The organism is Herpetosiphonaceae bacterium (assembly GCA_036374795.1).
Classification (GTDB): domain Bacteria; phylum Chloroflexota; class Chloroflexia; order Chloroflexales; family Kallotenuaceae; genus LB3-1.
Window position 1 is genome coordinate 1 of sequence record DASUTC010000116.1, and the last position, 57,671, is coordinate 57,671.

The following is a 57,671-nucleotide window of genomic DNA, read 5'->3' on the forward strand; positions in this document are numbered from 1 at the left end:
AGATGGTGATGCCGGGGGACAACGTCCAGATGGGCGTGGAGCTGATCGTGCCGGTGGCGATCGAAGAAGGCTTGCGGTTCGCGATCCGCGAAGGCGGGCGGACGGTAGGCGCCGGTGTCGTCACCAAGATCGAAGAGTAACTCGCATAGCACACACGGCAGGGTGAGGGATCACGCATCCCTCACCCCTTAGCTACTTCTAAGGATAGGGACATGGCTTCAAAGAAGGGCAATCGCATCGTTATCACCCTGGCGTGTACCGAGTGCCGCGAGCGCAACTACACGTCGCAGAAGAACCGCAAGAACGACCAGGGCCGTCTGGAGCTTCAGAAATACTGCCCGCGCTGCCGCGTCCATCGGCCGCACCGGGAAACCAAGTAGCGTCAGGCACACGATCGACCGAACCGCGAGACAGGCGTCTCGCTGCCTACACCGACCGAGAACAGCGGTCTAAAAGGAGCGCACAGTGGCCGTGGTCAAAGACAGCAAACAAGAAGGCGGCATCCAGCGTTGGTTCCAAGAAACGCGCGGGGAGCTGCGTAAAGTCGTATGGCCGACCCGCGAAGAGGCTCTGCGGCTAACGTACGTCGTTATCGCGATCTCGCTGGTTATGGGTGCCGTGCTGGGACTGATGGATCTGACCCTCAACACGCTCTACGGCCTGCTGGTATAGGATCATTGCTGGCGTTGAGCTGGGAGGCGACAAGTGGCCGAACGTGATGAAACAGCACGAGTAACACCGCCAGAAGGTGAAGAGATCCGCTGGTACGTGATCCATACCTACTCGGGCTACGAAAACAAGGTCAAGCAAAATCTGGAGCATCGCATCGAATCGATGGAGATGAGCGACCAGATTTTTCGCGTCGTCGTGCCGACCGAGGAAGAGATCGAGATCAAGAACGGTCAGCGTCGAACGGTCAACAAAAAAGTTTTTCCAGGCTATGTTCTGGTGCAGATGAAGCTGACCGACGACTCGTGGTACGTTGTGCGGAACACGCCCGGCGTCACCGGATTTGTTGGCCTGGGCACGCGGCCCACACCGCTGGAAGACAGCGAGGTCAAGGCGATCCTCAAGCAGATGGAAGAGGAAGCGCCCAAGGTGCGGGTCAACTACCAGGTCGGCCAGGCCGTCAAGATCACTGATGGACCGTTCACCGATTTCGAGGGCACCGTCGATGCCATCGACCAGGAGAAGGGTCGTGTGCGGGTGATGGTGTCGTTCTTTGGCCGCGACATGCCCGTCGAGCTTGATTTTCTTCAGGTCATGCGACTGGTAGATTAGAAAGAAATGCGCCATTCGATCGAGTGATGCAGGCGCTTCCCGACGGATAACGCCTGGACGCTCTTGACGCTTTCGCTTTTGATACAGTCTTTTATCGGAGGTATCCGTGGCAAAAAAAGTCACCGCTGTCGTACGGCTCCAGCTTCCGGCTGGCAAGGCCAATCCGGCACCGCCAGTCGGCCCCGCGCTGGGCGCGACCGGCATCAACATCATGGGTTTTTGTAAGGAGTATAACGAGCGCACCGCGTCCCAGGTCGGGATGATCATCCCGGTCGAAATTACGGTGTTCTCGGACCGCTCCTTTACCTTTATCACGCGCACGCCGCCCGCCGCCGATCTACTGCGCAAGGCCGCGAAGATCGACAAGGGCACCGGCACGCCGAGCCGCGCGGTCGCGGGATCGATCAGTCGCGCGCAACTGCGCCAGATCGCCGAAACCAAGATGGCCGACCTGAACGCGGTTGACGTCGAGGGGGCGGAGAAGATCATCGCTGGCACCGCGCGCTCGATGGGCATCGCCATCAGCGACTAATAGGGAGCACAGCCAGACAAAGAACAAAGAACAAAGGATTGATACGCCTGAGCTGCGCTCATACGTCTTTGTGCGCCGGGCGCCCTTTGGGCATGGCACCCGGTTTCGTTGTTCTTTGTGCTTCCTAAGAGTCCTTGTACATTTAGCAAGATCTGATATACTGCAACGGCTGCGCTTCGAGTCGTCAAAGCACTCGGCGCAGCACGATTATGTCTAGGGTGGGAGAGCATCGGCTCGCTATCACCACAGGAGAATATTCATGGCTCAGAAGCACGGTAAAAAGTATCTGGCGGCGGCTGCCAAAGTCGATCGCGACCGCATTTACTCGCCCGACGAGGCAGCGCAGCTTGTCAAGGATACGTCCTACACGAATTTCGACGGCACCGTCGAGGCCCATCTGCGGCTCGGCATCGATCCGCGCCACGCGGACCAGCAGGTGCGCACCACTGTCTCGCTGCCGCACGGCACCGGCAAGCAGGTGCGTGTCGCCGTGTTTGCGCAGGGGGACGCCTCGCGCCTCGCGGAGCAGGCAGGCGCGGATGTTGTCGGCGCGGACGACCTGATCACGCGGATCGAGAAAGAAGACTTTCTTGAGTTCGACGTGGCGATTGCGACGCCCGACATGATGGGCAAGGTAGGCAAGCTTGGCCGCATCCTTGGTCGGCGTGGCCTGATGCCCAACCCGAAGAGCGGCACAGTCGTGCAGCCTCAGGATATGGCCCGCGCGATCGGCGAGCTGCGCCGGGGCAAGGTCGAGTTCCGCAACGATAAGACCGGCCTGCTGCACGTGGCGATCGGCAAGACCTCGTTCAGCGCCGAGCAGATCCGCGATAATTTTGCGGCGCTGATGGATGCCGTCAAGGCGGCTAAGCCGAGCGGCGCGAAGGGCGTGTACATCAAGAGCATCACGCTGACCAACACGATGGGACCTGGCATTCCGATCGACATCAGCGCGGCGCAGAGCTTGAGCGTCGCCCAAGAATAACGCGATCCTTTTGGGCTATTGTGTGGTAGAATACTCCAGGCAATAGCACTATTCTTATAACTGCATAGCCCTAGACAGCCGGCGCTCACAATGAGCTTAATGGCCCAGCCACCTGCCGAGGCACCCAGATGCATCAGATGCCACGATTGATGGCTGCGTGTATTGTGTGGTTTCGCTGTCTAGGACATGCGAAACCATTTTGTTTGCAAAGGGGGTGAATCTATGCCGAATAAGCAAAACCTGGCTGCTGTCGAAGAGCTGAAGGATAAACTGGGCCGCTCACAGTTGACGCTGGTCAGCGAGTACCGTGGCCTGACGGTAGCCGAGATGGCCGATCTGCGCAACGCGGTGCGCAAGACCAACGCCGAAGTGATCGTCGCCAAGAATACGCTGACGAAGATCGCGGCGAACGAGATCGGCATCACCGGCCTCGACGAGTTCCTGGGCGGTCCGGTCGCGCTGACTCTGGCCTACGGCGATCCCGTGGCGGCGGCGAAAGCCCTCAACGATTACCTGAAGGGCGCGAAGAAGGCGATGACCGTGCGCGGCGGTATGCTGGGCACGACCCGGCTCACGGGCGGCGATCTGGATCGGGTTGCCAGCACGCCGAGCCGCGAGCAGAGCATCGCCCGGATCATGGGCGGCGTGAACGCTCCGGCCAGCCGCATCGTCGGCGCGCTCAACGGCGTGATGCGCAACATCGCCTACATCCTGTCGCAGGTCGGCGAGGGCAAGGCGAATCCTGGCGGCGCAGCCACCGAGGCATAGAAGGAAAATCGTGCAGCGCTCAGGTTGCTGAGCGGCAGCTTGATATTGATCTATTCACTTTATCTATAGGAGAACCTAAGCAATGGCATCCGAGAAAGTTCAGAATATTCTGGAGCAGATCCAGGGCTTGACGCTGCTTGAGGCGGCTGAGCTGTCGAAGGCGATGGAAGAGGCGTTCGGCGTGAGCGCCGCGGCTCCCGTGATGATGGGCGGCATGGCTCCTGCGGCTGGCGGCGACGGCGGCGCGGCTGCTCCGGCGGTGGTCGAGAAGGACGAGTTCGATGTGATCCTGACGGCGGCGGGCGCGAACAAGATCAACGTGATCAAGGCGGTCCGTGAGCTGACCAGCCTGGGCCTGAAGGAGGCCAAGGATCTCGTCGACGGCGCGCCGAAGCCGGTCAAGGAAGGCGTGTCGAAGGAAGAGGCCGAGGCTGCCCGCGCCAAGCTGGCGGATGCGGGCGCGTCGGTCGAGGTCAAGTAACGACTTCAATCGCGGATGGGGCGAGCATAATGCTCGCCTCGTTTGTGTTTAAGATAGCTGCCTATCCATAATTTCATCTAGGGCAGGGCTGCGGAAGGCACGCATGATCCTTCGAGCAAATAAAAGAGAGCTTCTCTCATTTCGTGAAGGCATAAACATATACACCACCCACATTATCAATATCAGTTGGGCCAATTTTACACTTAAATATAATGTTGAATCCCATCAACTTTAGCAGTCTTTCATAATGTTCACAAGAAACTTTAAAGTCTCCCCATCCTTTTAGCCCAGACTCTAAGGCTCCTTCTTCTAAACGTTCCAAGATCGGATGGTTTTCTGCCTTGGCAATAGAAATTATATGATGATGATACAATTCCAAAGCTCGTTTCCTCGCATTATCATCTTTATCATCATGTTCCGGCAAAAATTCATCTCCAACAATGACAACCCCACCATCTTCAAGATTACTTTGGATATTTCTAAAATATTTAGGTTTATCCAAAAAGTAGATGTGATGATCTGCAAAAGAAGAGACGATAAACTTAAACTTACCACCTGGATTGTATCGTCTACTATCTTTGTTCATCGGCTCAAATTTTGTATTTCGGCATTCCATGTCTGATATCAAGCGTGCCATGTTCTTCTTTAAGAGATGGAAGCACGCCCAGTCAATCTCCATAGCGACAATGTCTAAGTTTTCAAGCTGTGCTAACCTCTTCGTAAATATTCCTGTTCCAGCACCCAGCTCTAAAACTCGCTCCACAGAGCTTGTATCACTTCGGTACTGATTTATAAGTTCAATCATTTTATCCATCATTTGTGAGTAATAGGCATGTTCTTCTTCATGTTCATCATACTCAGTAACTTCTATATAAGACGACATCTCTACCTGTCTTTTTCCAAATGCCCTAAATTCAGGAGTAAAGACTTTGTCTAACAAATCCTCTACTTGCCGATCATCCTCCACATTTATCGTCTTATCAATAAGAATTGCAATCTTAAGAATTCCAGATATAGCCTCTTCATGCCTGGATACTTCGGAGGCAAGGGTAGAAAAACGAATCATCTTTAGAGGGAGCGCACCTCGTTCCTGAGATGATGACTCGGCATAGTAGGCAAGGAGTGGTGTTGATGCACCTCCAACGATACTAAAATCTTGAACGTAATCTGGATATTCACCAGCCAATCTATTGAAGCTCAAGGCATAAACGTTGTACTGGCTAGCGTGTCTTAGCAACATTGCCAGATTGGCCTTTAGATGATCACGTTCACGGAATACGAAAACTCGCGTACTATCTTTGTTAGTTGCTTTTCGTATCTCCTCACCCTCCTTTTGGGGCCAAAATTTCTCAATGGCATCAACTATAGCGATAGCTTTCACAACTGGATTAAATGTCTTTAGCAAATTAACCAAATGCAAAGGATACAAAGTAAGGGGAACATCATAATAAGGACCAGCCTCCTTTAAGCTAGTTTTGACCTGCTGTAATGAATCAAATATTACTTGTGTAAAGTATCTATTTTCCGCAAACCACTTCCTGTCTCGTACTTCAGCCAGTGTATCAGCTAATTCTTGATTAAGATGACCAAGGCCAATCGAAATATCTGAATGAACAGATGGAATTTCATTTAATTCCTTATCAAGATCTGCCCACAAGTAGTCAAAGTTAATGTCAAGCTGACCTTGAAAGACCTTTTGGTCGCCTAATATCTCATTGATCGCAAAAACCAGCTTTCTTGTACCAGCCTTATCGGCCTTAACAGCATTGAATTGCTCTAGTGGTGGTTTAAGGTCGCTAGCTTCGAGGTCATATAAGTAGGGACACACAGAGCCTTCACCAGCAGTTTTTGATAAAGCACCACTTTCAAACAATAACCAGGGAGCTTTCAAGTTCTCCGGTGTAAGGCACAAAATACCAAAGACACTCTCCCGTAATGCTGCATTGATAACCTCACTCCATCTTGCAGCAGCACGGATATCTACGGTCGATACAAAGACTTCTACCGGGGCAGTCTGAAAAACCCTTTTCAACCAGGGGGCTATAGCATCTGCTATTTGTCGGCTCCGTCGCCCCGACCAACTAATAAATATTTTCATCTCCAAGCTCCTACACCAAGTTCTAGTTTGTTATTGTGGTGGAGAAAAGATATACCAGCAATAATACAAGATTCATGTTCGTTTGAGAACCCCAGAGATAATCGGGAGAGAACGGAGATGGGTGTTTCAGAGGGGCTCGCGTGAAGGCCAGCGGATGCTGACGACGATCGGGCCTCGGCCCGCCACGAGTGCGGCACATGCGGCCCCCACAGCACAAAATCGCCCTCATGCTCCAGCAGCACATCGCGATCGGGAAAGCTGATCCGAAAGCGTCCGCGCACCAGAATGCTGATCGTCGTGGCGTCGTTGGCGGACCACGTGGCGCCGGTCTGGCCTGCGGGATGATCGCCCCACTTGCTCTCAACCTCTGATGAGTGCAGCGGAGCGCCGGGCAGGCCCATGAAGTGGCCGACGAACCAGCCGCGCCGCGCTACCTCACGTGCATTTCCGGCGTAGATCTCCATACAACTCCTAGCAGCCATATTCATCGTTCGCAAAGCCGATCGCTTGCAAGCTCTGCTACACTATGCTTGGGCAGAACGATACTCACACATACTAATTCCCCTGTTCAATCCTTGCCGACGATAACATACACTCGTATTGCGCGAAGCAGCGCTGGGCATCATAAGCATCTATCCCATCAGCATGGCTGGTGATGCATGCATGTGAAGGAGCGGAGCGATGAGCACAGCACCACTTGAGAGCGGAACATACGATTGGCGTCAGACGAAGTTATGGCAACTGCTTGAGCAAACTGACAAACCGGAAGCCGAACCCGTCCGAACCACGCTTCAAGTGTGGCTGCCTACCATCCAGAAGATCTTGAATCAAGGAGGCACCGCTCCGCTGGATTTCACGCTACACGATGCAGAACATTCCTTCCGAGTCGCCGAGCGCATGGTCGATGTTATACCGGACGATGTTTTAGCGGAGCTATCGACCTACGAGCTAGCGCTCCTGCTGCTGTCCGCCTACCTCCACGATATTGGGATGACCCCCGGCCAGAGTTTGCTCAGATCGCACCATGATTACCTGCTCACCGGCGACCGTCAAGGACTTGATCAAGCACAGATCGACACCTTCCAAACCTGGCTCGACGATTGGAACGAAGATATAACCATTCCGCTTGCCGAGGGCACGCCCACACCGGCGACGCTCTGTAAAGCGCAATTGCTCATCACGCACTACTGCCGCGCACGCCATGTGGATTGGAGCGAGAAGTGGATCGACGACAACTTCACCGAGCAAAAACAAAAGCTTGGCTCCTACGCCCAATGGATCGAAGACCTCAAAACGCTGTGCCGCAGCCATCATCAAGGCTATGCCGAGCTCATGGAGACGCGCTTCGATCCCAAGCCCGTGGGAAGTGCGGGCATGGTCGTTCATCTGCGCTACCTCGCGGCTGTGCTGCGTGTGGCCGATATTCTAGAGTTCGATCCTGAGCGAACGCCGGAGGTCGTCTTCCAGCACCGCGCTGTGAGCCCAGGCAGCGCTATCTATTGGTATAAAGATCATTCCGTCACCTCTCTCTTCGACAACCGGCGGCTGACCATCTCCGCCGAGTCGCCGGATGCGCGGATTCACCGCGCGATCGAGATCATGACCGACGACATCGAGGCCGAGCTGCAACTTGTGCGCCGAATTGACGATGAGAAACGTTTTGAAATCGCCAATTTTCAAGAGGAACCGCTCCCGCATCAGTGGAACATTCTTCCCGATGTGCGCCGTAACATTCGTCCCCGGCACGATGCCTACGAATATATCGACGGCGCATTTCGCCCCGACACTCAAAAACTGCTGCAACTGCTATCCGGCAAAGAATTATATGGCGATGAGATGGTTGCCATTCGTGAGCTGCTGCAAAACGCTTTTGACGCGGTACGTGAGCAGATCGCGTATGAGCGGCTGAACAGGCAGCATCCGGGCGATCCCAAGTGGGAAGAAAGACTCGGCGACATTCATGAGGTCGAAGTGCGCCTGGAATTCGATGGAGATGAGATCTGGCTGGTCTGCACCGACGACGGCGTAGGCATGACCAAAGCGATTATTCGTGATTACCTGCTGGTAAGCGGCAACGCGCATCACCGTGATGTGCGCTTATTGGAGCGTCGCTGTAGGAAGGCAGGGTTTGAGCTTGGGCGTACCGGACAGTTTGGCATCGGCGTGCTCAGCTACTTCATGATCGCCGACCAGGTGCAGATCCGCACACGCCGCAGCGGTCTTGCCGGAGACGCCGAGCTAACCGGCTGGTCTTTCGAGACAGAGGGCATTGGATCGTTTGGTGAGCTGAGGAAGGATCAAGGATGGCGACAAGGCACGCAGGTGCGGCTGCGGTTGAGTCAGCAAGGAATCCAAGCGCTTGGAAAGTCACAATATGACTCCTTTGAAACCGAGTTCTCAGAGTCCCTAGAAACCCCTCATGGTAATCTTCAAGATCACATGCGTGTTAGATTAGCCGATTACCTCAATGACACGTTACGCTATGTTCCGTGCAACGTTCGATTGACTACGAATCTTAGCAAGGGCGCACTTCTTACTCTGAATCCCGGATGGACGCGAGAGCCAGGCGACTTGTCAGGTATTTGGTCAGATATCGGAGAACTGATGAGTAGATCCACAGCACGTCAAAATACTGAGGATGAGCTGCTGCCTGCTCGACTTAGAGAGGAGCACGAAGCTAAACGCCAGAAAGACGAAGAGGAATGGGCCTCTTATAAGAGTCTACCTCACGAGATCCAGAGTTGTTTGACATGGGAGACAGTTGTGGGCAGCCTTCCCAACAACTTAGGAAGTTTTCGCATCCATATTCCCGTGTTTAAGCTTGAGGGAGGGCACTCACACTTTTTTGCACGCCTGGCGAAAGACGATGGTCAGATCAGTATAAGATTGCTTGGTGGTTGTCACTTTTACATTCCACAGGCCAAACTTTATATGAGCTGGAAAGGTATGGCTCTTGATTCAAATAGCGCACCTTTTGTGAGGTACTCTTACGTTAGAAGTATATTTGAGAATCCGCTAAAGAATGCAATCGTTGAGATAGATTGGCACAGTATGGAGGTTGGTGTTCTCTCGGTAAGTCGGGAGAAGATTATTTTAAGTGAGGTTGGAAAGGAGGCATTAGATTGGCTTCAACTGCCCATAAGAACAAAAATCGAAGAGTTTATATCCAAGAACCAAGACTCGCCTTTTGTCCAACTCAGCCAACTCCTAGCAGCAGAAGATCCTTCCATAGTAACTAAAGATACATGGTTATCTCTCAACCCATCTCAGGATCGTGGAGGAAAATGGGAAGCAGTTCAATTTCCCGCGATTGATCGCTGCAGTATTTTTAGATCACATTTGTTCGACATAGATAAGCTGTACTGGAAGGGAGAACGTGTCCACCAATTGATGCCAATACAACTATTCCAAGCAGAGAGATGGAGTTCAATGGGAGATGCTTACATATTAAGCTGGAGCAAATCTAATTACTTTGCCGACCGTCTCGTTAAGCTGAGACATAGTGAAGGTTCGATTGTTGTTGAGCTCTGGCTGCGCAAGCCTGCTTGGGGCAATGCGGGTTACTTCGGTGATGTCAAAAGCACATTTCCACCAAGCTGGGCACGTCTTGCATATGTAACCATTAATCCTCAATGGACTGAGACAAGATATATTGGGAATAGGGATCATCCAATAGGCCAGGCAGCAGATCCTAATGTCGAAACATGGATCAAACAGGCATTTGGTGAGTTTCCCTGGATTAGTAAACTGGACCCTCGTCCACATAGAGACGCACTTCTCGCTGAAAGAGAGAAAGCTATCGGGTGGTTAGCTCGTGTTCTACAACAACCCAACAAAGATTTTTGGGATGCGCTCACCGAACAAGAGGGGGCATTTTTGCGGGAAGTTTGGCAACTTATATTTGCTTCTACCCAACCAAGCCCTATAGAAACACCGATTTACAGTCTACATCAGGCGTTATTTAGTGTTAGTCAAAGGCCAGCGCGTTCTGTGCTCTGGATTCTTACTCCCGCATCCTGCGAAGTTATCGACGATCCGGCGGAGATTGAGAAATATCTGCCCGATCCTGGGCCGGAGTGGACGCTAGCGGTGGTTGAGCGAGATGAGCAGGAGTGACACCCCGCCCAACCACCGCTAAAGCATGCTGCTACCGCTCCACCGCCACGCTGTGGACCATCACACTGAGCGGACGCGGATCGGCGCTGGCCGGATCGGCGCGCATCGGCAGGTAGGTCGGCGCGTGGAGCCGCAGGCGAAGCTGACGCTGACCGGCAAGCGCGGGCGGTACGGACAGGCGATACACCCGCCACTGCGCATCGGGACGCAGCACGGCAGCCGGAGCGTTACCGACCGAAATCTGAAGCGGCCCGTCCAGCGGGATCGGCGCGGCGAGCACCATGCTGACGGTATTCCCTGCGGCAAGCGGCTGCTCCAAGGGAAGCACAATCTCACCGTCGCCCAGCAGCCAGCGAAAGGTCAGATCGCCGCTGCGCTCACTGCCCGCAAAGCCCGCGACATAGCCAAGATCGAGCGCATCGTCGCCGAGCACCAGCGACTCGCGAGGCTCGACCGGCACATAATCGAGCGCCCAGCGCTGCGCATCCTCGCCCGCCCGCTCCTCAGCCGGATTGAGCAGCGGGCGCGCATGGGATTCATCGCCAACGGCACGGCTGAGCACACCCGCGACCAGCCCGGAGCGGCGCGAGTCGTTGGACGAGAGCACGGCCAGGGCCTCGGATCTGCGGCCCTGCGCAGCCAGCGTCAGCGCCAGCGACAGCTCGCTCTCGACAAATTCGGGATCGACCTTCAGCGCGGCGCGATACTCACGCTCAGCCGCTTGGTAGTCGCCGCGCGCAGACGCCTGATCACCGCGCCACACGTAAAGCTCGCGCTGCACACCCCGCCCGATGATCTCAGGATAGTTGCGATAGGTCAAGAAGAGCGCGGCAAGGATGATCGCGGTGCTGTAGACGATTGCCCCGCGCCAGTGGAGATCGCGCAGGCTGGCCCCTAGACGCGGGGCGTAGCTCAGCGTCCAACCGGCGTACAGCCCCAGCAGCAGCCAGATCGACAGCAGGTAGCGCGGCTCGACATGAAAGACCAGCACCGTCGCGAAGGAGTAGAGCAGCCACAGGCCCAGCAGCGCCTTGAAGGCGCGATCGGTGGCGGGATGCAGCAGGCCGATCACGCCTGCGAGCGAGGCGACAAGCCAGAGCAGATCGCCGAAGAGGCCGAGCGGCGCGGCCTCGCGCAGCGGACGGGTAAAAAAGCTGCGCTTAACCCAAAAATCCTCGACAAACTGCGCCTTCCAGATATGGAGAAAGGTCGGCCAGACGTTGCGGAACGGACGCAACGGCTCCGCGCTCAAGATCTCACGCACGCGCGCAGAGGCGTATGCCTGCCGATCGGCCTGCGGAAGCTGGCGCAGTTCCTCGATCTTGGCGTTGCGCTGATCGGGGCTGCCGAGATCCAGCCAGAGATTGATCGGGCCGAGCGTATCGATCGGGATGAAGCGCTGATAGACGATCCAGTTGCGCGCGGTCCACGGCAGCACGATGATCAGCGTGCAGACCGCCAGCACCGCAAAAGGCACGACCGACGAGCGCAGCGCGATCCGCGCCAATTGGGAGCGCGCCAGCTTCTCTGCGAGGCCACGCTCCGGGCGCGGCCAGTTGCGCAGCAGCAGCCAGGGCACCGCAAAGACCAGCGCGTACAGCGCCGGAGAGCGTGTCAGCGCGGCCATGCCCAGCACGAGGCCGGAGAGCACCAGATCGCGGTAGCGTCCGGTCTGATCGAAGCGCAGCAGCAGCCACAGATGCAGCGTGAACAGAAACAGATAGATCGGCTCGGAGAAGAGCGTCGCGGGCAGCTCGACAAACGGAAACCAGACCGCCCAGAATCCGGCGAAGAGCAGCCCCGCGCGGCGGTTGAACAGGCGCGTCGCCAGGGCATAGCACAGCGGCACCATCAGCACGCCGAGCACCGTTTGAAAGCCCTGGATCAGGCGCACCCCGAACGACGGAGCCTGGTTCAGCAGCAGCGCGAGCTTGAGCCAGGCCGCGAAGACCCAGACATGAAAGGGTGGCCGGATCAGCCAGGAATCGTCGACGTACTGGCCGGTGACAGCAAAGCGCAGCGCCCGCTGGAAATAATCGCCGTCGTCGGCGTTGGAGAACTGCGGCCACAGCGGATTGATCGTGAGATACCAGATGCGCAGCGCCAACGCGATCAGCAGCAGCAGCAGTAGCACCCAGTGTCGGCGAAGCGTGTATACAACCTTCATTGATCTATCAAGATGTGATATGGCTCGACCACGACGAGCGACGACAGCGCCGGTCGTTTCTGGTGCGACGGCCATACCACGTAGCGAGCGATTGACGAGTCGGAGGGCGCGGGCAGCAGCGCTTGCGGCACCAATGCCCGATCCTGATGCTCCAGCACGTAGCGCGCGCCGATCTGCGGGCCGCGCGCCAGCACCGCCACAAGCACGATGCCCAGCGCCAGCAGCCATTGCGCCCGGCTCAGATTAAGCCGCCGCGTCCATCTGCTCTGAGCGAGCACGCGCGCGGCGTACACGAGCGGCGCGGCGCTTGCCAGCGCCCAGATCGGCGCGAGCGGCAAGAAAAATCGCGGCAGCACAAAGCCGATGCAGACGCCGAGCACGTACACCAGCGCGCCGACGACGAGCAGCCGGTGACGACGATCGCCGCGCCAGAGCCAGAGCGCCAGGCCGAGCAGCGCCAGCCAGTTGGCCGGAAACGCCAGCAGCCGCAGCCCGATCGCCTGGCCGAACTCGCTCGTATCCTCAGCGCCGGTGCCGACGAACGCTTGCAGATTGCGCAGCCAGTTACCGAAAAAGCGCGGCGGATCGGCCAGCACGATCTCGCGCAGCGTCACATCGTCGGCGGCCTCCTGCCAGCGACCGCCGAAGTCGATGTTGCCATAGACCGCCAGCCAGATGTTTTTTGCCTGCTGGCTGTAGAGCGGAGTGCCCGTATCGGCGAGGTTTACGACGAGCTGCGGCGCGGCACCCAGCAGCCAGCCCAGCGTCAGCCAGCCACACAAACGCCAGGGTACGCGCTGCAACCAGCGACGCGGCGATTCGGGCGCGTCGGGAGCGAGCACCATCAGCGCGATCCAGCCGACCGGCAGCAGCACCAGGCCGGGATGACGGATCAGAAAGGCCAGGCCGCACAGCAGACCGGCCAGCAGCGCCGAGCGCCACGTCGCCACACGCGGCACCAGCAGCGCGGCCAGCGCTGAGGTCCAGAGCGCGGCGAAGGGCATGTCCGTGCCGACATACAGCGCGTACCGCACCACGAACGGGCTGAGCGCCAGCGCCAGCACCGCCAGCAGCGCCCCGCCACGCCGCGACTCGACCGGAGCGACGATCAGGCCAAGCAGCCAGGTCGTCAGCAGCAGCAGCAGCCCGCTCAGCGCCGCGATCGGACGGGCGGCGAGAAACGCACTCGCGCTCGTGAGCGGCTTGACCAGCCAGAGCAGGAAGGGATAGCCAAGCTGGTAGAAGCCATCGGCGCGCAGCACACAGGCCGTCTGACCCGCGCCGCACAGCAGCGCCGTCGCGCGCGTCGCAAAGACCGGAAAATCACGCTCGACGCCCGGCACCGAGAGCGCGACATGCCCGCGCGCCGTCAGCAGCAGCCAGCCGAACCACAGCAGCGGCAGCGCGACGCCAAGCGCCAGCAGCAACCTCGACTGGGCCGCAGCGCCAATCTGCGGCAGCGCGCGCACCGCCAGCAGCGCGCCGAGCGCCACCAGCAGCAGCGGCGGCAGCGTGCGCAGCGGATAGGGCGTGAGCTGCAAGCGGTAGAGCAGCAGAAAGACCAGCGCGATCGTCAGGGCGACAGCGAGCTGCCGCAAGCGACGACGCACCAGGGCCGTACCCAGGACGATCGCGGCGGCACCGTAGGCAAGCTGCGACGGATAGGGCCGGATCGGCCATGCGCTCGTCGCCAGCGCCGCGCGATCGACCTGCACGCCGCGCGTCTCGTCGTCGGCCTCGACCGGCGGCTCGACTCGCAGCTCAAGAAAGATGTCATTGGCCTTGAGCAGCCCGCCGTCGATAGTGAAGCTATGCGTCTCCCACTCGCCAGTGGCCTGAAACACGCCTAGCTCTTGCCGCCCATTGAGCAGCACACGCACCGTCGGCAGCGGCGCACCTTGTGGACGCAGTGCCCGCCAGCGCACGGTCGCCGTCGCCGGAAGACCGATCTGCGGAAAGATCAGGTACGATTGTGCCCGACTCCAGCGCAGCGGCGCTGTCGCGTGGCTTTCGGGATCGAGCACGCCCCAGCGATTGACCGGATCGTTGAAGCCCTGGGCATAGGCCGCGTCGTTGTAGCCGACGTGGACTGAGTGCCGCGCGGGAACCTGATACATCAGCACGATCAGCAGCAGCCCAGCGAGGCCCCAGGCCAGCGCGTGGAGCAGCCAGCGCAGCAGCGCCGTCGGATGGGATCGCGTCGATTGGATCGGCAGTACCCGCTTCATGCGTCGCTCGTCACCAAAACCTTTACTGCGTGATCGTGATCGTGCCCAGCGGCACCACGTTGCCGGGCTGCGCCTGACCATCGATCGTCAGCGGCGGATGCCCACCTGTCGCCGGGTCGAACATGCCGACGACCAGCGTGTACTCGCCCGGCGGCAGCGCCGGAAGCGGCACGTCGTTGACATCGACCACTATTGTACCCGCTTGCCAGGATGATGTCGGGAAGCGCCCCTGCCACGGCGGCGTGTCGCGCTGCGCCACGGTATTGCCCGCCGCGTCGCGCACATGCACAAAGATGAACACATCCTCAGCGAGCGGCTGCTCGACCTGCCAGAAAGTACGCAGCGCCAGCACGCCACCGGCCCGCAGCTCGCGCGTCGGCTGAATCCCGGCCTGTGGCTGCTCCGGGTCGGGCTGTCCTAGAGTCGCGCCCAGGAAGCGCACGCCGCCAAAGCGCGCCTCGCCCGTGGGACGCTCCGCCGCATCCGCCGCCGACAGGCCGGTCGAGTAGATCAGGAGGCGCGGGCCGAACATCTGCTGATCGGGCAGGCCAAACTCGGCCACGGCGCTGCCACCGGCCCAGCGCAGATACACGTCGGGGATCGCCCACTGCCGCCACACATCCGACGACGCGATCACGTAGGCGTAGCCCTGCTGCCGATACCAGGCCAGATCGCGCTGCGGCAGATACTCGACCTCGGTCCAGCGGCTTTCCTGCGCGCCCGGAACCGGCTTTAGCTCGGCGGCAAGCCGCACGCCCGGCGGCACGTGCGCGTCAACCCAGTGAAGCGCCTGCACGCGCGAGTCGCCGCGTCGCAGCCGATCGGCGTAGCGCAGCGCCTCGACGGACGAGGGCAGAAGCAGCAGCGCGAGCAGCACCGCGCCAGCGGCGATCAGCGCCGGACGAGGCAGCGCCGCGCGCAGACGATTGAGGAGATCGGCGAAGCCAGCGCCCGCCAGCACAAACAGCGGCACCTGCGTGGCGATGATGTTGCGCATCCAGTGGTTGCCCTGCGGCAAAAAGATCAGCAGATAGGCCAGCAGCAGCGCCCACAGCACCACGACGCGCCAGTCGCGCCGCAGGAGCAGCGCCACGGTGCCCCACAGCGCCAGCAGGCCGCCAATCGTACCGACGGCGCGCTCACGAAAGAAGCCGAGATAGTAGCGCACCGGCCACGCGCCAGTAATATCGCCGTGCGCGCCGATCGCGTAATCGCCAAGCTGATGGGTCAGATCGCGCTGAAACTCGTCAAAGGCCAGCACGATGTAGGGCGATGTCAGCAAAAACACGCCGATCATCGCGCCAGCCGCCGCGATCAGCCGGGGCAGCGTGTGCAGCATCCGCCCGCGCCAGTGGAGCGCGTGCGCAGCCGTGATCGCCACCGCCGCCAGCGCCGCGTGATGCTTGGTCGCAGCAGCAGCGCCCGCCAGCGCGCCCGCCAGCAGATAATCGCGCCAGCCGCCCCGCTCGTAGATCGCCAGCGTCCAGACCAGCGCCAGCGCGACAAAGAACTCGCTCGGCACGTCGGTGGTGATGTAGTGCGAGTGGATGATATGCAGGGCGTTGACCGCCAGCAGCGCCGCCGCGACCAGTCCCGCGATCGGCCCCGCCACGCGCCGGGCCAGCGTGTAGAGCGCGGGCACCGTGGCCGCGCCCGTCAGCGCGGTAGCGATACGGCCCCAGGTGAAGAAGCCCGGCACCGAAGTCGCGATGTCGGTCGTCTCCGGCAGTTGGGCCGCGCCCGCGTACCAGCCCTGCGCGATACCCCAGTGCAGATGCAGCCAGGCGACCGCGCTCTGCACGTAGATCCAGAGCGACGGATAGTAGAAGAAGTGCGGATTGGGATCGCCGTTGCGCAGCATGCGCAGCACAACATTCATGATCGCGGGCTCGTCGGGATGCGGCACGAACGGCAGCGACCAGTTGGCCTTCCAGAGACGCAGCGCCAGCGCGATCAGCGTGAGTGCGCCGAGCGCGACGAGCGCCGCCGACTGATGCCGCACCGGTGGCCGCAGCCTCACTCCCGCACCTCGATCGTCGTCAACACAAAGGTCGAGCCGTCCGATCCCGGCTCAGGATACGCCAGCGGCAGGCGCTCGCCGCTATCCATGCGGTACACGCCGATCTTGACCGTATAGCTACCGGGCGTGAGCGCCGGAAGCGGCAGATCGGCCCGATCGACGACCACCTCGTCGGGCAGCCAGCGCGACGACGGATACTCATCCTGACGCAGCAGCGCGTCGCGCTGCGCGACGACGTTTCCGGCGCTGTCCAGCACATGCACGAAGAGCGCGTAGTCGTGCGGCAGCGGCTGCTGGACCTGCCACATGAGATTGATCTGCAAGCCCTCGCCGACACGCAGCACGCGCTGATCGGCACCTTCGAGCGGCGAGATCGCCGGACGGAGCGCGCCCGGCTGAAGCTCGTAGCCCAGCAGCCACAGATTCGCGCCGAAGAGCGCCTCGCGCCGCACGATCGAGAGCCGCCCCGGATCGAAGCCGAGATCCAGCACCTCGATCCGTGGCCCTGGCTGCCCGCCCTGGTCGCCGCGAAACTCGCGCAGCAGCGTCGTGCCCGCCTTGAACTCCTGATAGATCGGCGTGTCCTGCTGGTCGCGCCAGCTATTGTTGGCGACGAGATAGCGGTAGCTGTTGGCACGATACCATTCAAGCGGATGCTGCGTCAGAAACGGCACAGGCTCGACGATCGGATCGCCCGCCCACGCGACGGGATTCAGCTCAAGCGCGATCCGCTGGCCGCGCGGCAGGGTGCTCACAAACGCCGCCGCCGCAACTTTGCTGTCGGTTCGCGCCTGAAACGCCGTCAGCCCCACCGCCGACTTCGCCGGATAGCTGTAGAGCAGCAGCACCACGCCGACGGCAGCCAGCGGTCGATAGCGCGGCATGTGCCGTCCCAGCCAGTCGATCGCCGCCGCGCCGCCGACGCCGACCGGCAGCGCGCAGAGCACCACCAGCGGCATCAGGTTGCGCATAAAATGGCCGGGCTGCGCCAGAAAGACCAGCAGATAAGGCACCGCGAAGCTCAGCCAGAGCAGGCCAAGCCGCCAGCGTCGCAGCAGCAGCGCCAGGCCGAGCAGCAGCGCCAGACTGGCCGCCGGACGCAGGCCATCGTGCCAGAAGAAATCGAGGTAGCCCGCGACGTTCCACGCGCCAAGGTAATCGCCGTGCGCGCCCGCGCCGTAGTGCGACATCTGGTGCAGCAGGCCATCGCGAAATTCGGGCCAGGCCAGCAGCGCGTATGGCGTTCCCGCCAGAAAGCTGAGCAGCGCCACCATGCCCGCTCCGAGCAGCCGCGCCGAGCGCGCTACCGCCTGCCGCCGCCAGTAGAGCGCGTGCGCCACGATCAGCGGGATCGCAATCGCTCCGGCGTTGTACTTCGTGGAGGCTGCTAGGCCCGTCCACAGCCCGGCCAGCAGATAGGATCGCCAGCTTCCGGTGTGCAGCATGGCGGTCGCGCCGAGGTAGGCCAGCAGCACGAACCAGGCGCTTGCCACATCGGTGGTGACATACTGCGAGTGACGCATATGAAACGGCAGCGTCGCCAGGAAGAGCGCCGCCAGCAGGCCCGCGCTGCGGCTCCAGGCGCTCTGACCCAGCACGAATACGCCCAGCACGGTCAGGCTGCCGAGCAGGATCGCCAGCATGCGGCCCCACACAAAGAACTCAGGGATCGTCGTGTACAGATCGGTCGTGGCGCTCAGGTGATCCAGGCCGGGGTACAGGCCGGTCGCCATGCCCCAGCGGTGATGCGCCGTGAAGATCGCGAGCAGCAGGTAGAAGTAGAACGAAGGATACAAAAAAAAGTGCGGATTCAGATCGCCGGAGCGCATCATCCGCAGCACGACATTGACCAGCGCGGGCTCGTCTGGATGATCGACGTAGGGCAGGCCCCAGCGCACGGCCCACATCCGCAGGCCAAACCCGACCGCCGTAATCGAAACCGCCAGGAGCCATTCCCAGCGCAGCCAGATAACACGCGGCTGGGGCGCGACCGAAACTTCTGGTGTGACCATGTGTTCCAATGGAGCCTACCTTGCTAGCGCTGAACGTCGATCTCGTCGAGGATGATCATGCTACCTTGCGCCTGCGCCCCGCCGACCGGCAGGCGCTCGCCCGTCGCGGCGCTGTACAATCCGACCACCAGCCGGTAGCGGCCCGGCGGCGTGGCCGGATCGAGCTTAAGCGGGATCGATTGCCAGATGCGGTCGTCGGGCTGCCACGCCTGCGACGGCCACCAGTCGCCGCCAGCAGCGCCGTCCCACGCGGCCCATTTATGATCGTCCGGCCCAAGGATCTGCGCGAAGACCAGCAGCGGCTCCGCCACGGGCGCGGCGACAAGCCACTGCACGCCCAGACGCAGATCGGCTCCGGGCTGGATCGGCTGCGGCGCGAGCGTGTAGCCCGCCAGCCGCGCGGGTCCGACCGTCGCATCGAGCACGCGCTCAGGCCGGGCCACGCGCGCAAAAGTCGCGTTGGCGTCGATCGGCTGGATCGCCGTGATCTGCCCTGCCTGTCGCCGGAAGCGCACAAACGGCACGCGCCGGACCAACCCATCGCCGTGATAGAGCCAGAGCGCGCCGAAATACTCGCCGTCGCTCACATCGCCGGGCTGGATCGGCACCGGGCCGCCGTTCAGCGTCGCCCTGAGCGCTTGCAGATCGAGATTCAGCGCGGCGGGCTCGTTGGCGCGCACCGCCAGCGTGCCCCCGGCGTAGCGGCGCGGCGTCCGCTCGCTGATCTCGTACAGCTCCAGGCCGAGATGCAGCACATCCCGCTGCGCGCCGGTCACGTCGATCATGGTCGTCACCGTGGGAGCGCTGGCCTCCGTTGTCGTGCGCAGCGCCAGCGTATCCGCGAGCTGCTCAACGCCCGCCTGTCGAGCGCCTGGCCGCAACAACTGCGCCGAGCGGACCACGATCGGCTCGTGGGAGGCCGCTAGCTCAAGTGTCAGCGGCAGGCTCCACGGCTGTGTTGTGATGCGGCTCACGCCCCGCGCCAGATCAAAGCGCTGCGTCTGTCCGTTCGCGCTGAGCGTGAGCGTCTGCGGCGCAGCGCTGGCAAGATCCAGCGCCAGCATCCGGCTCTCTCCGTCGCCATCGGCTTCGAGCGGCTGCCAGCTCAAGCGCTCACCGTCGCGGTCGATCCCTGCATACAGGCGTAGCGACTGGCCCGGCGGCACCGTCTGAAAATCGCCGTGTGTCAGATCCTGCACCTCAAGGCTATCCAGACCCTCGCGCAGCGAGCCGGTCGCGGGCGTGTACGAGGCCGCGCTGCCGCTGAGAAACGCACCCGCATCGTCGGGAGCGCGGTAGAGCGCCATGCGCGGGCTGCGAAAAACGACGGAGTCCGGATCGAAGCCCCAGGCGCGCGGATCGTCGCTCGGATGCATCAGACCGTAGGCCGCCGCTCGTCCGGGCATCAGCCGGTTGAAGACCGCGAAGCCGGTCTGCCCACGCCCGATCCACGGATGGCCGTACAGCCCCAGCGACGCGATGCCCAGCCCGGTGCCGCGCAGCTCAGGATGATCGACCAGCAGCACCGTGCCGCTGTCCTCAAGCGGACGCAGCGCGCCGACAAAGTCGATCAGAGCGCGCGACGCCAGCACGGGAGCGCGATACGTTTCCAGCAGCCGGTAGTTACTCCAGCCGGTCATCCCCAGCGCCAGCAGCGTCAGCGCCGCGCCTGCCGCCAGATTCAGCGGATGTGCGAGGCGCGCGGCGTGTGGTCGACGATCCAAAAGGCTGCCCAGGCCGACGCCCGCGACGCCCAGCGGCACGAAGCTCAGGTAGCTCACGCCCTTGTAAAAGCCGTACGGAAAGGCGATCACGTAGCGCAGGCCAAGCGCGTACAGCAGCGCGAAGGCCAGCAAGCCCAGCGCCGGGCCGCGCCAGATCGCGCCGCGCCACAGCGCCACGCCGATGCCAGCCAGCAGCGCGCCAAGCGCGAGCCAGCTCAGCGCCGACAGCCAATCAGGCCCGTCCACCGCCAGCGCGAGATGATGAAACGTCTCTACACCCAGCAGCTCGGTCGGACGGGCAAAGCGCTCGCCGCCGATCGAGGGCGTCTGGATACGGTAGACATCGAAGAAGGCCACGGGCGCGCGCCAGTGTGCCAGCCAGCCCAGCGCGAGACAGCCGACCATGATCGCCAGGCCGCGCAACACCACCGCCAGCTTCGCCCGCTGCGTCGCCAGCGCCCACACGCCAAGCCCGCCCGCCAGCGCGCCGTAGGCCAGCAGCGCAGGATGATACGACAGCGTCAGCGCGGTCGTCGCGGCGATTGCGCCCGCCAGCGCCAGCCCGTGCCCTCGCCAGAAGCGACGCGGATCGCCCGAATTGCCAGGCAGACAGCAGGACGCGAGCGCCAGCAGCGTCAGCAGCGTCGCCAGGGGGACCAGCGGCATCGACGAGACGTGCATCGCGAAGTTGTTGAAGCCGATCCACAGCAGCAGCTCGTTTCCGCCGACCAGCAATGCGCCCAGCGCCGCGCCCTTGACATTCGCGCGCAGGCCAGCCCGCAGCACCAGATAGACCGGCGCGACCGCCAGCGACCGCAGCAGCGCCAGCAGCAGCGGAAACGTGCCGACCGGCGACCAGCCGCCGAGCAGATCGACGACGCCGTGCAGATACGAGTACCCGATCGCCCGCACGCTGGTCGGCTCGGCCAGAATCACGTTCAGCAGCGGCGCGGGCGCTGCCGAGGATAGGCTCAGATAGCTGTAGTCTTGCAGGTAAGCCGCCAGCGGCAGATAGAACTCGATGTCCCAGCCGTGGCCGATCGGCGCGAGGTAGCCTGCCCGGAGCAGCGGCACCACGCCCAGCACACCCGCCACCAGCCCGATCGCCACGATCAGCAGCGTCTCGTTCAGCGGCGCGCGCGGCAGACGCTCGCGAGCTTTGAGCAGCCGCCAGATCCCCAGCGCCACCGCGACACCCGATGCGACAGCCAGCGCGTGGCGCAGCGTCAGACCGACATTGAGGCCATAGTAGGCGATCAGCACCAGCAGCGCGTAGCCCCACAGCGGCATCAGCCAGAGCTCGTAGGGCTTGAGCGCGGGCGGCGTCAGCCAGCGCCCGATGCCGTAGCCGAGCGCGCCCAGCAGCGCCAGCGCGACGGCCCAGACGCCCAGAATCGAGACGAGGACCGTCATGAGCAGATCCACCGCCGCCGGATTGTCCAGCCCGCCGATCTGAGCCGCAGATCAGCTATCTTTATCAAGCAACACCATTGGCTATCGTGTGGGGAGCAGCGGCGTTTCAGCATCTACCAACCGTAAAAGCGCTCAGCTCGCAACTAGAAAAGCCCACGTGCTGGGCTTTGAACGGGGCCATTATACCACGGAGCTTTCGACGTTCGACACGTCAGGACCGCTGCGCTATACTCTGCTGCGCCGTTCTGAGCTACGATACCTGGCATTTGGGATACGGAGGTTCTATGCCCAGCATTGGTCGCAACGATCCCTGCCCCTGCGGCAGCGGCAAAAAGTACAAGCAGTGCCACGGCCCGATCGACGCGGAGCGCGCCGCCGCGCTGCGCAAGCTCAAGCAAGCGCCCGATACGCTCTGGCCCAAGCTGATGGATTCGCTCGATCGGTTTGGAACTGCGGTGCCCGCCACGCTTAGCCTGTTCTGGAACGACGCCTACCGCACGCAAGATATTCAGGAGCTTGATCAGCGCGAGGATCGCGGCAGCGAGCGGTTTCTGACGTGGTTTGCCTTCGATACGGTCAACGAGGAAGGCCAGACGCCGGTCGAGCAGTTGACCGCCGATCCTGAGGGGCTGGAGCTAACCGAGGCGGAGGCGCAGGTGCTAGCAGGCTGGAAGGATGTGCGCCTTCAGCCCTATGAGATCGTCGAGGTCCGCAAAGGTCAGGGCATGCGCGTGCGTCCGCTCTTTGGCGAGACGCTGATCGACGTCGAGGATCATGCGGCCTCAAAACGGCTTCAGGCTGGCGAGGTGCTGATCACGCATCTGGTGCCCGCCGCAGACACGCATTTTATCGCAGGTGCCGCCGCGCATCTCACGCCCGACACCGTCGATAAGCTGCGCGAGTTTGCCGAGGTCCATCTGCAAGACGTGCAGCAAGCGCAGCCCGACGCCACCTACGACGACCTGATCCGGTCGCGATCGTATATTTTCAACCATTTCGTGATGGCGCTGCCGCGCGAGGAACACGATAACACTTCGCTCAACGAGCTTGTAGCCAGGACGCGCGCGACGCTCAGCATGACGGCGGAGCAGATCGGCTTCAAGGGCGGCACGAGCGAAGCCGCCGATGCTGCAACTGACCGGCCTGTCTCGGATGCGGAGACGGTCGCGCTGGATGTGGACGCCGATGTGCATGGCGTCTCCGGTCTGAGCGACACCAGTTCCACGCTTGAGAGTGGCGGCGCGGAAGCCGCCGAGCAGCCGAGCGGTACCGACGAGCCAAGCGCCTATCAGGGCCAGGACGACTAGGCCGAGCGGCAGGGGAACGAGAAGGAAACAGGGGAACAGGGGAACAGCGGGAGAACCGAGAACCGGCACTGGCTGCTCCCCTCGCCTCTGCCGCAGGCTGCGCAGGCGGGCTGCTGCCTGCGCGGGACAGGGGTGAGTGCCTGGACGAGCCCAAGGAACAGCGCTACACGCGATCGTGTGCCAGGATATATTCCACAGCCGCCGCCACATCGTCGACGATCGCGTCGGGCTGCGCGCCGTCGCCGTCACGCACCTGGTCCTCATAGGCCGCGCCGTAGCCGCTGCGCACCAGCACGGTACGGCAGCCTGCCGCGCGGCCCGCGCCAATATCGCCGCCCGTATCGCCAACCAGCCAGCTTCGCGTCAGGTCGATCCCGTGCTCAGCTGCCGCTTGCAGCAACATACCCGGCTGCGGCTTGCGACACTCGCACGTGCCCGAAAAATCGGGATGGTGCGGGCAATAATAGATCGCGTCGATGCGTGCATCCTGGGCGGCTAGCGCCTGCGTGAGATGCTCGTGCAGCGTGTGGAGCGCCGTCTCGTCGTAGTAGCCGCGCGCGATGCCCGCCTGATTGGTGACGACGATCACCAGCCAGCCTGCCCGGTTGAGCGCGCTGATCGCCCGCGCCGCGCCCGCAACCAGCACCAGATCCTCGATGCGGTGCAGATAGTTGACCTCGACGTTGAGCGTGCCGTCGCGATCGAGAAACACTGCGCGGCGGCCTGCGCTACGTCCCACAGCCAGACCCGAAGATCGCCTCCTCGATCAGATCGCACAGCAGATGCCCGACGATCATATACACCTCCTGAATTACGAACGACTGTTGCGCGGGCACGACCAGCGCCGCGTCGCAGAGCGGCAGGACTGTGCCGCCGTCGCGGCCCAGCAGCCCCAGCACGGCGCAGCCTTTGCGCCGCGCCACCTCCGCCGCTTTGACGATGTTCGGCGATGTGCCGCTGGTCGTCAGCGCGACGAGCACATCGCCCGGCTGCAAGTGAGCCTCGGCCTGCCGCGAAAAGATCTGGTCGTAGGCGTAATCGTTGGCGATAGCCGTCACCGCCGATGTGTCGGTGTGGAGCGCCAGGGCTGGCAGCGGCGGACGATCGATCAGATAGCGCCCGACCAGCTCTGCGGCGAGATGCTGGGCATCGGCAGCCGAGCCGCCGTTGCCGCAAAAGAGCGCTTTGTTGCCGCGCCGGTAGCACGCTACCAGCATCTCGGCCATGCGCGCGATCTCCGGCGTTTGCTCATCGACCACCCGCCGGGCCATCGCGATATGCGCCTCGAACTGCTGTCGAATACGCTGCTCGTATCCGCTGGATGCTTGAGTCTCCACGATGTTGTATCACTCCGCTTGCGAGTTTCGAGTTTTGAGTTTCGAGTTCAACGCCTCATTTGTTCTTTGTTCTCCATCAGGCGAGGGAGAAGGAATAGTGGGGGACGCACCGGGCTGGGTGCCCAACGGGCACGGGCATGGCACCCTCCCGGCCTGGCGGCGTGCTAGCGCCTCCTCGTACACCTCAAGCGTTCGGTCGATCATATGCGCGTGGGTAAAATGATCGGCAACCCGCCGCTGTGCCTGCGCGCCGAGTCGTCGGCGAAGCTCGGGATTGGCAAGCAGCACCCGCAGCGCGGTCGCCAGTGGCAGCGGATCGCCCGGCGGCACGACAAAGCCGCTCACGCCGTGCTGGTTCACGACGCTGGTGCCGGTGCCGAGATCGGTGCTGACAACGGGACAGCCCGCCGCCATCGCCTCAAGCTGGACGATCCCGAACGCCTCCGCGCGCAGATGCGACGCCAGCACGAACACATCGGCGGCTCGATAGTACGTCGGCAGGTCGGCGTCGGGCACGTGGCCCGCGAAATGGACCCGCCTGGCGATGCCAAACGCCTGAGCCAGATCGCGCAGCCGTTGCTCCTCCGGCCCGGCCCCGACGATGAGCAGCGTCGCGTCGAGCTGCGTGAGCGCGTCGAGCAGAATATGCAGCCCCTTGTAGTAGCGCAGCACGCCCACAGACAGGATCAGGCAATCGCCCGCCGAGCGGGTATAACGCCGCCGCAAGGCAGCCACGCCCGCCTCCGCCACATCCGCGAAGCGCGCCGCATCGACCGACAGCGGCACGATCCGGCATTTGGCGGCGTAGCGCCGCAGAAACGGCGACGACTGTACGTACGGCTCGCTCGTCGCGATAATCCGCTTCGACCGTCGCAGCGTCCACTCAAGCAGCGGACGGTACAGGCGCAGCAGCTTGCGCTGGCGCACGATGTCGCTGTGGTACGTCACAACCAGCGGCGCGTCCTTGATCGCATGAGCGGCCAGATCGCCGGGGGGGTAGGGCATGTGCAGATTGACGAGATCGGCTTGCAGCGTGCGGGCATACCGAACAAGCTCGATGCTGAGCGGCGTGGATGCGGCTTTCCAGATGCGCCCGGCTTTGACGACTTGCACGCCCTGACGCTGCTCGACGACGGTGCCGCGCCCGGTGTTGGTCACAAGCACGCTGACCGTATGACCCCGTGCGGCCAGTCCCTCGGCCAGGACCTTGACATGATTTTCGATGCCGCCGACGACCGGATCGTAATCTTTGTAGATCTGAACGATGCGCAGGATTGCTCCTCCTCCACGACCTTCGGATTATAGCATAGCGCCCTGGTGTGCCAGCATTTGACACAATAACTGTACTTTAATTCACAATATTGACCTTTATTAAACCATTTGGTATGCTGCACGCTATCCTGCAGGACCAAGCCACCGCTGCCGTGCCAGCGTCGAACGTTCCGTTAGCCCATCTTAAAAACAATCCCTTTTACGGCAACTTAAGGAGAAGTGCTGATGAAGCGCTACGTGAGTGCTCTTTTGCTCGCTGGTCTGACGATTGGCATGTATAGCCCCCAAGCTGAAGCGGCCAAAACCTCATCAAACTATGTTCCTAATGAAGTGATTGTGCAGTATCGCGACGGCACGACTGAAGCCCAGCACGCAACGGCGCGCGGGCGCGTAAAAGCTGATCGCAAAGAAGATCTTCGCACGCAGGGCAGCGGCGTCTCCAAGCTCGAAGTGATCGTACTGCGCGAAGGCAACGTTCAGAGCGCGATCGACGCGCTGAAGAGCGACGCCAACGTCGAGTTTGCCGAGCCGAACTGGATCTATACCCACAGCGCGACAGCTACCGATCCGTACTTCACCAACGGCTCGCTCTGGGGCATGTACGGCGCCGGCACAACGCCCGCCAACCAGTACGGCTCGAACGCGGCGGCGGCATGGGCGGCAGGCACGACCGGCTCCAAGTCGGTCTATGTCGGCGTGATCGACGAGGGCATCCAGTACACGCACCCCGACCTCGACGCTCAGGTGTGGGTCAACCCCTTCGATGCGGCTGACGGCGTGGACAACGACGGCAACGGCTATGTCGACGACGTTCGCGGCTGGGACTTCGCCAACAACGACAACACGATCTACGACGGCGGCTCGCGCGGCAGCCTCGACGATCACGGCACGCACGTCTCCGGCACGATCGGCGCGGAGAGCAACGGCGCTGGCGTCGTCGGCGTCAACTGGAACGTCACGCTGATCTCGGCCAAGTTCCTGGGCCGCGCCGGCGGCACCACGGCCAACGCGGTCCGGGCCGTCGATTACCTGACGAACCTCAAGACCCGCCACGGCCTGAACATCGTCGCGACCAACAACTCGTGGGGCGGCGGCGGCTACTCGCAGGCCCTCTACGACGCGATCAACCGCGCCAATAGCGCGAACATCCTGTTCATCGCGGCGGCTGGCAACAGCGGCAGCAATAACGATACGACGGCGAGCTATCCGGCGAACTACGATCTGCCCAACGTCATCGCGGTTGCCGCGATCGATCGGAACGGCGCGCTGGCAAGCTGGTCGCAGTACGGCGCTCGCACGGTTGACCTTGGAGCGCCTGGCGTGGCGGTCTACTCGACCACCGCGTTCAACCTGTACGAGTCGTACAGCGGCACCTCGATGGCAACGCCGCACGTCACCGGCGGAGCAGCGCTCTACGCCTCGACCCATCCGGGCGCAACCGCAGCGCAGATCAAGAACGCGCTCTTGAGCAGCGCCGTGCCGACCGCGTCGCTTCAGGGCAAGACCGTCACAGGCGGACGCCTGGACGTGAACGCGGCGCTCAGCCGGTAGTTTCCAGCACAGCCTCTCACAGCACGACGGCGCGGATGTTCCGCGCCGTCGTCTCGTGTTTATGATTCCTGGCCTACGACTGACCCGTATCGCCGAGCACCCTCAGCCGCCTGATCGTCAGATTCCTTCAGCGCCTTCGACGGGCGGGCCGCTAAACTTCTGCGGATCGCGGTTGAAATAGATGATCCGCTTCCAGACCGGCGTCACCTGATCGGCGAAGATCACCACCAGATCGTTTGGCCGGGCCTGCCGCAGCGCGTGGTCGACAGCCTCTAGCTCCGGCAGGATCGTCGTGATCTGCGCTTCCGGCAGCCCGCCGTTGAGCGCGCCCTGCTTGACCAGCTCCGCCGTCTCGCCGGAGCGCCGCCCGCGCAGGCTGTTATCCTGCTTGATAATCAGCCGATCGAACATGCGCGCGCCAAGCTCGCCCAGCCGGATCAGATCTTGATCGCGGCGGTCGCCCGCGCCGGAGAGCACGCCGATCACCTGCTTGTGGTTTGGCCGCAGCTTCGCCACAAGATCGACCATCGGCTCAAGCGCCGCCGGATTATGGCCGTAGTCCATGATCACGCGGAACGGATGCTCATCGAAAATGTTGAGCCGTCCGGGCGTCTGGTAGAACGACGTGGTGAACGTGCGCAGCGCCTGGCGAATCGTCTCGACTGGCACCTCCAGCGAGTAGGCGATTGCGGTCGCCGCCAGCGCATTCGCCACGTTGACGCGAGCCTTGCCCTCAAGCGTCGCCGGGATCAGATGCGTCCAGAGCAGCGGAATATACTGCTCCTCGTCGTAGATCGCGATCATCTCGCCGCGCACGCCCTGCTGAAGCACCACCGCGACGCCACCCTCGGCGATGTGCTCGCGCAGATGCTCAGGTCCGTCGTCGCCGCCGTGCATCGAGAAATAGGCGATCCGGCCACCCGCCTGCTCGCGCATGCCCACGGTCAGCGGATCGTCGGCGTTGAGCACGCTGGTGCCGTTCTTCTGCACTACCTCTACCACCAGCGACTTGATCCGCGCCAGATCTTCGAGCGTCTCGACGCCGCGCAGCCCCAGGTGATCGGCCTGCACGTTGAGCACCGCGCCGACATCGCAGCGGTCGAAGCCCAGGCCCTCGCGCAGAATACCGCCGCGCGCCGTCTCCAGCACCGCCGCCTCGATCGTTGGGTCTTTAAGCGCCATGCGCGCGCTCCACGGCCCGGTCAGATCGCCGCGCATGTACAGCTCGCCGTCGATATAGATTCCGTCGGTCGTGGTCAGGCCCGTGCGCAGGCCGTGCATCTTGAGCATATGCGCGACCATCCGCGAGGTCGTCGTTTTGCCGTTGGTGCCGGTGATCGCCACGACCGGAATGCGGCTCGGCGCGGTCGGCGGGAAGAGCATGTCGATCACCGGCCTGGCGACGTTGCGCGGCGTGCCCTCGGAGGGCTGAAGATGCATCCGAAAGCCCGGCCCGGCGTTGACCTCGACGATCCCACCGCCGCTCTCCCGCAGCGGCGCGGAAATATCCGGCGAGATAATGTCGATGCCCGCGATGTCCAGGCCGATCACGCGCGCGGCACGACGTGCGATCTCGATGTTGTCGTAGTGGATCTCGTTGGTCCGATCGATCGCGGTGCCGCCCGTGGAAATATTCGCCGTCGAGCGCAGGTAGAAGACCTCGCCCGCAGGCAGCACGGTATCGAGCGTGTAGCCCGCATGCTCCAGCAGCCGCTCGGCCTGATCGTTGACCGTGATGCGCGTCAGCACCTTCTCGTGGCCGATGCCGCGCCGGGGATCGCGGTTGACGATCGCGATCAGCTCGGCGATCGTGTGCTTGCCATCGCCTTTGACGTGCGCGGGAACGCGCTCGGCGACCGCCACGACCTGATCGTTGATCACCAGCACGCGATAGTCCTTGCCGCGCAGATAGCGCTCGACCAGCACCTTCGAGCGGTACTGTGCCGCCTGCTCATAGCCCCAGCGCACCTGATCGGCGTCGTGCAGGTTGAGCGACACGCCGCGCCCGTGGCTTACATCGAGCGGCTTGGTGACGACTGGATAGCCGATGCGCTCGGCGGCGGCGACCGCTTCGTCGGCGGAGCGGACGACGATGTTACGCGGCACCGGCAGACCAACATCATCCAGCAGCCGATTCGTCAGCTCTTTGTCGCTGGCCGTCTCGACGGCGATGTTCGAGGTATGGCCGGTGACGCTGGCGCGGATGCGCTTCTGGTGCTTGCCGTAGCCCAACTGCACCAGGCTATGATCGTCGAGGCGGATCGCCGGAATACCACGGCGACGCGCCTCCTCGACCAGCGCTCCGGTCGTCGGGCCGAGCGCCAGCCGCTCCGCCAGCCGGATCAGATCCTCAAGCTCGGCTTTGAAATCAAGTGGCGCGTCCGGCTCCAGCACTCCCGCGACGCGGTCGGGCGTGAGCAGATCGAGGCCCTGCACGCCCTGAAGCTCCGGCGGCAGCAGATGATTGATCAGCCGTAGCGCCAGACGAGCCGCCAGCAGGCCCACGCGCTCCTCGATGTACGAGTAGACGACGTAGTAGATTCCTTCGGCCTCGCCGCTGCTGCGGGTCTTGCCGTAGGTCACGGGCGTGCCCGCCAGCGATTGCAGCTCCAGCGCGATATGCTCGGAGATATGGCCGATCCACGTCCCCTCACGCAGCCGACGTACAAAGCCGCCGGCCTCACCGTAGGAGCAGCCGTGCTCGTGCAGCGTCGGGATCAGCTCAAGCAGCCGGTCGTTGAACGTGCCGAGCTTGCTGGAGGGATAGTCTTCGAGCTGTCCCAGATCGAGCTTAAAGCGAATGACCGGGCGGTAGCCGTACGGATTCGGGCCACGATAGACTCGCGTTTCAAGGACACGCATGGAAGCACCTCAATAAACGAAGAACAAAGAACGGGCGCCCTCTGGGCAAACAAAGAACCGAGTGCCAGACCGGGTGCCCTTTGGGCATGGTACCCCGGCATGGGCACCCGGCACACCAAGAACCGGGAACTCAGAACTTTGAGCCTCCGGCCCCGATGCGTGATCCCTAAGCTCTGATCTCGTTGTTCCGTTGTTCTTTGTTTGCTCCTTTGTCTGCCTGCCACTCAAATACCCTCGCCTTCGGCGTACAGACCCGCCTCGAACGGCAGTGGCGGCGTCGCCGGGATTACAGGATCGCGGTGTGTTATATCAAATTGATAGCCATGAGTGAGCAGATGGAAGCGCATGTTGTGGATCGCCAGCGGCGCGTGATCCGAGATGCGGTAGATGTCGTTATAGCTCATGTCGGTGCCGTCGACAACTGTGACCGAGCCTCGGCCAATCACGGTCATCATGCGCTGCCCATCGACTTCGATCGCGGTGTCTTCGTCGAGGCCAACGCCCAGCAGGTAGGGGTTGTGCGCCAGGGCTGTCACCAGCCGCCCGGTGCGGCCACGCGCGCCAAAGTGCTGATCGACCAGCAGCCGGTTGATCAGGCCCAGCCCCGGCGCGAAGTGCATCATCGATTTGCGGGGCGTGATGCCGCTCAGGCCGTAGGCCATCATATGCTGGCAGACGGCGGAGGCTCCCGCGCTGGTGCCCGCGACCACACAGCCGCCACGGTAGGCGCGGCGGATGCGCGTCGCGGCGGGCGTGCCCCCCAGGATCGTCATCAGCTTGAGCTGATTGCCGCCGGTCAGAAAAATGCCGGTCGCATCGGCGATCGGCGCGAGCATCGACTCGTCGCAGCACTGCTCGCGCGAGTAGAGCTTGAGCACATAGACCTTCGCCGCGCCCAGCTCAAGGAAGATGCGCTCGTAGATCTGCGAGACAAGCTCGTAAATCTCCGAGGCCGTAGCGATAATCGCGATGTGGCTATTCGTGCCACCCGCCAGCTCGACAAACCGGCGGAGAATCGTGCGATTGCCGACTTTATCTTCCGCACCGCCGATCATCATCAAGGTGCCGGTATTTGGAAAGGGCTCGGTGCCCGCCGGATCATAAGAATAAGAAGCCGTCATGAGGGCGAATTGTAGCATAAAGACGACATTCGTTGAGACGAATGCCGCCCGCTTGCTTTTCCAGGAATTCAGAGGTCCGGAGCGCAAGGAAACAAAGGAGCAAGGAGGTTGAACGTTTTGTTCTTTTGTGCTCGTGTTCTTTTATTCAGCTCTCAGCGCTTGGTTGGTGGTTCTCGTCTTGTTCTTTGCAGGAGTTACGCAAAAAAACTGTTCTTGGAGCGGCTTTTAGCCTGCGGCAGCAAGGAAGATTCGCTGCTGTGGCACACAACACAACCTTGACCAATGCCGTACCGCTCTGCCGAAGACAATGCGGCCACTGCGTAAGTCCTGGTTTCTTTATCGCCCCCGGCCCGCCGCACGGCCTTTTGCCAGCACGCGCTCGGCCATTTTGAGCGAGGCCGCGTCGATCAGATCGCCGTCCAGCGACACCGCGCCGCGCGACTCGCCGCCTAGCGCCTGCTGGTAGCGATCGTGGATCTGCTGCGCGCGGGCCAACTCCTGCTCCGTGGGCGAGAAGATCGTGTTGATCGGCTCGATCTGACCGGGATGGATCGCCCACTTGCCGTCGCAGCCGAGCATACGCGCCAGCATCGCGCTCGTCTTAAGACCCTCGGCGTCGGTGTACACGCCGTACGGCCCGTCGATCGCCTCCAGCCCGGCAGCCTTGGCCGCGACGACCATCCGGCTCAGCGCGGCGTGCCAGATATGCCCCGGATACTGCGTCACATGCTCGCCGATCGTCAGCATGGGAGCGCCGATCGACGCCGCGAAATCGCCCGGCCCGAAGATCAGCGCCGCCAGGCGGCGGCTCGCCGTGGCGATCTGCTCGACATGGGCCATGCCCTGCGCGCTCTCGATCTGCGCTTCGATCGCGATGGGACGGGTCAAGCCTTGCTTCATCTCGATCTGGCTCAGCAGCATATCGAGCATATAGACATCGCCCGGCAGGTTGACCTTGGGCAGAACGACCACGTCGAGATTGTGCCCCGCGCCCTCGACCACCGTGATCAGATCGTCGTAGAACCACTGCGAGGTCGTCGCGTTGACCCGCACGGCGCGAATTTTGCCGCCCCAGTCGTTCTCGTTGAGCGCTTTGATGATCTGCTGACGCGCCTGCGGTCGCTGGTCGGGCGCGACCGAGTCTTCAAGATCCAGAAAAACCAGATCGGCGCTGGTCGTGAGCGCTTTGGCGATAAACCTGGGGTTGCTGCCCGGCACCGCCAGCTCCGTACGGCGCGGTTGCGTATTCGTCACGATCGTCTCTCCTCACGGTGATCTCGCTTGACAGCAGAGTATACACCATGCGCGGCGATCGTCTGCAACCTTACGGGCGGACTTTGAATCGCAGCCCGCTGCCGCCTCGGAACTGCTCGACGGCGTAGGCGATGCCGCTCTGAAGATCGGCGCGCGTCTCCAGGGTGCCGAGATCAACTCCCAGGCTGACCAGAATCTGCGCGATCTCCGGACGAATGCCGGTGAGCACCGCGCGCGCGCCGAGCAACTGCACCGCCTGCGCAGCCTGGACCAGAATATTTGCAACCTGCGTATCGACCACCGACACGCCCGTGATGTCGATCAGCGCCGTCTCGGCACGGCGCTCGGAGACACCCTCCAGCAGCGTCTCGACGATCTGCTGTGCCCGCCGCGAGTCGATCGCGCCGATCAGCGGCATGACTACCACCTGATCGCTGATCGGGATCAGCGGCGTGGACAGCTCGCGCAGCGTAGCCTCCTGCACCTGAATCATCTCGTTCTGGAGCCGCTGGCGCTCCTCCTCAGCCCGTTTGCGGACGGTAATATCACGAACACTGCAAATAATCTGTATAGAGTCCTCGCTTTCCAGCGGGCTCAAGCTGATCTCGATCGGAAACTCGCTGCCGTCCTTGCGCCGACCGACGAGATCCAGGTCAAAGCCCATCGGGCGGAGGTGCGGATCTGAGACATAGTTGCTGCGATGAGTGACATGCCGCTTGTGGAACCGCTCAGGCAGCAGTATATCGACCGACTGATCGAGCAGCTCGTTTCGATCATACCCGAAGAGATCCTCGACCTGATGGTTGACCAGCAGCATAAATCCTGCCTGGTCGGTGATAATGATCGCATCCGGGGCGGACTCGATCAGCCTGCGGAAGCGATCCTCGGCACGTGTGCGCATTGCTTCGCTCGCGCGCAGCCTGGCGGCAATATCCTGATACTTCGATAACGCCCGCTCCAGCTCATCGATGCGCTGCCGCAGCAGGTCGACGTCTTCGTCTGTTGGTGGTAGGGAAGGGTAACTCATCGTAGCACGTGGCGCTAAAGCCACGTCCTCCTTTTCGATACAAGCATCAGGGCAGCATGGAGGGGGATGGTATTCGGTCGGTATGGCACATCGCACTATAGTGGAGCGCAACCCACACGACAATATGCATTTGGTAACTCTCCCTGCTAACCTCTTTATCCCCGGTAGTAAGGGCTGCACGGGTTTAATGATTTTGATGATCTTCCAGAGCGCTGGCGAGGGCACGCCACACCGCCACGCCTTACGAACTCATGGCACAGCTTTTGCACATGATTTGCCATATCTAAACCATTAGCTGGAGGGATGAGGTATGGCGAACATTGAAAAATCGATCGACGTGAATGTGCCGGTGCGCGCAGCCTACAACCAGTGGACCCAGTTCGAGGAGTTTCCAAAATTCATGGAAGGCGTGCAGGAGGTCAAGCAGCTCGATGATAAGCGCCTGCACTGGCGCGCGAATATCGCGGGCAAGGAAGAAGAGTGGGACGCGGTGATCACGGAGCAAGAGCCGGATATGCGCGTGGCCTGGACGAACACGACGGGCGCACGCAACGCCGGTGTGGTCACGTTCCACCACCTCGACGATAACAAGACGCGCGTGATGTTGCAGCTCGACTACGATCCCCAGGGCGTGGTCGAAAACGTCGGCAGCGCGCTCGGCTTTGTGGAGCGCCGCGTTGAGGGCGATCTTGAGCGCTTCAAGAAGTTCATCGAGTCGCGCGGGCATGAGACTGGCGGCTGGCGTGGCACGATCGAGCAAGAGCACGGGCGCTAGCGAGCGACGAAAGAGCAAGGGATCGCAAGAACAAGCGACTAAAGCGAGAACCAAGGGCCGAGCACCAACGGCTCCCTTCTCCCACTGCCGTGGGAGAGGGCCTGCAACTCGAACTTTGAACTCAAACCGCTGGTCAACGGATTACGTGATTCTGCGCTAGCGCAGCGGCAACGGACGAGCAGGGGGCGTGCGTCCCCTGCTTCGATCACCATCGCTAGGCAAACAAATGTGGGGCGACCTCCCGCAGCGAGGTGTAGCCCTTCTGGGTGTAGATAATATGATCGAGCAGCTCGACATCGAGCTTGCGACAGCCGTCCATCAGCCTGGCGGTGATCAGCGCGTCGCCCTCGGAGGGATCGAGCTGCTCCGACAAGTGGCTGTGTGCGACGACCACGCCCATCGCGCGCAGCACCACGATCTTGCGAAAAATCGCCGTGGCATCGAGAGCCGCGCAATCCCGGCTGCGGGATACGATCGTCTCATAGCCGATGATGTCGCGCGCCTCATCCAGGGCAAGCACCAGGATATGCTCACGCTTGCGGTCCAGGGTGGCAAAGATGATGCGGAGGATTTTATAGAGCGGCACGGGAGTATCCATGCCAGCGGCATACTTCGGCGTAATCCTCAGCCGTAGCATACTCCGGCCTGTGCCCTGGAGCGCTGCCGACCTAGCCGGATCGAGCGTCTGATCCGGCATCGCATCGACCAGATGATCAAGATTGTCCTGCTTCTTACTCATGCCACACCTAGCAAAACTCACATCCGCAGACTGTACGACGGATGTGAGTGTATCACGATGCATCGGTAGTAGCAATTCGGCGTCGATCCTCGCGCTGCCTGGACTAGCCCAGGAACTTACAGAGCCACATCGACTGGGTATACACCGGAAGCGGTCGAACGATACGGCCCATCACAAACACCGATCCGAGAATCGCCGCTGAGATCGCAAACTGGAGCAGTTCGGGAATATTGACGCCCGCAAGCTCTTTCAGCGCCAGCTCAACGCCGATCGCCACCAGAGCGACGATCTACCGCCGACAGAAGAAGATCGCCTCGCCGTGCGAAAGCCCCATCCGCTCGATCTCGGCGGCGCTGACCAGATCCTCCGGCCTGATCGAGAACACATCGAAGCCCGCCTCGGCCAGCCGATCGCTGAAGTCGTGCCCGTAGCGCCGCACATGATCGTGCTGCCCGAAGAGCTTTTCGCGCTCGATCGGGTCGGTGATCGATGGATCTTCAAAGGTCTGCTCCCCAAAAATCGGCACCAGGATGATCGCCTGTCCCGTGCTCGCCAGAACGCGATACAGCTCACGCATCGCCTGCCGATCATCGGGCACGTGCTCCAGCACATGGCTACAGTAGACTAGATCGAAGCTGCTGGCGGCGGCAGGAATGGCGCACAGGTCCATGGTGATCATCGCCTGTGGATCGTAGAGATCGGCGCTCACGTACTCGATGTGCGGCAGCGCCTTGAACTTCGCCGCCAGCGCAGGCTCCGGCGCGATATGCAGCAGCCGCCTGCGCTCCGAGCGCAGCAGATCAGCCTGGGTCTGCAAGCAAAGCCAGACCCAGCGGTGACGCTGCAACGATCGGCAGATCGGGCACCAGGCATGATACGGACGATGCAGCGCCAGGAAGCGGCGAACGCTGCTCCGACACAGCGGGCAATAGTGCTGCTCGCCGCCAAAAACCCGCTTACGCAGCCCGACCGGCAGCCTGAACAGCAGCGTTGCAAGCAGAAAATCTCGAATTCGGCTCCATCGATCCGGCGCGTGGAGCGTATTTTTAATCCGTATCAGCATAGCTCGATCCTTGAGTACAGGCGTGGATGGCGGCTGCCGATTATCTGCCGGGCCATCCGCTGGCACACACGATGGTCGGCAGCAGCGGCCTCGTCGCGGGGGACAAGTATAAACGGCTGCGGATAAAACGACAATCCAGCCGTAAGCAGCGCGATCGACGATGCCTGCGTGGCGCGCAACAACACCAGCCCCGGCGTTGTCGGATGACGCCGGGGCTGGCGAGCTGTAGAGATGCGCGCTTAGCGTGTTTCGGTCATGTGGTGACGCCAGCCTGTGGCCTCTGGAAGAACGTGCCGGGGCTCCACGGAGCGCCAAGGACCGGCAGCAAGAACCGATCGACGCCGATGTATCCGGCCACTTTCCAGGCCAGGATCAACCCAATCGCGAGCGTGAAGAGCAGCGGGTTGGTCGATGCGGAGCCTGCCAGCATGAAGCTCATATTCATCAACGCGCCGAAGAAGGCTGCGACGCCCACGAGCGCGCCGACGATCAGCGCAACGCCTACCAGCAGCTCTCCAAAGGCAACCAGCGGAGCAAACCACGTCTCATGACCGCCGTTGAGCAGCCCCTGCAAGAAGTCGCGATACCAGTCGTACGTCACGGGCGGACGGCCCTGTTCGGGAATGCTTGCGGCTCGCTCCCAGTAGGCCCTGAGCGACGTGCCCTCCATCCACTTAGGATCGATGATCTTGTGCCGCCCGGCATCGAACCACTCATAGCCCAGGTACACACGCGCGCCAAGCCAGAGCGGTGCCGAGCGCGGACTCTCGAAGAGAAAATGGGTGATGGTGGGATTGCGAACCGCGATGGTGTCCTGGCGCGGGTCGTAATCGCGCATCAGCCACCATCCTGAGCCGACAAACAGCACCAGCCCTGCCAGCAGTGCCAGCGCCTGCATCCCACCGCCGAGCGTCTCCGAAGCCGTGCCCAGGCGGAAAAGGTAAAAACCGACAAATGCCACAGCGGCTACAATAATAATCCGCGTTCGCATGATCTTCCTCCTTGTGGTATCGAGGTGATGGTCGTCTACCTACACCCTGCTCCGTACCACGTTACGTATAGTGTAGGAGCGAGCGGCGAGCGCATCGTGAATATTTGGTCATCGCAGGTGGTTATTTACCCACCAAAAAAGCTCCCATCGACGGATGGGAGCCTGTCGCACTATGTGCTATGCTAGCGCCGCGCCAGAGCCGCCGGCAGCACGCCGCGAATTGAGGCGTCGAGCAGCTCGACGGGATGAACCGCAGGCATGGGACGGCCCGCGCGCCGCAAGCCGTTCATGATTTGCAGCAAACAGCCGGGATTGCTCGTCGCCAGCAGCTCTGCCCCGGTTGAGAGCACATGCTGCACCTTGCGGTCGGCGAGCTGCTGGGCTGGCTCCGGCTCCACCAGATTGTAAACGCCCGCCGAGCCGCAGCAGATCGCCGCTTCGGGGATCTCACAGATCTCAAGGCCGGGGATCGTGCCTAAGACCGTACGCGGCGCGGCGCGCACGCCCTGCGCGTGCTGCAAATGGCAGGCGTCGTGGTAGGCCACGCGCAGATGCAGCGGATGGCGCGGCGCGCGCGGCTCCAAGTCCGCCAGCACCTCGGAAATATCTTTGCACCTGGCGGCGAACGTTCTGGCCCGCTCGGCGTAGGCCGGATCGTCGCGCAGCAGGTAGCCATACTCCTTGAGCGTCGAGCCGCAGCCCGCCGCGTTGATCACGATCGTATCCACATCGGCGCGCTCCCACACGTCGATCATCCGCCGCGCCAGATCGAGCGCGCCCTGCTCCTGCCCGGCATGGACCATCAGCGCGCCACAGCAGCCCTGCTCCGGCGGCGCGACGACCTCGCAGCCTTCGGCGGCCAGCACCCGAGCGGTCGCGGCGTTGACATCGCCGAAAAAGACACGCTGCACGCAGCCCAGCAGCAGCCCAACCCGCCGCCTGCGCGTGCCATTCGCGGCGGTGCGCGGCGGCACGTTGGCGCGCAGCGCGCCGAGCGAGATCGGCGGCAGGAGCGTCTCCATCGCCTTGAGCCGCGCGGGAAGCACATTCAACACGCCCGATCGCTGGACGACCTGCCGCAGCCCCGACGCCTGATAGAGCCACAGCGGCGCGGCCAGCACGCGCAGCCGGTTGGGATACGGAAAGAGCGCAAACAGCATCCGCCGAAAGAGCTTGTCGGGCAGCGAGCGTGGATAGTTGCGCTCGATCTGCGCGCGCGTGGCCTCGATCAGCTTGTCGTACTGCACGCCCGACGGGCAGGCTGTCAGGCAGGCCATGCAGCCCAGACATTGATCGAAATGGCTCACATACGTATCGGTCAGCGCGGCCCTGCCCTCGTTGCCGAGCTTCATCAAATAGATCCGCCCGCGCGGCGAGTCCATCTCCTCGCCCCACAGCAGATACGTCGGACAGGTCGGCAGGCAAAAGCCGCAGTGGACACAGTCGTCGATCAGCTCCGGCGACGGCGGATGAAACTCGTCGAAGATGCTGATCGGGCTGCGGGTATCTTCGCTCACGGCCTGCGCCATCAGATGCCTCCTACAAAACGTCCTGGGTTAAGCACGCGCTGCGGATCGAACTGCTCTTTGACACGCCGCATCAGCGGCAGCGCGCTTTCATCCGCGCCCCACACATCCAAGCGCGCTTTCACGGCAGACGGCGCATGGAGCGCCGCGAGCGAGCCATGCAACCGTCCGACTTCGGCCCGCAGGATGCTCAGCGCCGCCAGCAGCGCCTGCTCGTTCGTGGCCGCAAGCCGCAGCCAGCCCACGCCCGCTGCCTGCGCGAGCAGCTCCCACGATAGCCGCAGCGGAGCCGACACGCGCCGAATCGTCTGCACCAGCGCGTCAAGCTGCGCGGGCAGCACGCTCGCTTTGCAGATCAGCGCCAGATCCGCGTCGTCCCACAGCGGCTCGGCGGTCGGCCAGGCTTCGGGAGCGAGCGGCTGGGAGGCGATGCCGGGCGCAAGCCGCGCGAGCTGCTCTAGCTGCGCGTCGAGCGCGGCGGCGATGCCCTCGAAGCGGAGATCGAGCGCGGGCGCTGCGCCCTGCCGCGCGTGGAGCTGCACGCCGCTCGGTGCCAGCGTCGAATCGAGGACGCGCAGCAGCACCGGGTGAAGCGCGCTCACCTCGGATGCGCTCAGGCGCACACAGGACACATGCGACGGCAGCGGGTAGAGCCGAAACGTGGCCTCGGTGATCACGCCCAGCGTGCCGAGCGCGCCCGTCATCAGCTTGGGCAGATCGTAGCCCGCCACGTTTTTGACCACCTTCCCGCCGCTGCGGGCCAGCGTCCCATCCGGCAGCGCGATCGTCACGCCCAGCACGAGATCGCGCAGCGTGCCGAAGCGCGCCCGCAGCGCGCCGCTGTCGTTGGTCGCCAGGATGCCGCCGATCGTCGCCGTAGCGGGCCAGAGCGGATCGAGCGCTAGCCGCTGACCATGCTCGGCCAGCACGCGCTGAAGCTGCGCCACCGTACAGCCCGCCTGCACCGTGGCGGTCATATCGGCCCAGGCGTGCTCCACCACCCGATCGAGACGACGAGTTGAAAGGATCAGATCGACGCGCCGTGGTGGATTACCCCAGCCCAGCTTGGAGCCGCCGCCGCGCGGCGCGACAGATAATCCTGCATCTCTGGCAAGGCGCAGCACCGCCGCGACCTCCGCCGCGTCGCCCGGCTCGACTACCACCTGCGCCGGTACGCCGTCGATCGCGTCGGCAGCCGTCGCCGGACGCACGTGCTCCGCTCCCACAAGCGCGCGCAGATCGGCTTGCAACGTTTCGGCGTCTACCATCATCGGCGCTCTCTGCTCCTTATGCGAGTTTCGAGTTCTGAGTTTCCGGTTCTTGGTTCTTATCCCTTTGTTCTTTGTTCTTCTTGGTCCCTTGTTCCTGCGCTCAGAACAACTCCGCCACGCCTGCCTGTTCGAGCGGATGCGGCTCGTAGCGGCCCTGTTTTTCGGCGCAGAGCCGGGGTCGCGGGAAGACTTTGTCGGGATTGGCGAGATGCTGCGGGTCGAAGGCGCAGCGCACCAGTTGCATCGTGTCGAGATCGGGCTCGGCGTACATCGTGGACATATACTTCTGCTTCTCGCGACCAACGCCATGCTCGCCGGTGATCGAGCCGCCCGCCTGCACGCATAGCTTGATGATGTCGAAGGCCAGCGTCTCGGCGATGTGCTCCTGGCCGGGCACGCTGCGATCGTAGAGCACCAGCGGATGCAGGTTGCCGTCACCCGCGTGAAACACATTCGCGACGCGCAGCCCGGCTGCCTCGCTGAGCTGCCGGATCTCGCGCAGCACGCGCGGCAAGGCCGTGCGCGGGATCACGCCATCCTGCACGATGTAGTCGGGCGCGACCCGGCCCATCGCGGCGAAGGCGGCTTTGCGGCCCTTCCAGACGACCATCCGCTCGGCCTCGGATTGCGCCAGGCGGATCTCCCACGCGCCACATCCGCGACAGATCTCGGTGACGCGCTCCATCGACAGCGCGACCTCGGCGGCGGGACCGTCCAGCTCCACCAGCAGCAGGGCGTCGCACTGGGGATAGCCCGCGTGGACGGCGGCCTCAGCCGCCTGGATGCTCAGCGCGTCCATCATCTCGATCGCGGCGGGCAAGATCCCGGCGGCGATGATCTCGCTCACGGCAGCGCCCGCCTCGTCGGTCGAGTGAAACGCCGCCAGCAGCGTTTGCACCACCTCCGGTCGCTTGACGACGCGCAGCGTGATCTCGGTGGCGATGCCGAGCGTGCCCTCGGAGCCGACGAAGACGCCCATGAGATCGTAGCCGGGCGGATCGAGCGTCTTGCCGCCAAGCTGGACGATCTCGCCGTCGGGCAGCACCAGCTTCAGGCCCAGCACATGATTCGCGGTGAAGCCGTACTTGAGGCAGTGCGCGCCGCCTGAGTTTTCCGCGACGTTCCCGCCGATCGTGCAGACCGACTGTGATGACGGATCTGGCGCGTAAAAATAGCCAAACGGAGCCACGCGCTCCGTCACGTCGAGGTTGATCACGCCCGGCTCGACCACGACTCGCGCGTTGGGAATATCGACCTCAAGGATGCGATTCAGGCGGGACAGGCTGATCACCACGCCGCCCTCGACCGGCAGCGCGCCGCCGCTGAGGCCGGTGCCGGAGCCGCGCGCCACGAATGGGATGCGCTCGCGGTGGCAGACGCGCACCACCGCCTGCAAGTGCTCGCCCGACGCGGGCAGCACCACCGCCGAGGGCACCACCCGCAAGTTCGTCAGGCCATCGCACTCGTAGGTCCGCAACTGCTCAGGCTCGGCGATCAAGCCATGAGTCCCGACGATCGCGCGGAGTTCATCGATGATACGCGGATGCATGATTCCTGCCCCTCTCCTGGCGAGCGCGCCCTAGAGCGCGCTCATCTGCGGCTCGGCTCCTCAATCGCCAGCGCCACCGTCACGATCGGCTTGATCCGGCGCTGCGGCATAGTTCCTCTCGAAGCGCCTAGAGTGTATGCCAAACGTTAAGCCATTGTCAAGGCGCGTGAGCAGGCGATGAGCAGAAAACGACTCGTCAGGCGGGAAGGTATTTTGCGCTCGTCGGAATCGCGTATCATAGATCGTAGGTGAACGGAAGGAGCAACAGCGATGCGCGTTTTGATCGTCGGGGCCGGTCTTGCAGGGCTGACCTGCGCCCGGCACCTGCACCAGCAGCAGATACCTGTCACTGTGCTCGAAGCCTCGGACGACGTCGGCGGGCGCGTACGCTCGGATCGCGTCGAGGGCTTCACGCTTGATCGAGGCTTTCAGGTGCTCTTCGATGCCTATCCTGCCGTGCGGCGTAACCTGGACCTGGCGGCGCTCGATCTGCGCCCGTTCGAGCCCGGCGCGATCATCAGCTACAGCGGCCAGCAGACGGTTCTAACCGATCCGCTGCGCGATCGAAACTGGCGCGACGTGTCGCGTGCGGCGCTCACGCTGGCGATCCCGCCCGCCGACAAGCTGCGCACGCTGCGGCTGGCGCTCACGCTGCGCGGCGCTGAGACGGATCAGGACGCCGAGCCGGATACACAGAGCACGCTGGAGTATCTGCGCGCCGAGGGCTTTAGCGAGCGGACGATCGACCGCTTCTTCCGCCCCTTCTTCGGCGGCATCTTCCTCACGCGCGACCTGAGCACGACCGCCGCTGCGTTTCGCTTCTACTTTCGGATGCTGGCGAGCGGCAGGACCACGCTGCCCGCCGCCGGGATCGGCGCGATCACCAGGCAGCTTGCAGCGCCGCTCCGATCAGCGGAGCAGATCCGCTGCAACACGCGGGTCGTCGCGCTGCTGCGGGAGGGCGGTCGTGTCACCGGCGTGCGGCTGGACGACGGCGAGGAGCTGCGGGCCGATGCTGTCGTGCTGGCGACGGACGCGCCGAGTGCCGCGCAGCTCGCCGACCTGGCTACGCCGCAGGGAGCGCTTCAAACCGCCGCCGTCTATTTCGCTGGCCTGGAGCCGCTCTACACCAGCCGTAAGATCGTGCTCAACGCCGCATCGGATGCGTTTGTGAACAACGCCCAGCAGTTGAGCAACGTCGTGCCGGGCTACACGCCGCCGGAGCGCCACCTCTTGAGCGCGACCGTGCTGGACGTGCCCGACATGGACGACGGACAACTGGCGCTTGAGGTCATGCGCGATCTGCGGCGTATGTTTGCGGGCGATCAGGCGGCGCTTCAGGCGCTGCTGGGCTACTTCCCGCTGCGCGTATATCGCATTCGCTACGCGCAGTTTCGGCAGCCGCCCGGCATCTTCGGCACGCTGCCGGATAATCGCACCGAGCAGCCGGGCCTGTTCGTCGCCGCCGAGTGGACCGAAGCCAGCAGCATTAACGGCGCGATAACCAGCGGCGAGCGCTGCGCGGCGCTCGTCGCCGAAGCGCTACGCCAGCCCGTCGTCGGCGCGTGATCGATCCAGACATGTGAGCATCGAAAATCTGGTGGGGGCGTATTGCAATATGCCCCTACGGAAGCTATCACCCTCTAAAACGATGGGTTATCGTAGCACCGCCCACCGTGCCTGTGTCCAAAGGTTAGACCTTCTTCCCGCACGCGACGATCTCAAGCACGCTCATGAAAAAGTCGGGGCGATCGAGCAGATACACCTCGGAGCGAGGATCGATCAGCATATCGAACGCCTCGCGGGCCGCCGGTTCGAGGTAGCGCTCCGCGCGCTGGCGCAGATCGGTGAGATAGCCCTGGAGAAACGTTCGCTCGTCGTCGCTCAGCGGCGCTCCCCGGTTGATCGTGTAGGTCTTGATGCTGCACCGTGCCAGCTCAGCCATATCGAACGTGCTGCACAGATTGCGGCCAATATAAAACTTGCCGGTCATCTGCGTCTGCGCTTCGAGCGCCTCAAGCTGCGCCTTGCGCACCGTCAGCTCAAGCTCGGCGGGCCACGGCAGCAGCAGATGATGCACCGAGTCGTTCTCCAGAATGGCGACCGTGCCGCCAGGCCGCACTACGCGGCGCATCTCGCGCAGCGCGGCGACCGGATCGGGCAGGCTGTACAGGCTGTGCGCGCACCAGACCAGATCGAACTGATCGTCAGGGAAGGGCAGTCCGTCGATGCTCCCGACCTCGAAGCCGATCCGCCCGGCGACAGCGCTGCTGCGGACCCGCTCGCGCGCCGCCTCGATGTACGCGGGCGCAATATCCACGCCGATCACGCGGCCATCCGCCCCGACATGCTCCGCCAGCCACACCGAGTAGACGCCATCGCCGCAGGCCATGTCGAGCACGCGATCTCCCTCGCGCAGCGGTAGCTCCCCCACGATCGCGCGCAGCTCGGCGGCACACGCGCGATGATACGCGGCCAGCATCGGCGCGTACGCGGGCAGCGCGTGCTTGTCCAGCCCAGCGCCGACCTCCTGGGCAAATACGCTTTCTTGCTGTGTCATGAATCTCTGATCCGATCTCCTCTGCGTTTGCGGGCCGAGCCACGTATATCAAAAAATATGCCAGCTCTCTGGCGCTTCCGGCATCAGCCTTTGCGGCGCAGCACGTAGATGCGCGGACGCAAATGTCCGCCGCCGAACGGCAGCTTGATCGGCAGCACATGATCCAGCGTCCAGTCGGCGGCGGCATCCGCGACCAGTCCCTCCCACAGCCGAATGTCCTGCGTGATCGCCACGAACACGCCGCCGCCGATCGTGACGCGCGCGGCCTCACGCAGAATGCGAGGATAGAGCACAGTATTCGTCGCGTGGGAGCCGACCAGCTGGCCGAAGGGCAGGTCCGCCAGGATCGCATCAACCCATCCGTCGGGCGTGGGAAGATCGCCCGCGTCCCAGGCTTCCAGCCGGATGGCCTGCACATCGCTGGCCGCCACGTTTTCACGAGCGCACGCCAGCGCCGCCGGATCGATGTCGCAGCCCACGCCGATGCGCGCGGGCGCGGCCAGCAGCCGCTCGATCAGCAGCGAGCCGGAGCCGCAGCAGAGATTCAGCACCGTGTCGTCGGGATGCGGGTGAGACAGCAGCGCCATCGCATGGGCGACCGAGGCGTTGAGCGCGCCCGGCAGATTACAGACTCGCCAGGGACGCACCGAGAGCGGACGCGGCGACAGACGCAGCAGGGCATCCCAGCCCTCGGCATCACCCAGCGAGCGCCGCAGCCGCAGCAGCAGATCGCCTTCTTCGGGCGTGTACGCTAGCCCCGTAGCGCGCGCGATCTCGTCGCGCAGCCGCAGCATCACCGACGACTCCTGGCCTGCCGCGCTGATCCGAAAGGTCCGGAACGCGCCGCGTGGATGCAGATCGCGCACGTCGGCGATCATCCTCAGCAGCGTATCGAACGACGACTGTCCGAGCAGCGCCTTTGGACGCGGCACCGCGAAACGGCGGCACTCGTAGACCGCCAGCACGGTTTGCAGATCGAGCAGCGCGGCAGGATCGCCGCCGTAGCGGATCGGAATCAGCCCCTCCTTAGCCTGCGCCTCGATCGTCACATGCCGCCGCAGCCGACGCTGAAGCTCGTCGGCGGCAATCGCTTCCAGGCCGGGAATAACCTCCGCCTCGTAGCGCAGCGCTTCGGGCCGCGCGGGTGGGTGGTGCTCGGCTCGCCTACGTGTCATAGCTCTTTCACCAGGTGTGGCAGTTACTTGTCGGTTTCATAGCGCGGTGATCTAGCAACTTTCTCGCCTTCACGAGCGCGGCTCACTCGTCGCTCCGGTTGATCCACTTGGACATCGCCGGGCTATGGGGTGGCTGAGCCTTGTACCCGTGTCGCTCGTAGAAGCGCTGCAAGCCCGGCGTTGGCATGACGCCGACGATCAGGTTGCGATACGGCATCGCCTCGACGAAGCGGGTCAGCGCCGCCACGATGCGGCTGCCAATGCCACGGCCCTGGTATTCGGGCACAACCACCACATCGGTCAGGTACAGGTGCAGCCCGCCATCGCCGATCACCCGCCCGAAGCCAACGGTTTGATCGTCCGCCTGGGCGCAGACGGCATAGAGCGAATTGCTCAGGGCTAGCTCGACGGCGCGCTGCTCACGCCGCCGCCAGCCGACCGCCGTGATCGCTCGCAGGTACTCCTCCACAGTCGGCACACGCTCGACGATCGACACGGTGGGAGATTGCAGCGGTTGAGATCCGTTTGGCATACGCTAAGGTCTTTCAGGCTCCTCGCCTCGCTCTGCGAGAGATCCGGGTAGTCTTCCGCTGAAGCAGCAGACTCACGGTGCAGTTCGTCAACCGATTGTCCCTGCAAGCTAATCGCGCATAGATTTTACAGCGTTAGACAGCATAGAGCCACATGACCACGTACAAAGCGCTGGCGGTCGGTGTGACCGCCAGCGCTTGACCTGAACCACCGCAATCTTAATCGGCCAGCCGCTCGTACGGGCCGTGCGGCAGCTTGTCGGGATTGACGACCAGAAATAGCCGTTGGATCTTGCCATCGACGATCAGCAGGCTGACCACATTCTGCAACTGCCCGTCGATATAGATCAGCATGCCGGTCCGACCGTTGATCGTCGCCAGCCGCACCTCAAGCTGTCCCACGAACTTGCGGTCCAGCCCGATCAGGTAGCGCGCGATATGATCCGCGCCGCTGATGGGGTTGCGCGCGGCAAGCGCCTTGCCGCCGCTGTCGGCGTAGAGCACAGCATCGTGGGCCAGAAGCTGGACCATGCCCTGCACGTCGCCGTCGCGGGTGGCACGCAAAAAGTGATGGAGCAGCAGATCGTGCTCCTGCGGATCGGCGGGCGCAAGATGCCCCCCTGTGTCGAGGTGCTGACGAGCCCGGCGGGCGATCTGCCGACAGTTCTGCTCCGACTTGCCGATCACCTGCGCGATCTCGCCGTAGCTGAAGCCAAACGACTCGTGCAGCAGAAATACCGCCCGCTCCACCGGCGTCAGCCGCTCCAGCAGCAGCAGAAACGCCATCGAGAGATCGTCGGCCAGCTCCAGCATCGCAGCCGGATGATCGGCGTGCCCATCGGAGACAAGGAACGGCTCCGGCAGCCACGGCCCGACATAGTCGGTACGCCGGTTGCGCGCCGACTTCAGCGCGTCGATGCAGAGCCGCGTGACCAGCCGCACCAGAAACGCCGACGCATTCTCGACGCGCTCATGCGCGACGGCATGCCAGCGCACGTACGCATCCTGCACAATATCTTCCGCCTCGCTTACCGAGCCGAGCATCCGGTAGGCGATGCCGAAGAGCCGACGGCGCTCCCGCTCGAACATCGCTAGCGCCGTGTCCGGCGTGCGGCGCTCCCCGACCGGTCCATCCGCGTCGATCATGCCGAGATCTCCTGTGCTCTGCCCGCAGCCTGGCCGATCTCCCCCTGAGCCTTGCCGCTGCCCACCCAGTGATAGAGCGGAATGCCAAGCCGTAGCTCCTGCGCCACGATCGTATAGGTCGCCCGACAAATCAGCTCCTTGCTGTACACCGCGCGGCGCTGGGTCCAGATCTTGGGCCGCGCAGTGTCGTCGAGGGTGGTCCACTGCACCAGCCCATCGCGTCGCCCCAGGCTAATGCAGCGGGCGGCAAAGCCCAGGTCGAAGGGCTTCAGCTCCGCGCCGCGCAGCAGCCGCCGGATATTGTCGCCGACATGCCCGCCCATCGGCAGCGCGCTCGCACAGGCCATGCGGATCGTTTTCCCCCCCACGGTGATCGCCGCGGCGTCGCCAACTGCGAAGATGTTGGGCTGATCGACGGCCCGCAGCACCGCATCGACCACGACCCGGCCATCGCTGTCGACCTGAAGACCGGCCTCACGCGCCAGCGGCGGTGCCTCGAAGCCGCCGCACCATACACACATATCGAAGGGGAGCACCGTGCCGCTCGCCGTCCAGGCATGGCCCTGCTCGACGCCCGTGATCGGGGTCTGCTCCCAGACCTCGATGCCCAGCCGCGCCAATCGCTGGCGGAGATAATGCTCGCCTTCAGCGGAGTAGCCCTCGCCGATCCGCCCATTCGTCGTCAGGCCGACACGCAGCGTCGGAAAGCGCTCGGCCAGCTCCGCCGCCGTCTCGATGCCGGTCAGGCCCGCGCCGACGATCAGCACCCGCCCGCCGCGCCGCGCGACCTGCCGGATCTGCTCGGACGCGGCCTGCGCTGCCGCCTGATCGTCGAGCCGAACCGTGTGCGCCGCAACATCCGGCGTAGGCGCGGCGGTGCGGCTGCCAAGCGCGACGATCAGCTCGTCGTAGCCTAGCTCAAGGCGATTGCCCGCGCTATCACGCCCAACGACCCGCTGCCGGTCGGGCTGTAGCTGCTCCACAAACCCCTGCACGAACCGAACGCCGCGCCGTGCCAGCGCGGGCGCGAGCGCCAGCGTGCGCGGCGACGAGCCCGCCAGCGCCTCATGCAGCCGAATCCGCTGCACGAACTCAGGCCGCGCATTCACCAGCGTTATCTCCGCCGATCCGGCACGCGCGCTCCGTGCCGCCGCGATCAAACCAGCATATCCTCCGCCGAGGATCAGAATACGTCGTTTTCGTTGTAGGTACGTCATACGTTCCTCCTTATACAAAGAAGACGAACGACGCGGGCGAAACGTGACAGGCAGATCCGGCAATTCGAGCAGGACATTTTTTACACCATCTTAACTTTAGCTTAACTCTATGCTACTATAATCCTGAGCGGCAGGAATCAACGATAGCTTTGCTGAACGACCGCGCCATCCCACCGCTCCACTCCACGCCGCTCGCCCACCTGAGGAGCGCTGCCCAGCATCCTCCCTGCATGCTGCGGATGAACGTTGCACAAGTTCAGACCAAGCTAGCCAATATGTCCGATCATGTTAGGAAAAGGGAGCTTCACGTGACGAACATCGACCGACGAACGTTTCTACGGCGCACTGCGATTGCCAGCGGCGCATTGTTCGGGCTGGAAGGGTTGATTGCTCGTGGCGCGCTTGCCGCGCCGCATGATGGCGCGGGCCGGGCCGACAAGGGCAGCGGCGGCTATGGGCCGGTCTATCCCAGGCCCGCCAGGAATACCGGCGAGGTGCTGCTGGCGCTGCCTGAAGGCTTCGAGTACACCGTGCTCAGCCGCACCGGCTCGATCATGTCGAACGGCAGGCCGACGCCGCCCGTGTTCGATGGCATGGCCGCGTTTCCCGTCAACGGCCAGGTCCGGCTGGTTCGCAACCACGAGATCCGCAATCCGATCGGCACGCCTGGCGTAGCCATGGGCGATCAGTCGAAGGCGTACGATCCGCTGGCGGGCGGCGGCACGACGACGCTGATCGTCGATCCGCAGACGCGCGCGCTTGTCGGCGATTTTGTCAGCCTGGGCGGCACGCTCGTCAACTGCGCGGGCGGTCCCACGCCGTGGGGCACGTGGATTAGCTGCGAGGAAACCACGCTGGGTCGGCGCAAGCTCTTCGGACCCGGCGGTCGGCTCTTCGGCGGCGGCTTTGCCCAGGAGCACGGCTACTGCTTCGAGGTCAGCACGGCAGCCGACGATCAGACACCGGGTGTGGCGCTGCGGGCGATGGGCCGCTTCGTCCACGAGGCGGTTGCGGTCGATCCCGACACCGGCATCGTCTATGAAACCGAGGATCAGATCAGCGCCGGGTTCTACCGCTTCATCCCCGATCAGCCGGGCAACCTGGCGGCAGGCGGTCGCTTGCAAATGCTGGCGATCAAAGACCGTCCCGGCTACGATACGCGCCAGGGCCAGCGCATGGGCAAGCCGCTGCCGGTGACATGGGTCGACATCTCCGATCCCGATCCGACCAACGCCGACCTCAATCCGCTGGCGGTGTATCAGCAGGGCATCGCTCAGGGCGCGGCGACCTTCGCCCGGCTGGAGGGCTGCTGGTACGGCAACGGCAGCGTCTTCTTGAACGCGACGAGCGGCGGCGATCGGCGGCTGGGCCAGGTCTGGGAGTATCGTCCACGCGGCAACTCCGGCGGACAACTGATCCTGCTCTTCGAGTCGCCGAGCGCCGACGTGCTGGACGCGCCCGACAACCTGTGTGTCAGCCCGCGCGGTGGTCTGGTGCTGTGCGAAGACGGACGCGGCGATCAGTATGTGCGCGGCCTGACGCAGGATGGGCGAATCTTCGACATCGCGCAAAATCTGGCATACGTCAACGGCTCGGCCAACGAGTTCGCCGGTGCCACATTCAGCCCCGACGGCGAGACGCTGTTTGTCAACATCCAGAACCCCGGCCTGACATTCGCGATCTGGGGTCCGTGGTCCGAGGGCGCGCTCTAAGCTATCACCCTCACCCCTCACACACACGGGGCGACCGCAATGTGTCGCCTCGTGTCGATCTTTATTCCCTGCTCTTGATGGGACGCTACCGCCGCAGCGTGTCGGCCAGCTTCGCGCCGAGCTGCTCCAGGCTATGCAGGTTATGCACCGGCAGAAAATCGTCCACGTGCGGCAGCGCCGCTTGCAGGCCGCGTGTCAGCGGCTGGTAGCCGGGCATGCCCAGCAGCGGATTGAGCCAGATCAGCCGGTACGAGGTGCGCTGCAACCGCGCGATCTCGCGGCCCAGCAGCTCAGGATCGCCGCGATCCCAGCCATCGCTGATCAGCAGCACCACCGCGCCCCGTCCGAGCACGCGCCGACCCCACTTGAAATTAAACTCTTTGATCGCGTCGCCGATGCGCGTGCCGCCGCTCCAATCCTGCACCGCGCTGCCGACCGCCTGCACGGCCTCGTCGATGTCTTTGTGCTCAAGCATCCGCGTGATCCGCGTGAGCCGCGTGCCGAACACGAACGTCTCGACATCGCGCAGGCCCATGCTGATCGTGTGGACGAATTGCAGCAGAATCCGGCTGTAGCGATCCATCGAGCCGCTGATGTCGCAGAGCACGACCAGCGGACGCTGCTTGAGGCGGCGGGTTTTACGCCAGAGCATCACCATCTCGCCGCCGCTGCGCAGCGTGTGGCGCAGCGTCCGCCGCACATCGATCCGCCGCCCGTTGCCGCCGATCCAGCGCCGCACCGGGCGCAGCGACATACGGTAGGCGAGCTGCGCGATCAGCGCGCGGGCCTGCTCCATCTCATCGGCGTTGAACTGGGCAAAATCCTTGTGCCGCAGATGCTCGCTCCGGCTGAACGACATCTGGATCTCGATCTCTTCCTGCTCCTCGCGCGGACGCTCATCGTCGTGTGCCCGCTCAGGCCGATCGCGCTGCAAACGCCGTGGGATGCGCACCTCTTTGACGCGGCTGTCGGGCAGCGCAACGCCGCCGCCCTTGCCCTGGCGCTGCATGGCCCAGAAAAACTCCCAGGCTTCGTCGAAGAGCGGCAGGTCCTCGCGCCGCCGGATCAGGATCGTGCGGCAGGTGAGATAGACATCATCGCGCCGCCCGATCTCGACATGCTCCAGCGCAGCCAGCAAGTCGAGCATCTGGCCGGGATTGATCGCCACGCCAAACTGGCGCAGCAGCCGCCCGAAGGCCAGCAGGTGATCGAGCAGATGATGCTCGGTGAGCGGAGATGGCATCATAGTCAGCTCAAAGTTCCAAGTTTCGAGTTGCAGGACCTCACCCCGGCCCTGCGGGGCCACCCCTCTCCCGCTGCGCAGGCGATGGGGAGGAAGAGAAATCTGTGGGGGGCACCCGCCCCCGGCCTGACGGCTCCTACCCCGCCTGCTCCACCAGCGCAGGCAGGCCACGCTTACGCACCGCCTCGATGTCATCCTGATACTTGAGGATCGCGCCGAGCGTATCGTCGACCGTCTCGACATCCAGCGCCGTACGGTCGAGCGCCGTCAGCGCGGCCACCCAGTCGAGCGTCTCGGCGATCCCCGGCAGCTTATACAGGTCCATCTTGCGCAGCTCGTGAACGAAGGCCACTACCTGACGGCTCAGCCGCTCGTCGATGCCGGGCACGCGCGCGTGGACGATCTCGATCTCTTTCTGGATCGAGGGATAGTCGATCCAGTGATAGAGGCAGCGGCGCTTGAGCGCGTCGTGGATCTCGCGGGTGCGGTTGGAGGTCAGCACCACCACGGGTGGTCGCGCGGCGGCGATCGTGCCGATCTCAGGGATTGAGATCTGAAAATCGCTCAGCACCTCAAGCAGAAACGCCTCAAACTCATCGTCGGCCCGATCAAGCTCGTCGACCAGCAGCACCGGCGGTCGCTCCTCCGCGCTGCTCTCGATCGCCTGAAGCAGCGGACGTTTGAGCAGAAAATCGGGGCCGAAAATATCGTGGATCGCGCGATCTTTGGACTCGCCCTCAAGCTCGGCGGCGCGCAGATAGAGCATCTGGCGAGGAAAATTCCACTCATAGACCGCCGTCGAGACATCGAGGCCCTCGTAGCATTGGAGACGAATCAGCCGCGTGTCGAGCAGCCGCGCCAGCACCTTGGCGATCTCGGTCTTCCCGACACCGGCCTCGCCCTCAAGCAGCAGCGGCTTGCCGAGCTTCAGCGCCAGATAAACGGCGGTCGCCAGCGAGCGATCGGCGACATAGGCGTGCGCGGCCAGCGCGGATTGCAGCTCGTCGATCGATCTGAACATTGGCGTCGGGGACATAACGTTCGCTCCCTCCTTCCGGGCGCGTCGGCGGCGCATCCCGCTGCCTGTATCGTACCACGATCGTTCCAGATCGAAACGCAGGCAGCGCGGAGCCACTTGTCACCGCCACACAACCGCGATTGGAACCGCCTGGATCTATGCTGAAGCTAGAGCGCGGCAGCGCAGCCGACGTGCTCGCGGCAAGCAACGGCGCTACGCCAGGATCGACTCGAAAGAGCTGAGAGCCAGGAGCAGAGCACAACACCTCATTCCTTAGCCGACTGTTTGTGTGTTCCCTTGTTTCCTTGTTCTTTTGTTCCTTTGTTCTCTGGCTGTTCTTTGTTCTTTGTTCTACTCATACCTGTCACCGTTTTGTCACCGGCCTGGAACCGAGATGCTACCCGACGAGGAGAGCGTATGTCAATTGTGCTTGAACATCTGACCAAGCGCTACGAAGGCCATCCAGTCGTCAACAACACCTCGCTGGAGATCGCCGACGGCGAGTTTTTCGTGCTGCTGGGGCCGAGCGGCAGCGGCAAAAGCACGGTGCTGCGGATGATTGCGGGCCTGACCGGGATCGACCACGGGCGGGTGCTGCTCAATGGCCGCGACGTGACCCATCTGCCGCCGCAGCAGCGCAACGTCGGCTTTGTCTTTCAGCAGTACGCCCTGTTCCGCCACATGTCGGTCGCCGACAACATCGAGTTTGCGCTGCGCATTCGCAAAGTTGCCGCCGCCGAGCGCCGCCGCAAGCGCGACGAGCTGCTGGATCTGGTGGGGCTGGCGGGATTGGGCAATCGCATGCCGCACCAGCTTTCGGGCGGCCAGCAGCAGCGTGTGGCGCTGGCCCGCGCGCTCGCGCATCAGCCAGCGGTGCTGCTGCTCGACGAGCCGTTTGGCGCGCTGGATGCCAAGATTCGCACGGAGCTGCGGCGGACGCTGCGGCTGATTCAGCGCGAGCTGGGCACGACCACGATCTTTGTGACCCACGATCAGGAGGAGGCGTTCGAGCTGGCCGATCGGCTGGGCGTGATGAACGTCGGTCGGCTGCTTGAGGTCGGGCCGCCAACCGAGCTGTACCAGCGGCCACAGACCGAGTTTGTCGCCACGTTTCTGGGCACGGCCAACCTGCTGCTCGGCGAGTGTACCCCGCAGGGCGTGTGTGTCGGGCCGCTGCATTTTCCGCTGGAAACCGAGGCGCGACAAAACGGTGCTACCCAGCGCGTGCAGGTGCTCTTCCGGCCCGAAGACGTAACGCTGACTCTGGCGGACGCTCCGGCTATCGGCGCGACGCTGGGCCAGGCTGAGATCGAGCAGATCACGTTCGTCGGCTCGTTCGAGCGGCTGCGGCTGCGGCTGCCACCGCTGCCCCGCGTTCGTCCGATCGCTCCGGCCCCGCCCTTTGGCAGCGACACGATCCTGGTCGACGCGGCGCGCACCCAGGATCAGGCGCGTAGTCAGCCGCTCCAACCCGGCCAGCAGGTCTGGGTCGGCGTGCGGCGGATTCACGCGCTGACGCATCCCGGCCTGAATATCCTGATCGTCGCCGATGAAGCGATGGACAGCTCGGCGGCGCTATCCGTCGGCGGTCAACTGGCGCGGCTGGCACACGCGCGCACGACGCTGCTGGGCTACGGCAAGCACACCGCGACGCTGCAACAGCAGCTTCAGACGGCCCGCGAGCAGCTTGGCAGCGGCCTGCCCGCGCTCGACACGCTTGCTACCGTCGAGCCGCCCGCGGTCGCGGTCGCGCGCGAAACCGAGCGCAACCCCTACGATCTGGTGGTGCTAGGCGTGTCAGCACAGCAGGACATCGAGCTATCGGAGCAGATGCTTCAGGTAGGAGAGCATCATCTGCTGCTGGTGCCCAGGGCGCAGCCAACGCCCACGCACCTGCTGATCTGTGTCGCCAGCGGCGAGCCCGGCAAAGAGGATGTGCTCTTTGCGGGACGGCTGGCGCGGCACGTGGGAGCCGACGCGACGCTGCTCTCGGTGGTGCCAAACGATGATTCGCACGATCAGGCGCGCGAGCGAGCCGAGCGCTTTCTGGCAGCCGGTGCGCGGACCCTGGCAACGCTCGGCGTGTCCGCGCGGACGGTGATTCGCGCCGGGCAGGTGCGCGACGAGATTATTGCCGAGATGCGCGACGGCGGCCATGACCTGCTGGTGCTGGGCGCGCCTCTGAGCAGCCGCGACAGGCGCGGCGCGTTCGCCGGAGTGGTCGCGCAGCTTCTGGGCCAGGCTACCGAGCATCCCGTGCTGATCGTCCGCTCGCGCTACGCCGCCGGCACGGCGCGCGTGAGCTACAGCCGTGCAACCATGCTAGAGGAGGCTATTCGATGAACAAGTGCATCGCACTTTTGATCCTGTCCTTGCTCCTGACCGGCATCCTGGCTGGTTGCGGCGCAGCGCCCGGCAGCGCGGCATCTGGCGCTCCCGCCAGCGGCAAAGAGCTAACGCTGACCCTGGGCGCGTACACCACGCCGCGCGAAGCATACAAAAAGCTGATCCCGATCTTTCAGGAGCGCTGGAAGCAGCAGACGGGCCAGACCGTCAAGTTCGAGGAGTCGTATCTTGGGTCGGGCGCGCAATCACGGGCGATCGTCGAGGGCTTCGAGGCCGATATTGCCGCGCTGTCGCTGGAGGCCGACATCACCCGTATCGCGGATGCTGGCCTGATCACGCACGACTGGAAGGCCAGAAAGGACAACGGCATCATCAGCACGTCGATCGTCGCGTTCGCGGTGCGTGAGGGCAATCCCAAGCAGATCAAAGACTGGGCCGATCTGGCGAAGCCGGGCGTCGAGGTGCTGACGCCCAATCCCAAGACCAGCGGCGGCGCGATGTGGAATATGCTGGCGCTCTACGGCGCGGCGCGGCGCGGCTTTGTGCAGGACGTGCCCAAGAACGACGACGCAGCCGCGACGACGTTTCTCAAGGCGGTGCTCAAAAACGTGAGCGTCCTCGACAAAGGCGCGCGCGAGAGCATCACCAACTTCGAGAAAGGTGTCGGCGATATCGCGATCACCTACGAAAACGAGGTGCTGGTCGCGCAGCAGAGCGGCGAGAAGATGGATCTGGTTATCCCGCGCTCGACGATCCTGATCGAAAATCCGATCGCGCTGGTCGATACCTACGTGGACAAGCACGGCACGCGCGAGGTGGCGGAGGGGTTCTTGGAGTTCCTCTACAGCCAGGAGGCGCAGCAGGTCTTCGCCGAGTACGGCCTGCGCTCGCTCGATCAGCAGGTTGCCAAAGCTACCGCCGATCGCTATCCGGCGGTCGAGGATCTGTGGACGGTACAGGAGTTTGGCGGCTGGGCGAAAGCCACGCCCGATTTCTTTGGCGAGAGCGGGACCTACACGCGCGCTATCGCCGAGGTGCAAGGCCAATGACCACACTTACGTCAACTCGCCCGTATCCGATCAAGGAGCCGTCGGCGCGGCCCTGGGGCCGCTGGAGCGTGCGCGCGGTCGCGCTGACCTACCTGACGGTTATGCTGATCCTGCCGCTGGCGGTGATCGTGCGCTACGGCTTGCAGGACGGACTACGCGGCATCTGGGAGTCGCTCACGCAGCCAGTCGCGTGGCACGCCCTGAAGCTCACGCTGTGGACCGCCGCGATCATGGCGCTGATCAATGCGGTGATGGGCACGCTCACGGCCTATGTGCTGGTGCGCTACACCTTTCCGGGCAAGGCGCTGCTCAACGGCGTGATCGATCTGCCGTTTGCGATCCCGACGCTGGTCACGGGCGTGACGCTGGTGGTGCTGTACGGGCCGCAGAGCGCCCTCGGCTCCTGGCTCGACCGGGCGCTTGGCCTGCGGATCATCTTCGCGCCGCCGGGGATCATCCTGGCGCTGCTCTTCGTGGCCTTTCCCTTCGTGGTGCGCACGGTGCAGCCGGTGCTGGAAGCGCTCGATCGCGATCAGGAGGAGGCGGCGGCCACGCTTGGCGCGGGCGCGTGGACCATCTTCCGGCGGGTGACGCTGCCACCGCTGGCGATGCCGCTGATCAGCGGCACGCTGCTCAGCTTTGCCAGAGCGATCGGCGAGTTCGGCGCGATCGTGATCGTCGCGGGCAATCTGCCGCTGCGCTCGCAGACGGCGGCGGTCTATGTCTATGGCGAGATCGAGGCGGGCAACCAGCGCGACGCGAGCGCGATCTCGGTGGTGATGCTGGCAATCGCCTTTGCGCTGGTGCTGCTGGTCGATTATCTTCAGCCACGGAGCGCCCGGCGCGCGCAGGAGGAGCCGCGATGAGCACGATGATCGATGCGCATAGCGCGCGTCCGGCGACGACGCTTGAGATCTGGCGGCGGCGCGTGCTGATCGGCATTGTCGTCGGCTACATGGCGCTGCTGATTCTGGCCCCGATCGGTGCGCTGATCGCCGGGGCGTTCGCGGAGGGCATTGGCGCGATGTTCGGCGCGCTGAGCGATCCCGACGTGCTATCGGCCTTCTGGCGCACGCTGCTGATCGCGGGCATTGTGATCGTCGTCCATGTGATCTGCGGCACCGCTGTAGCCTGGGTGCTGGTGCGGCATCGCTTTCCCGGTCGGCGGCTGCTCAACGCGCTGATCGATCTGCCCTTCGCGGTATCGCCGGTGATCGCGGGCCTGATGCTGATTCTGCTCTTTGGGCGGCGTGGCCTGTTCGCGCCGCTGATCGAGACAACCGGCATCCAGATCGCCTTTGCGCTGCCGGGCATGATCATCGCGACGCTCTTCGTCACGCTGCCGTTCATGGTCCGCGAGCTGATGCCGGTGCTTGAGGCGTTCGGGATCGAGCAGGAGCAGGCCGCCGCCACGCTCGGCGCGAGCGGCTGGCAAAGCTTCCGGCTGGTGACGTTTCCGGCGCTGCGCTGGGGCTTTATCTACGGCCTGACGCTGACGTTTGCCCGCGCACTGGGCGAGTTCGGCGCGGTGCTGGTGGTGAGCGGCGGCGTGCAGGGCCGCACCGAGACGGCGACGATGTACGTCTTTCGCGCGCTTGACGAGCGGCAGTATACTGGGGCGTATAGCGCGGCGCTGGTGCTGGGGCTGTTTTCGCTCCTGCTGGTGCTGGGCGCTGAGCTGCTGCGGCGCAGGGAGCGCTGAGAGCGGCTCCGCGCGGTTGCTGCAACTGACGGACACTGCGACACGTACAGCTTAACATGGCTGTCGCGTCGCAGTGTCGCAGCCTTATGGCTATGCATGACCATGCCTGTTCTCCCGACGCAGTACGTTTCATCGCTAGCATTCGCCGCGCATCGTGCTATCATTCAGTGACAGTTGTACAGAATAGTGGTTGCCGTTGGTAGCTTGAACCCTCATGCAGAATCTCATCCGCCGGTTACGCCTCAGCACGCTGCTCATCGGCCTGAACGTTGGGCTGCTGCTGCTGGCTGTCACCGGCGTTGCCTTTGTGGCCGTGCGGCTGCTTCAGCAGCTTGCCGATGAGCAGGCCTTGGCCCGTGTCTCGCAGGCCGGGCTGATCGCCCGCCAGGAGATCGTGCTGACCGGAGACGATGCGCTGACCTCGGCGCGGCTGCTGGCGGAGCGGCCCACGCTGCACCGCATGCTCCGGAACGACGACGCACCGGCTCTGGCGACGTTTCTCG

The 57,671-nt window shown here is 63.3% G+C and carries 47 protein-coding genes (1 of these 47 running past the window's edge); 19 read left to right on the forward strand and 28 right to left on the reverse strand.

The features are described 5' to 3' along the window. The 8 genes from tuf to rplL all read left to right on the forward strand — a co-directional run. Positions 1-140 (forward strand): elongation factor Tu (tuf, locus tag VFZ66_07670; protein ID HEX6289053.1); only part of this gene is annotated, 140 nt, incomplete at its 5' end. A 72-nt stretch (positions 141-212) separates the two neighbouring features. Next, complete coding sequence (gene rpmG / locus VFZ66_07675) at positions 213-380, forward strand: 50S ribosomal protein L33 (GenBank protein ID HEX6289054.1); 168 nt, start codon at positions 213-215, stop codon at positions 378-380. A gap of 85 nt (positions 381-465) precedes the next feature. Continuing rightward, the gene (secE, locus tag VFZ66_07680) at positions 466-672 is read left to right on the forward strand and encodes a preprotein translocase subunit SecE (GenBank protein HEX6289055.1); all 207 of its coding nucleotides are present in this window, start codon (positions 466-468) and stop codon (positions 670-672) included. 84 nt (positions 673-756) lie between these two features. Further along, positions 757-1,281 carry a transcription termination/antitermination protein NusG gene (nusG, locus tag VFZ66_07685; protein HEX6289056.1) on the forward strand — a complete coding sequence of 175 codons (525 nt, stop codon included), beginning with the start codon at positions 757-759 and terminating at the stop codon, positions 1,279-1,281. Between the two features lie 106 nt (positions 1,282-1,387). Beyond that, positions 1,388-1,813, forward strand: a complete 426-nt coding sequence (gene rplK, locus VFZ66_07690; protein HEX6289057.1) for a 50S ribosomal protein L11 — start codon at positions 1,388-1,390, stop codon at positions 1,811-1,813. A gap of 259 nt (positions 1,814-2,072) precedes the next feature. Next, complete coding sequence (gene rplA / locus VFZ66_07695) at positions 2,073-2,798, forward strand: 50S ribosomal protein L1 (protein HEX6289058.1); 726 nt, start codon at positions 2,073-2,075, stop codon at positions 2,796-2,798. A gap of 222 nt (positions 2,799-3,020) precedes the next feature. Further along, positions 3,021-3,566 (forward strand): 50S ribosomal protein L10, encoded by a 546-nt coding sequence (rplJ, locus tag VFZ66_07700; GenBank protein HEX6289059.1) that lies wholly within the window; start codon positions 3,021-3,023, stop codon positions 3,564-3,566. An 82-nt stretch (positions 3,567-3,648) separates the two neighbouring features. Then, positions 3,649-4,047 (forward strand): 50S ribosomal protein L7/L12, encoded by a 399-nt coding sequence (rplL, locus tag VFZ66_07705; GenBank protein ID HEX6289060.1) that lies wholly within the window; start codon positions 3,649-3,651, stop codon positions 4,045-4,047. 136 nt (positions 4,048-4,183) lie between these two features. On the opposite strand, the gene VFZ66_07710 is transcribed toward rplL, so the two are convergent. Together VFZ66_07710 and VFZ66_07715 are read right to left on the reverse strand one after the other, a co-directional pair. Then, the gene (locus VFZ66_07710; GenBank protein HEX6289061.1) at positions 4,184-6,145 is read right to left on the reverse strand and encodes a methyltransferase domain-containing protein; all 1,962 of its coding nucleotides are present in this window, start codon (positions 6,143-6,145) and stop codon (positions 4,184-4,186) included. Further along, positions 6,142-6,609: a hypothetical protein gene (locus VFZ66_07715; GenBank protein ID HEX6289062.1), complete on the reverse strand. Its 468-nt coding sequence runs from the start codon at positions 6,607-6,609 to the stop codon at positions 6,142-6,144. Before VFZ66_07715 ends, VFZ66_07710 begins: the two co-directional genes overlap by 4 nt. Before the next feature lie 217 nt (positions 6,610-6,826). On the opposite strand from VFZ66_07715, the gene VFZ66_07720 reads away from it, so the two are divergent. Further along, positions 6,827-10,261, forward strand: coding sequence for a hypothetical protein (locus VFZ66_07720; GenBank protein HEX6289063.1), 3,435 nt, complete (start codon positions 6,827-6,829; stop codon positions 10,259-10,261). 31 nt (positions 10,262-10,292) lie between these two features. Here the strand turns inward: VFZ66_07720 and VFZ66_07725 are convergent, their stop codons facing one another. From VFZ66_07725 to VFZ66_07745, 5 genes are read right to left on the reverse strand one after another with little or no spacing between them, the layout of a single operon-like run. Continuing rightward, positions 10,293-12,428 (reverse strand): glycosyltransferase family 39 protein, encoded by a 2,136-nt coding sequence (locus VFZ66_07725; GenBank protein ID HEX6289064.1) that lies wholly within the window; start codon positions 12,426-12,428, stop codon positions 10,293-10,295. Then, complete coding sequence (locus tag VFZ66_07730; protein ID HEX6289065.1) at positions 12,425-14,656, reverse strand: hypothetical protein; 2,232 nt, start codon at positions 14,654-14,656, stop codon at positions 12,425-12,427. The genes VFZ66_07725 and VFZ66_07730 overlap by 4 nt, the downstream gene beginning before the upstream one ends. A gap of 22 nt (positions 14,657-14,678) precedes the next feature. Beyond that, a complete protein-coding gene (locus VFZ66_07735; protein HEX6289066.1) occupies positions 14,679-16,676 on the reverse strand; it encodes a glycosyltransferase family 39 protein in 1,998 nt (665 codons plus the stop codon). Then, positions 16,673-18,688 carry a glycosyltransferase family 39 protein gene (locus tag VFZ66_07740; protein HEX6289067.1) on the reverse strand — a complete coding sequence of 672 codons (2,016 nt, stop codon included), beginning with the start codon at positions 18,686-18,688 and terminating at the stop codon, positions 16,673-16,675. Before VFZ66_07740 ends, VFZ66_07735 begins: the two co-directional genes overlap by 4 nt. Before the next feature lie 23 nt (positions 18,689-18,711). Further along, on the reverse strand, positions 18,712-21,825 hold the full coding sequence (locus VFZ66_07745) for a hypothetical protein (GenBank protein HEX6289068.1): 3,114 nt from the start codon (positions 21,823-21,825) through the stop codon (positions 18,712-18,714). A gap of 284 nt (positions 21,826-22,109) precedes the next feature. Between VFZ66_07745 and VFZ66_07750 the strand changes: the two genes are divergently transcribed. Continuing rightward, positions 22,110-23,132, forward strand: coding sequence for an SEC-C domain-containing protein (locus VFZ66_07750; GenBank protein ID HEX6289069.1), 1,023 nt, complete (start codon positions 22,110-22,112; stop codon positions 23,130-23,132). Between the two features lie 163 nt (positions 23,133-23,295). Here VFZ66_07750 and gmhB read toward each other — a convergent pair whose 3' ends face one another. From gmhB to VFZ66_07765, 3 genes are read right to left on the reverse strand one after another with little or no spacing between them, the layout of a single operon-like run. Further along, on the reverse strand, positions 23,296-23,871 hold the full coding sequence (gene gmhB / locus VFZ66_07755; protein ID HEX6289070.1) for a D-glycero-beta-D-manno-heptose 1,7-bisphosphate 7-phosphatase: 576 nt from the start codon (positions 23,869-23,871) through the stop codon (positions 23,296-23,298). Next, the gene (locus VFZ66_07760) at positions 23,861-24,469 is read right to left on the reverse strand and encodes a D-sedoheptulose 7-phosphate isomerase (protein HEX6289071.1); all 609 of its coding nucleotides are present in this window, start codon (positions 24,467-24,469) and stop codon (positions 23,861-23,863) included. The genes gmhB and VFZ66_07760 overlap by 11 nt, the downstream gene beginning before the upstream one ends. A 9-nt stretch (positions 24,470-24,478) precedes the next feature. Continuing rightward, positions 24,479-25,744 (reverse strand): glycosyltransferase, encoded by a 1,266-nt coding sequence (locus VFZ66_07765; protein ID HEX6289072.1) that lies wholly within the window; start codon positions 25,742-25,744, stop codon positions 24,479-24,481. 333 nt (positions 25,745-26,077) lie between these two features. Here VFZ66_07765 and VFZ66_07770 point away from each other — a divergent pair, with 333 nt between their 5' ends. Then, the gene (locus VFZ66_07770) at positions 26,078-27,292 is read left to right on the forward strand and encodes a S8 family peptidase (GenBank protein ID HEX6289073.1); all 1,215 of its coding nucleotides are present in this window, start codon (positions 26,078-26,080) and stop codon (positions 27,290-27,292) included. 117 nt (positions 27,293-27,409) lie between these two features. On the opposite strand, the gene cphA is transcribed toward VFZ66_07770, so the two are convergent. The 4 genes from cphA to VFZ66_07790 form a co-directional block, all read right to left on the reverse strand. After that, on the reverse strand, positions 27,410-30,154 hold the full coding sequence (gene cphA, locus VFZ66_07775; GenBank protein ID HEX6289074.1) for a cyanophycin synthetase: 2,745 nt from the start codon (positions 30,152-30,154) through the stop codon (positions 27,410-27,412). A 224-nt stretch (positions 30,155-30,378) separates the two neighbouring features. Beyond that, positions 30,379-31,212 carry a cyanophycinase gene (locus tag VFZ66_07780; GenBank protein ID HEX6289075.1) on the reverse strand — a complete coding sequence of 278 codons (834 nt, stop codon included), beginning with the start codon at positions 31,210-31,212 and terminating at the stop codon, positions 30,379-30,381. A 399-nt stretch (positions 31,213-31,611) separates the two neighbouring features. Next, the gene (locus VFZ66_07785; protein ID HEX6289076.1) at positions 31,612-32,529 is read right to left on the reverse strand and encodes a CoA ester lyase; all 918 of its coding nucleotides are present in this window, start codon (positions 32,527-32,529) and stop codon (positions 31,612-31,614) included. A gap of 70 nt (positions 32,530-32,599) precedes the next feature. Then, entirely contained in the window at positions 32,600-33,556 is a 957-nt protein-coding gene (locus VFZ66_07790) for a PAS domain S-box protein (protein ID HEX6289077.1), read from the reverse strand. 310 nt (positions 33,557-33,866) lie between these two features. On the opposite strand from VFZ66_07790, the gene VFZ66_07795 reads away from it, so the two are divergent. Continuing rightward, a complete protein-coding gene (locus tag VFZ66_07795) occupies positions 33,867-34,331 on the forward strand; it encodes an SRPBCC family protein (protein HEX6289078.1) in 465 nt (154 codons plus the stop codon). 214 nt (positions 34,332-34,545) lie between these two features. Here the strand turns inward: VFZ66_07795 and VFZ66_07800 are convergent, their stop codons facing one another. From VFZ66_07800 to VFZ66_07830, 7 genes are all read right to left on the reverse strand, one after another. Next, on the reverse strand, positions 34,546-35,070 hold the full coding sequence (locus VFZ66_07800; protein HEX6289079.1) for a JAB domain-containing protein: 525 nt from the start codon (positions 35,068-35,070) through the stop codon (positions 34,546-34,548). 103 nt (positions 35,071-35,173) lie between these two features. Further along, positions 35,174-35,347, reverse strand: a complete 174-nt coding sequence (locus VFZ66_07805) for a hypothetical protein (protein ID HEX6289080.1) — start codon at positions 35,345-35,347, stop codon at positions 35,174-35,176. Positions 35,348-35,359: 12 nt separating this feature from the next. After that, positions 35,360-36,133: a methyltransferase domain-containing protein gene (locus VFZ66_07810; protein HEX6289081.1), complete on the reverse strand. Its 774-nt coding sequence runs from the start codon at positions 36,131-36,133 to the stop codon at positions 35,360-35,362. A gap of 253 nt (positions 36,134-36,386) precedes the next feature. Next, positions 36,387-37,124: a hypothetical protein gene (locus VFZ66_07815; GenBank protein HEX6289082.1), complete on the reverse strand. Its 738-nt coding sequence runs from the start codon at positions 37,122-37,124 to the stop codon at positions 36,387-36,389. A gap of 182 nt (positions 37,125-37,306) precedes the next feature. Then, positions 37,307-38,653: a glycolate oxidase subunit GlcF gene (gene glcF / locus VFZ66_07820; GenBank protein ID HEX6289083.1), complete on the reverse strand. Its 1,347-nt coding sequence runs from the start codon at positions 38,651-38,653 to the stop codon at positions 37,307-37,309. Further along, the gene (locus VFZ66_07825) at positions 38,653-39,921 is read right to left on the reverse strand and encodes an FAD-binding oxidoreductase (protein ID HEX6289084.1); all 1,269 of its coding nucleotides are present in this window, start codon (positions 39,919-39,921) and stop codon (positions 38,653-38,655) included. Before VFZ66_07825 ends, glcF begins: the two co-directional genes overlap by 1 nt. 100 nt (positions 39,922-40,021) lie before the next feature. Further along, positions 40,022-41,470 (reverse strand): FAD-linked oxidase C-terminal domain-containing protein, encoded by a 1,449-nt coding sequence (locus VFZ66_07830; GenBank protein ID HEX6289085.1) that lies wholly within the window; start codon positions 41,468-41,470, stop codon positions 40,022-40,024. Positions 41,471-41,740: 270 nt separating this feature from the next. Here VFZ66_07830 and VFZ66_07835 point away from each other — a divergent pair, with 270 nt between their 5' ends. Beyond that, positions 41,741-43,039, forward strand: a complete 1,299-nt coding sequence (locus tag VFZ66_07835) for an NAD(P)/FAD-dependent oxidoreductase (protein HEX6289086.1) — start codon at positions 41,741-41,743, stop codon at positions 43,037-43,039. A 124-nt stretch (positions 43,040-43,163) separates the two neighbouring features. Here the strand turns inward: VFZ66_07835 and VFZ66_07840 are convergent, their stop codons facing one another. The 5 genes from VFZ66_07840 to VFZ66_07860 all read right to left on the reverse strand — a co-directional run bounded on the left by VFZ66_07840 (position 43,164) and on the right by VFZ66_07860 (position 48,098). Next, on the reverse strand, positions 43,164-44,030 hold the full coding sequence (locus tag VFZ66_07840; protein HEX6289087.1) for a methyltransferase domain-containing protein: 867 nt from the start codon (positions 44,028-44,030) through the stop codon (positions 43,164-43,166). Between the two features lie 83 nt (positions 44,031-44,113). Further along, positions 44,114-45,205, reverse strand: a complete 1,092-nt coding sequence (locus tag VFZ66_07845) for a methyltransferase domain-containing protein (GenBank protein ID HEX6289088.1) — start codon at positions 45,203-45,205, stop codon at positions 44,114-44,116. 82 nt (positions 45,206-45,287) lie between these two features. After that, on the reverse strand, positions 45,288-45,737 hold the full coding sequence (locus VFZ66_07850; GenBank protein HEX6289089.1) for a GNAT family N-acetyltransferase: 450 nt from the start codon (positions 45,735-45,737) through the stop codon (positions 45,288-45,290). Between the two features lie 217 nt (positions 45,738-45,954). Continuing rightward, on the reverse strand, positions 45,955-46,881 hold the full coding sequence (locus tag VFZ66_07855) for an RNA polymerase sigma-70 factor (GenBank protein HEX6289090.1): 927 nt from the start codon (positions 46,879-46,881) through the stop codon (positions 45,955-45,957). Next, a complete protein-coding gene (locus VFZ66_07860) occupies positions 46,878-48,098 on the reverse strand; it encodes an FAD-dependent oxidoreductase (GenBank protein ID HEX6289091.1) in 1,221 nt (406 codons plus the stop codon). The genes VFZ66_07855 and VFZ66_07860 overlap by 4 nt, the downstream gene beginning before the upstream one ends. Before the next feature lie 308 nt (positions 48,099-48,406). Here VFZ66_07860 and VFZ66_07865 point away from each other — a divergent pair, with 308 nt between their 5' ends. Further along, positions 48,407-49,810, forward strand: coding sequence for an alkaline phosphatase PhoX (locus VFZ66_07865; protein HEX6289092.1), 1,404 nt, complete (start codon positions 48,407-48,409; stop codon positions 49,808-49,810). Positions 49,811-49,895: 85 nt separating this feature from the next. Here VFZ66_07865 and VFZ66_07870 read toward each other — a convergent pair whose 3' ends face one another. Both VFZ66_07870 and VFZ66_07875 read right to left on the reverse strand, forming a co-directional pair. Next, complete coding sequence (locus tag VFZ66_07870; protein ID HEX6289093.1) at positions 49,896-51,056, reverse strand: VWA domain-containing protein; 1,161 nt, start codon at positions 51,054-51,056, stop codon at positions 49,896-49,898. Positions 51,057-51,189: 133 nt separating this feature from the next. Continuing rightward, the gene (locus VFZ66_07875) at positions 51,190-52,089 is read right to left on the reverse strand and encodes a MoxR family ATPase (GenBank protein ID HEX6289094.1); all 900 of its coding nucleotides are present in this window, start codon (positions 52,087-52,089) and stop codon (positions 51,190-51,192) included. Between the two features lie 399 nt (positions 52,090-52,488). On the opposite strand from VFZ66_07875, the gene VFZ66_07880 reads away from it, so the two are divergent. From VFZ66_07880 to VFZ66_07900, 5 genes are all read left to right on the forward strand, one after another. Further along, positions 52,489-54,414 carry an ATP-binding cassette domain-containing protein gene (locus VFZ66_07880; GenBank protein ID HEX6289095.1) on the forward strand — a complete coding sequence of 642 codons (1,926 nt, stop codon included), beginning with the start codon at positions 52,489-52,491 and terminating at the stop codon, positions 54,412-54,414. After that, positions 54,411-55,466: a sulfate ABC transporter substrate-binding protein gene (locus VFZ66_07885; GenBank protein HEX6289096.1), complete on the forward strand. Its 1,056-nt coding sequence runs from the start codon at positions 54,411-54,413 to the stop codon at positions 55,464-55,466. The genes VFZ66_07880 and VFZ66_07885 overlap by 4 nt, the downstream gene beginning before the upstream one ends. Then, positions 55,463-56,332 carry a sulfate ABC transporter permease subunit CysT gene (cysT, locus tag VFZ66_07890; protein ID HEX6289097.1) on the forward strand — a complete coding sequence of 290 codons (870 nt, stop codon included), beginning with the start codon at positions 55,463-55,465 and terminating at the stop codon, positions 56,330-56,332. Before VFZ66_07885 ends, cysT begins: the two co-directional genes overlap by 4 nt. After that, positions 56,329-57,168, forward strand: coding sequence for a sulfate ABC transporter permease subunit (locus VFZ66_07895; protein HEX6289098.1), 840 nt, complete (start codon positions 56,329-56,331; stop codon positions 57,166-57,168). The genes cysT and VFZ66_07895 overlap by 4 nt, the downstream gene beginning before the upstream one ends. Positions 57,169-57,382: 214 nt before the next feature. Further along, positions 57,383-57,671, forward strand: partial view of an ATP-binding protein gene (locus VFZ66_07900; protein ID HEX6289099.1) — the start only. It continues 1,793 nt past the right edge of the window; only the first 289 of its 2,082 coding nucleotides appear in the window; it begins with the start codon at positions 57,383-57,385; the stop codon falls past the right edge of the window.

Bases quoted from the DNA above. Each gene is read 5' to 3' on its own strand.
- VFZ66_07840 (HEX6289087.1), bottom strand. From the start codon at position 44,030: ATGACACAGCAAGAAAGCGTATTTGCCCAGGAGGTCGGCGCTGGGCTG.
- VFZ66_07860 (HEX6289091.1), bottom strand. From the start codon at position 48,098: ATGACGTACCTACAACGAAAACGACGTATTCTGATCCTCGGCGGAGGA.
- VFZ66_07720 (HEX6289063.1), top strand. From the start codon at position 6,827: ATGAGCACAGCACCACTTGAGAGCGGAACATACGATTGGCGTCAGACG.
- VFZ66_07800 (HEX6289079.1), bottom strand. From the start codon at position 35,070: ATGAGTAAGAAGCAGGACAATCTTGATCATCTGGTCGATGCGATGCCG.
- rplJ (HEX6289059.1), top strand. From the start codon at position 3,021: ATGCCGAATAAGCAAAACCTGGCTGCTGTCGAAGAGCTGAAGGATAAA.
- VFZ66_07810 (HEX6289081.1), bottom strand. From the start codon at position 36,133: ATGCTGATACGGATTAAAAATACGCTCCACGCGCCGGATCGATGGAGC.
- cysT (HEX6289097.1), top strand. From the start codon at position 55,463: ATGACCACACTTACGTCAACTCGCCCGTATCCGATCAAGGAGCCGTCG.
- VFZ66_07745 (HEX6289068.1), bottom strand. From the start codon at position 21,825: ATGACGGTCCTCGTCTCGATTCTGGGCGTCTGGGCCGTCGCGCTGGCG.
- cphA (HEX6289074.1), bottom strand. From the start codon at position 30,154: ATGCGTGTCCTTGAAACGCGAGTCTATCGTGGCCCGAATCCGTACGGC.
- VFZ66_07855 (HEX6289090.1), bottom strand. From the start codon at position 46,881: ATGATCGACGCGGATGGACCGGTCGGGGAGCGCCGCACGCCGGACACG.
- VFZ66_07850 (HEX6289089.1), bottom strand. From the start codon at position 45,737: ATGCCAAACGGATCTCAACCGCTGCAATCTCCCACCGTGTCGATCGTC.
- VFZ66_07830 (HEX6289085.1), bottom strand. From the start codon at position 41,470: ATGCATCCGCGTATCATCGATGAACTCCGCGCGATCGTCGGGACTCAT.
- VFZ66_07895 (HEX6289098.1), top strand. From the start codon at position 56,329: ATGAGCACGATGATCGATGCGCATAGCGCGCGTCCGGCGACGACGCTT.
- VFZ66_07875 (HEX6289094.1), bottom strand. From the start codon at position 52,089: ATGTCCCCGACGCCAATGTTCAGATCGATCGACGAGCTGCAATCCGCG.
- VFZ66_07880 (HEX6289095.1), top strand. From the start codon at position 52,489: ATGTCAATTGTGCTTGAACATCTGACCAAGCGCTACGAAGGCCATCCA.
- VFZ66_07885 (HEX6289096.1), top strand. From the start codon at position 54,411: ATGAACAAGTGCATCGCACTTTTGATCCTGTCCTTGCTCCTGACCGGC.
- VFZ66_07815 (HEX6289082.1), bottom strand. From the start codon at position 37,124: ATGCGAACGCGGATTATTATTGTAGCCGCTGTGGCATTTGTCGGTTTT.
- VFZ66_07725 (HEX6289064.1), bottom strand. From the start codon at position 12,428: ATGAAGGTTGTATACACGCTTCGCCGACACTGGGTGCTACTGCTGCTG.
- VFZ66_07835 (HEX6289086.1), top strand. From the start codon at position 41,741: ATGCGCGTTTTGATCGTCGGGGCCGGTCTTGCAGGGCTGACCTGCGCC.
- VFZ66_07730 (HEX6289065.1), bottom strand. From the start codon at position 14,656: ATGAAGCGGGTACTGCCGATCCAATCGACGCGATCCCATCCGACGGCG.
- VFZ66_07790 (HEX6289077.1), bottom strand. From the start codon at position 33,556: ATGAGTTACCCTTCCCTACCACCAACAGACGAAGACGTCGACCTGCTG.
- rplL (HEX6289060.1), top strand. From the start codon at position 3,649: ATGGCATCCGAGAAAGTTCAGAATATTCTGGAGCAGATCCAGGGCTTG.
- VFZ66_07845 (HEX6289088.1), bottom strand. From the start codon at position 45,205: ATGACACGTAGGCGAGCCGAGCACCACCCACCCGCGCGGCCCGAAGCG.
- VFZ66_07780 (HEX6289075.1), bottom strand. From the start codon at position 31,212: ATGATGATCGGCGGTGCGGAAGATAAAGTCGGCAATCGCACGATTCTC.
- VFZ66_07710 (HEX6289061.1), bottom strand. From the start codon at position 6,145: ATGAAAATATTTATTAGTTGGTCGGGGCGACGGAGCCGACAAATAGCA.
- VFZ66_07740 (HEX6289067.1), bottom strand. From the start codon at position 18,688: ATGGTCACACCAGAAGTTTCGGTCGCGCCCCAGCCGCGTGTTATCTGG.
- rplA (HEX6289058.1), top strand. From the start codon at position 2,073: ATGGCTCAGAAGCACGGTAAAAAGTATCTGGCGGCGGCTGCCAAAGTC.
- VFZ66_07715 (HEX6289062.1), bottom strand. From the start codon at position 6,609: ATGGAGATCTACGCCGGAAATGCACGTGAGGTAGCGCGGCGCGGCTGG.
- VFZ66_07750 (HEX6289069.1), top strand. From the start codon at position 22,110: ATGCCCAGCATTGGTCGCAACGATCCCTGCCCCTGCGGCAGCGGCAAA.
- VFZ66_07870 (HEX6289093.1), bottom strand. From the start codon at position 51,056: ATGATGCCATCTCCGCTCACCGAGCATCATCTGCTCGATCACCTGCTG.
- VFZ66_07795 (HEX6289078.1), top strand. From the start codon at position 33,867: ATGGCGAACATTGAAAAATCGATCGACGTGAATGTGCCGGTGCGCGCA.
- rpmG (HEX6289054.1), top strand. From the start codon at position 213: ATGGCTTCAAAGAAGGGCAATCGCATCGTTATCACCCTGGCGTGTACC.
- VFZ66_07825 (HEX6289084.1), bottom strand. From the start codon at position 39,921: ATGATGGTAGACGCCGAAACGTTGCAAGCCGATCTGCGCGCGCTTGTG.
- glcF (HEX6289083.1), bottom strand. From the start codon at position 38,653: ATGGCGCAGGCCGTGAGCGAAGATACCCGCAGCCCGATCAGCATCTTC.